Raw genomic sequence first — 57671 nt, 5'->3', positions numbered from 1 at the left:
GCCCTGATCCGCCGAACGCCAGGATCACCCCCGACGACCGCTTGACCATGTGCCGCGCGGCCGCCCTGGTCGTCAGGAACTGCGTGCGCACCGCGTGCTCGATCGGCCGGCTGAAGTCCTCGGCCGAGATGGTGGCCAGCGGTTCCTGGACGTCTCCGTAGGAGATGAGATTGAACGAGATGTCGACGCCCCCGGCCTGTTCGGCCACCTCGTCGACGAACGCGTCGACGGCCTGCTCGTCCAGCGCGTCGACCCGGGCCGTCTCGGCCACGCCCCCCAAGGAACGGATGTCCTCGGCGACCCTGTCGAGCCTGGCGTGGGTGCGGCCGGCCAGGAAGACGACGGCGCCTTCGGCGGCGAAAGCGCGGGCCACGGTACCGCCGATGCGGCCCCCCGCCCCGTAGACCACGGCGACCTTGTTCTCGAGCAACATGTCCCTTGCCTACAGCTCACCGCCCCCTGGGGGCGGTGACGACACGCGTGGCGCTGCGGCGAGGCCCGCCGCCGCGCCGGCGTTCACTCGCACGGGCGCGGTACGGCCGCGCGCGCCCGGGAAGGAAGGAGTTCATGTTCAAGAACACCAAGGCGTTCAGCGGCTTCTCCGTGGACGACATCGACAAGGCCAGGCGCTTCTACGGAGAGACGTTGGGGCTGGAGGTGTCCGAGAAGTACGGGATGCTGACCCTGCGCCTGGGAAGCGGCGCCGAGGTGCTCGTCTACCCCAAGGCCGACCACACCCCGGCGTCGTTCACGATCCTCAACTTCCCCGTGGACGACATCGAGGCCGCCGTCGACGAACTGGGCCGCCGCGGTGTGACCTTCGAGCGGTACCCCGCCATGGAAGCCGACGAAAAGGGCATCTTCCGCGGCGGCGGCCCGTACATCGCCTGGTTCACCGACCCCGCGGGGAACGTCATCTCCGTGCTCCAGGAGCGGTAGCCCGGCCCGGCCGCCGCCCGCCGCGGATCAGGGGAAAAGACCAGGTCGGAGCCGATGTCAGACCCTGGTGCGAGACTCCTCCCCATGAGATGGGCAGTGGCTGACACGGGTGACGGGAGCGTACGGCTCTGCCCGGTGGACGGGCAGGGGCGCGCGGCCGGCCCCGTCGTGACCGAGCCGTCCCTGGCCGCCGCGGTGCGGGCGCGGCCCGAGGTCGGGCGATGGGTCTGGCGGTCCACGGCCCGGACGTACGGGCGGCTGCTCGACGCCGGTGTGCGCGTCGAGCGGTGCTACGACGTGGAGGCCGCCGAGGCCCTGCTCATCGGCCATGAACAGGGCCAGTCCGGCCAGCCCCGCTCGCTCGCCGCCGCCTGGGCACGGCTGCGCGGGCTGCCCGTACCGGCCGACCCGCCGGTGCGCGCGGCCGACGCCCAGCCCTCGCTGTTCGAGCCCGGACCGGTGCCCCTGCCGCCCGGCACCGACCCGCTGGAAGCCCTCCTCGAAGTCCACGCGGCCCAGCTGGCCCGCACGCGCGGCGCCGAGCACCCCGGGCGGATGAGCCTGCTGACCGCCGCCGAGTCGGCCGGGACGCTCGTCGCGGCCGAGATGGGGCGGTCCGGGGTCCCCTGGCGCGCCGACGTGCACCGGCGGCTGCTCGACGAGCTGCTGGGGGAGCGCTATGCGGGCGGGCAGGAGACACGGCGCCTGGCCGAGCTGGCCGAGGAGGTCTCGCGCGCGTTCGGCGACGGCGTGCGCGTACGGCCCGACCTCCCCGCCGACATCGTCCGGGCCTTCGCGCGCGAGGGCATCGCCCTGTCCTCCACGCGTGCCTGGGAGCTCCAGGAGATCGACCACCCCGCCGTCCCGGCCCTGCTGGAGTACAAGAAGCTCTACCGCCTGCACACCGCCCACGGCTGGGCCTGGCTGCAGTCCTGGGTGCGTGAGGGCCGCTTCAGGCCCGAGTATCTGCCCGGCGGTACGGTGACGGGCCGGTGGACCAGCAACGGCGGCGGGGCCCTGCAGATCCCCCGGGTGGTCCGGCGCGCGGTCGTCGCCGACCCGGGCTGGTGCCTGGTCGTCGCGGACGCCGACCAGATGGAACCGCGCGTCCTGGCCGCCGTCTCCCGCGACCCGGGGCTGATGGACGTCGCCGGCAGCGGCCGCGACCTGTACGGCGATCTGGCCGAGCGGGTCTTCTCCGGCGACCGCGACCGGGCCAAGCTCGCCATGCTCGGGGCCATCTACGGCCAGACCTCGGGCGACGGCCTCAAGCACCTGGCGGACCTGCGCCGCCGCTTCCCCAGGGCGATCGCCTACGTCGACGACGCGGCCCGCGCGGGGGAGGAGGGCCGGCTCGTGCGGACGTGGCTCGGCCGCACCTGCCCGCCCTCCTCGACCGCCGTCGACGACGAGGCGGGCCTGCCCCAGGAGGAGCCCGCCTCCTGGGGCAGCACGGCGAGCGCGCGGGCGCGCGGCCGGTTCACGCGCAACTTCGTCATCCAGGGCAGCGCCGCCGACTGGGCGCTGATCGTGCTCGCCTCGGTGCGGCAGTCGATCGCCGGCCTCCGGGCCGAGCTGGTGTTCTTCCAGCACGACGAGGTGATCGTCCACTGTCCCCGCGAGGAGGCGCCCGAGGTCGTGGCGGCCATCCGCACGGCGGGGGACCGCGCCGGGCGCATCGCCTTCGGCGACACGCCCGTGCGGTTCCCGTTCACCACGGCCGTGGTGGAGTGCTACGCGGAGGCGAAGGCGTAACGATTCGCCCCGCGTGCGGCCGAAAGCGGCGCGGCCGGGCTCAGGCGACCGCGACCGGCTCCGCGTCCCGGCGCAGCTGGTTCTTGTCCGGCTTCCCGGCCTCCGTCAGCGGCAGCGCGTCGGCGAAGGTGATGCGCGCGGGCTCGTACATCGCGCCCCGCTCCTTGCGCACCATCGCGCGCAGCGTCCGCTCGTCCACGCCGCTGCCGGGCCGGGCCACCACGACCGCGTGGACCTGCTCCATGCGGTCGGCGTCCCGGACGCCGAAGACGGCGCTCTGCGAGACGTCCGGGTGCGAGTTGAGCAGGTCCTCCAGCTCGGACGTGTAGACGTGGCCGCCCACCACAATGATCATGTCCTTGAGCCGGTCGACGACCGTCAGGAAGCCCTCGTCGTCCAGGTACCCGACGTCGCCGGTGTGCAGCCAGCCGTCGCGCAGCACCTGCGCGGTCAGCTCGGGCTGCTTCCAGTAGCCCTGCATGAGCAGCGCCGAGCGGACGCAGATCTCGCCGTGCTCGCCGGTGGGCACGTCCCGGCCCGACTCGTCCCGGACGGCCACCTCGACGCCCGGCAGCACCTGGCCCGCCGAGCGCAGGCGGTCCAGCCGCTCCGGGTCGTGCTGGTCGGCCGTCAGCACGCTGATGCCGCCCGCCTCGCTCTGCCCGTAGAACTGCACCAGCACGGGCCCCAGGCGGCGCACCGCGTCGGCGATGCGGGCCGGCGACGCCTGGCAGCCCCCGTACATCAGGCAGCGCAGGCTGGAGGTGTCGGTGCTCGCGGCGTCGGGGTGGTCCAGGAGCCGGTACAGCAGGGGAGGCAGGAGGAAGGTGTCGGTGATGCGCTCGCGCTCGACGGCGGCGAGCACGGCGGCGGGCTCGAAGTCCTCCAGCAGCACCACGGCGCCGCCCGCGCGGAGGGTGACGTCGGCGAACATGCCGGCGATGTGGGCGAGCGTGGTGCACACCAGCTGGCGGCGCTCGTACTCCTGCGCGTCCGGATCGGTCAGGCTGATGCCGTTCATCTGCTCGAAGGAGGTGCATATCCCCTTCGGATGGCCGGTGGTGCCGCCGGTGTGGCGGATGCTGCACACGTCCTGCGGCCGCGCCCGGCCCGGCATGGGCTCGGCGGACTCCCCGGCGGCCAGCTCCAGCAGGTCCTCGCCCGTCTTGGCGGGACCGAGGACGAGGAGGGCTTCCACCGGGGCCTGGGCGGTGACCTCGGCGGCGCGGTCGTACAGGCCCGGGTCGACGACGAGGGCGCGCGTCTCGACGTCGCGGACGATGGCGGCCTGCGCCTCGGCCGAGAGCTTGTTGTAGAGGTGGTTGACGCGGCAGCCGATGAGGTTGGCCGCGTAGCGGGCGGCGATGGTCTCCGGCAGATTGCCGCTCAGCAGGGTGACGGTCTGTCCGCGACCGAGGCCCCGGGATACGAGCGCCCGGGCCATCCGGTAGACGAGTGCGCGGAACTCGCCTGCGGTGACGCGCCGTTCATGATGGATCAACACCTCGCGCTCCGGGGTGGTTCCCAGGGCGTCGAGGATGTCCTCGACGTAGGTTCGGAAGGTGTGCGGGGCGGCGTGCATGGTGCATCCTCCTGGCGGGGCGTGACGACCCTTGGTTACCTCGGGCAATCATATGTAGGGGGCACCTATTTGATCAACGCGCCCCCGCCCCGACGGCCGTAAAGGCCGAGCCATGCCAGGAGGTCACTTCAAAAGCCGCGCCGCCACCTCGAGGTCCGAGACCAGTCCCGCGTACGCGGCGGCCCGTTCGGCGTCGTCGGCGCGCAGCACGGCGGAAGGATGAATGGTCGCCACCAGCATGCCGTGGCCGCCGCCGTTCCCGTCGAGCGACGGCATCGGCAGGGCGATCCCTCGCTGCTCGCCCACCCGGAACGACGACCCGAGCAGCGCCTTGCCCGCCGTGGCGCCGAGCGCCACCACCACCTCCGGGTCGACCACCTGCAACTCCGCCACCAGCCAGGGCTTGCACGCGCTGATCTCCCGCAGGCTGGGCGCCTTGTGGATGCGGCGCTTGCCCCGCGCGGCCTGCTGGAACTTGAAGTGCTTGACGGCATTGGTGACATACGTCCGGGCCGGGTCGATGCCGGCCTCGTCCAGCGCGCGCGTCAGCACGCCACCGGCCGGGCCGACGAACGGCCGTCCCTGCCGGTCCTCCTGATCGCCCGGCTGCTCACCCACGAGCACGACGCGCGCCGACGCCTTGCCGTCGCCGAAGACGGTCTGCGTGGCCTCCCGGTACAGCGGGCAGCCCCGGCAGCCCGCCGCACCGTCCCGCAGCGCCTTGAGTCCGCCGCCCTCGGGGACGTACGGGGTCGCGTCGTACTCGTCCGGGTGTGCGCCCGGGTCCCGCGGCGCGCCTACCACCGGTACCAGCGGCCTCCGCCGGAGCGCATGACGAAGCCGAGCAGCCACAGGATCGCCACGATGATCGCGATCCACCACAGCACCTTCATGGCGAAGCCGGCGCCGAAGAGGATGAGCACGAGGAGCAGGACGAGAAGGAGTGGGAGCACGGAGAACACCTCCCTGGTTCGACTGCCCGCACAGGGGCAGCGTGCCTTACCTCCAGTGTCGCTCCCCGGGGCGCCCACCGCCCGCCCAGGCCGGCGGTCACCGCCGGCGACCCCGGCGCACCAGCCGGTCGCCGTCTCCTCCCGCACCCGCGGACCGGGCCTCCGGGCGGCCGGGGCCCGTGTCAGGACGCCGGGGCCCGGCCCATGAGCGCGGTGAAGGTCGCCGGGTCGGCGTCGAATCCCCGCACGCCGTCGCGGAACTCCCAGACCCCGGAGCCGTCCCGGACGAACTCCGCGACGGTCGCGGCCGTCGAGGCGGCAACGGCGGAGAAGTCGTCCCGCGCCAGTTCGAGGTGGCCCTCGGCGATGCGGACGGCGGTGTTCGTGACGTCGCCGAACGTCCGCCGGCCGCCGCCCTGCTGGACGGCCACGCCGACGACGACGCGGACGTAAGCGGGCGCCAGCCGGTCGAGTTCGAGGGTCATGACCTCGTCGTAGCCCAGCCCCTGACCTGTACGGCTGTCGCGGTTGAGCGCGATCGTCCCGTCGGGGGAGCGGCTGTCGAAGTGCACGAGATAGGCGGGCGCGCCGTCCGGGTCGCCGGCGACATAGGTGGCGGCGATGATGTCGAGGTCGTGAGCGGGCGTCCCGGCAGGACTCGGATCCCACTTGAGCGCCACTTCGACCTTCCTGATCCCCTTGTTCGGATTGCTCATCGGGCTCCCCTTCCCTGTGCACACCGGCCACCCATGGTGCCACGGCCGCCGCATCGCGGGCCGTATCCGGAGGCACGGTTTCGACGCTGGCCGAAGCCTGATGACCACATGCCACCGGCACTCCACTATCCGAGGGAGTCCCTGGCCGCGGCCGAGCAGGACTCCTTCCGGGAGGAGAGAGCGTTGCAGATCCGCTTCGTACCGGCCCTCAGGGCCACGGCAGTCGTCGCCGCTCTGGCCGCCGTCACCCTGTGCGCGGCACCCCCGGCCGGGGCCGAGCCACCGCCCCGCGCGCCGGCCGCACGGATACCGGCCGGGGTGACCGCCGGCATCGCGGTGTACGACCGGCAGACCGGCGCCTACACCGAACAGTTCAACAGTCACCTGCGGTTCCGCTCCGCATCGGTGGTCAAACTGCTGCTGGCCCTCGACCACCTGTGGCCGCGCGAGGCCGCCTCGCCCCTCCCCGCCGACGACCGGGAACAGCTCGACGCCATGCTGCGCAGCAGCGACGACAGCGTGGCCGGCGACCTCTGGACGCGCAACGGAGAGAGCTCGATCATCGAACGGATGGCGGCCCGGCTGGGGCTGGCCGACACCGCCCCGCCGCCGTCGGCCTACCCGGGGTACTGGGGTTACACGAGCCTGTCGGCCGCCGACACGGTGCGGATCTACCGGTACATCCTCGAGTCGGCGCCGGCGCCCGTCAGGGACCTCATCATGGGCAACCTGCGCGCGGCGACCCGCCTCGGCACGGACGGCTTCGACCAGGGCTTCGGCATAGCGGCGGCCTTCGACCGCCCCTGGGCCGTCAAACAGGGCTGGTCCGGCTTCCCTCCGGCAGGCCGCGCCGGCGCGGACCGCCCACGGGTGGCGGCGGCCGGTGGCGTGGACCTCGCACGCGAGGCGCTGCACACCACCGGCACCGTCGGCACGGCCGACCGCGCCATCGTCGCCGTCCTCACCCTGCACCCGCGGGGCACCCCCTACGACAAGGCCTGCGCCGACCTGGGCAGCCTCACCCGCCGGCTCCACGTCCCCGGCGCCGTCCGCACCCCCCGGCGACCGGCTCCCTGACGTGCCGGCCCGCACCGCCGGTCCTGCGGGCGGTGCGGGCCGGATGCCGGGCGCGCGGCCGTCTTCAGGTCGACTGCGCCTGCTCGTACAGGTCCTTGGCCTCGTCACCGAAGTACGGGCCGAACATCCTGTTCGGCAGGAAGGTGTAGCCGAAGCTGTTCACCGAGACCTGCAACCCGGTGCCGGTGGCCTCGTCGAAGGACGTGAACCACGGGCCCCCGCTCGAGCCGGGCGTCATGTTGCAGCCCAGGCCGTGGTCCTTGGTGAGGAGGAAGTCCTTGGAGGAGTTTCCGCTGCAGTGGATGAGCCGGGTGCCGTCGTACGGGCTGGCGGCGGGGAACCCGAAGGCGTACATGGCCTTGTTGTAGCCGCCGTTGAACTGCAGGCCCTGCGCGCCCACGACGTCGGTGAGCCTCTTGCCGTCCACCGGGCCGACGACGGCGGCCCCGACGTCGAAGTTCATCTCCTCGCCGGACACCCACTGGGGCGTGGCCATCGTCTTGGTGGCGGCCCAGGTGCCGTGGGGCTTCTGGCCGTCGTGGTAGCCGGGGACGAACACCCAGTTGGTGTGCCAGGCGCCCTTGTACTTGACGCAGTGTCCGGCGGTCAGCACCGTACTGCCGTTCTTGCTGGTGACGGCGTTGCCGGAGCAGGACGCGGTCCGGTTGTCCATGGTGAAGAACACCCGGCCGGAGGTCCGGGTGACCGCTCCGCCGCCGGTCCACGGCCCGCCGGCCTGGGGGAAGGACCTGGCGCCCGCCGAGGGGGCGGTGGGGGCGACCGTGGTCTCCTCGGCGCCGGGGCGCGGGGCGGGCAGGGCGCCGGCACCGGCGGCCGGGGGGTCGAGCGGGGTGGCCGTGCGCATGCGTTCGGGTGTCCAGAACGCGTCGGCCTTCTGCTGCGCCTCGGCCGAGGCCGCCGCGGTGTGCACGGCCGGCGGCGCGGGGTCCGTGGCGGCGCCGGCTGCGGTGGCCTGAACGCCCGTCAGGGTCAGGGTGCCGACGGCCAGCAGGATGCCGGTGGTGGTACGGCGGGGACGTCTCACGCGTACTCCTTCTGCCGAGGCCACGCGCGGCACTGAGGGGAACCGCGCGCGGGCCGTGTGGGGGCCGGGCCGCTCGGTCGGCGGTCCGGGCAGACGAGTGGAGCGGATTCGACGGTTCGTCAGGCAGAGTGCCACGGGAAGCGGCGTATTGACAGGGGCGCGTCAGGAGTGCCCGGTGGCGGACAATCGGGTGATCTCCGCCGGTCGCCGATCGGGTTTCCCCCTCGAGCGGGTGTGATCACTCCATGAACCACCTGCCGGAGCCCCCCAGTGGCGGTTGCGAGAGATCACTTACCGTTGCCGACATGAAGATCTCAGTGCTGGTCGTGGACGGCACCTTCGACTCCGGGCTGGCCTCGGTGCTCGACGTCCTGCGGACCGCCGACGAGCTGCGCGAGGAGCTGCCGCAGCCCCCGCCGCCGTGGCAGGTGAGCTGCGTCAGCCCGCACGGACCGGTGCGCACGGCCGCCGGGCACGTCGTCGCGGCCGTCGCGCCCGAGGCCGCCCCGGCCCCGGACCTGCTGGTCGTACCGGGCGTCGGACACAGGCGGCCCGAACCCCTCGTGCGATGGGTCGGCTCGCCCGAACGCGAGCCCGTCCGGGACATGGTGTGCCAGGCCCGCGCCGACGGCGTGCCGCTGGCCGCCGCCTGCACCGGAACGTTCCTGCTCGCCGAGGCCGGCGTCCTGGACGGGCTGCCGGCCACCACGAGCTGGTGGCTGGCACCCCCCTTCCGGCTGCGCTACCCCCAGGTCGCCCTGGACGAGACGCACATGCTCACCCACGCCCCCGGCGTCACCACCGCCGGAGCCGCCACCGCCCACCTGGACCTCGCCCTGTCCCTGGTACGGCGGTCCAGCCCCGCCCTCGCCGACCTCACCGCCCGCTACCTGCTCATCGACACCCGCCCCCGCCAGGCCGGTTACGCCGTCCCCGGCCACCTCGCCCGCACCGACCCGGCCGTCAGCGCGTTCGAACGCTGGGTGCGTGACCACCTCGACCAGCCCCTGCGCATCGCCGACGCCGCCCGCGCCCAGGGCACGAGCGAACGCACCCTGCAGCGCGCCGTGGACCGCGTCCTGGGCGTCTCCCCCCTGCGCTTCGCCCAGCGCATCCGCCTGGAACAGGCGGCACACCTGCTGCGCACCACGGACCTGAAGACGGACGCCGTGGCCCGCCGCGTGGGCTACGAGAACGCCACCACGCTCACCACGCTGATGCGCGAGCGCCTGGACACCACGCCCGGCCGGCTGCGCCGCCAGGCCCTCGGCCGGACGTGAGGACGATGGGGACCACGAAGACGCCGACCCTGATCGTCGGGGCGGGCATGGCCGGGCTGTACGCCGCCCGTGAACTGCGCCGGGCCGGCCACGAGGTGACCGTACTGGAGGCCCGGGACCGCGTCGGCGGCCGGCTGTGGACCGAGGAGTGGGAGGGCCGGCGCATCGATCTGGGCGCGTCCTGGATCCACGGCGTCAAGGGCAATCCGGTCACCGAACTGGCCGGGGAGGCCGGGGCCACCACGCTCGTGTACAACGCCGGCACCCTCGACTACGGCAGCCGGGCCGGGACCGTCGCCTACGCCGCCGACGGCCGCCGCCTGACCCGCTACGAAACGGAGGAGCGCGAAGCCGACCAGGAAGCGGCGGGCGAGCGGCTGTTCGAGCGCGCCGGGCGGGCGGGCGCGGACGAATCCGCGGCGACGGCGCTGCGGAGCGTGCTGAACTCCGGCGGCCTGACGCCCGAGCGGGCCCGGCGGGCCTTCGCAGCGCACAGCCGCATGGTGGAGGACGACTGGGGCGCCGGCATCGAGGAGATCTCCCTGGCGGGAATGGTCATCGGCGAGGGCTTCGAGGGCGACGAGGTCGTCTTCCCCGACGGCTACGGCCGGCTGACCGACCACCTCGCCCAGGGCCTGGACGTGCGGCTCGGCCACCGGCTCACCCACGTCGACCACAGCGGCGACCAGGTCGCCGTCCACACCGACGGCCAGGGCGTCTTCACCGCCGGCCGCGTCCTGCTCACCCTCCCCCTCGGGGTGCTCAAGGCCGGCGACGTCCTCTTCACTCCCGCCCTTCCCGAGGCCAAGCGGGGCGCGGTCGAACGCCTGGGCATGGGCGTGTACGACAAGCTCTACCTGCGGTTCCCGGAGGTCTTCTGGGACGACAAGGAGGTGATCCGGCAGGAGGGCACCCCGCACGGCGCCTTCGCCAACTGGTACAACCTCCACCACATCGTCGGGGCCCCGGTGCTGGCAGCCCTCAACGGCGGGCCCGTCGCCCGCCGCCTGGAGGGACTGGACGACGCCACCACCGTCCGCGAGGCCATGGCCGTCCTGCGCGGGATCTACGGTGACCGCGTGCCCGACCCCCTCGCGCACCGCCTCACCCGCTGGGCCGCCGACCCCTGGGCCCGGGGCTCCTACTCCTTCCCCGCGACCGGCTCCCGCCCCGGCGACCACGACGTGCTGGCCGCACCCGTGGGCGGCCGCCTGTACTTCGCGGGGGAAGCCACCACCGGCGACTACAGCAGCACCGTCCACGGCGCCCTGCTGTCGGGCCGGCGCGAGGCCCGCCGCATCCTGGGAACGTAGGCCGCCACCGGCCGCGCCGGGTGCGTCAGTCCGTTCTGACGATCCCCTCGAGCCGGTCGAGCCAGGCCAGTTGGATCGACTCCAGGATGCGCAGGTTGCAGCGGGCGGGGTCGTCGCTGAAGGCGCTCAGCGCGGCGGCCCGGTCACGGATCTCCGTGAAGTCGACGGTCAGCGGCTTGGCGGCAGGGTCCTGGGCGGCCAGACCGGCCGCGATCTGCTCGATGTCGGTCCATCGCATGGGCCGAGTGTGGCCGAACCGGCCCACCGGGTCCAGAGTCGCCGTTCATCCCGGTGACCCCGTCGCCGATACGGCCGGTTCCGCGGCGCCGTGGGGCCGGATCGAGCCGCTGATGCCGGGCGATCCGGCGCGGGCGGTCGCCACGCGGTCTCGCCGACCGCCCGCGCACACGACTTCCACTGGCTTGTTCGCCGGACGGGTCCAAGCCATTGTGCGCCCCCTCCTCCCCGGGCGCCCTGGGGCGACCGTGCCGTACGGGGCATCACGCGAGGTGTCCGGGGCGGCTGTCGTCGGCTGATACGAGGCCACCGGCCCCTGGATATGGCAGGGAATCGCACTGCTCCTCCTGGCGCCTCTTTCGTGGCGGCCAGGGGCCGCGCGAGCCTGGTCCGGCGCAGCAAACGCCGCATCACCGGCGTTTCTTCGTCAGTATGTGCGAGTCAGGTATGTCCGTACGACTCGGACGACGACGCTGCAAGCAGCCGGAAACCTCGTACGTGGCCCCATACGAGCGCGAAGGAGTCGGCGATGAGCGAACCCGACAGCAACCCCGGCGCACCGGCCCCCACACCCGAGCCCACCATCGTCACGGTCGCCGGCTACGGCGACGCGGTCTGGTCCGGTGACGGCCACAGCGCCGTGTCGGCCGGGCTCGACTGCCCCACTGGCGTGGCGATCGACGATCTGGGCAACCTCTACATCGCCGACGTCGCCACCGACCGGGTGCGCAAGGTGGACGCGAAGACCGGGACGATCCACGCGTTCGCCGGCAACGGCCTGCCGACCTTCGGGGGTGACGACAAGCCGGCCGTCAGCGCACACCTGTGGAGCCCCTCCGATGTCGCGGTGGACGCGCAGGGCAACGTCTACATCGCGGACGCGGACAACCACCGGGTGCGCAAGGTCGACGCCGCGACCGCGACCATCACCACCGTCGCCGGCACCGGTAAGCCCGGCCACTCCGGCGACGACAAGCCGGCCGTGACCTCCCAGCTGTCCAACCCGCGCGGTGTCGCGCTGGACGCCGGCGGCAACCTCTACATCGCCGACACCGACAACCAGCGGCTGCGCAGGGTCGACGCGAAGACCGGGACCATCACCACCGTCGCCGGCAACGGCAGCCAGGACGGGAGCGGTGACGACGGACCGGCCGCCAAGGCAGCGCTCAACGCTCCTCGCGGCGTCGCCGTGGACGCGCAGGGCAACGTCTACATCGCCGACACGGGCAACCACCGCGTGCGCAGGGTCGACGCCGCGACCGCGACCATCACCACCGTCGCCGGCACCGGCAAGCCCGGCCACTCCGGCGACGGCGAGCCGGCCGTCAAGGCCCAGCTCAGCAGCCCCAGCGGTGTGGCGGTGGACTCCGACGGCAATCTCTTCGTCGCCGAGTACGGCACCAACCGGGTACGGCGCGTGGACGCGGTCACCCGGACGATCGACCCGGTCGCGGGGACCGGTCACCCCACCTTCTCCGGCGACACGGGGGCGGCCGTCCGGGCCGAGCTCGCCAGCCCCCGAGGCGTCGCGGTCGACAGGCAGGGCAACCTCTACATCGCCGACACGGGCAACCACCGCGTGCGCAAGGTCACCGGTCTGCCGTCCGCTCCCCGGTTCGTGGTGTCGCCGGGCGGACCGCCGGAGGTGTCCCTGACCCGTTCGGGAGAGACCGGTTACCCCGGTGTGCGGCTGCACGCCACCCATCAGGGCCCGGTACCGCCCCTGACCGTCCGCGTGGACCTGCCGGCGGGCAAGGGCCTGCAGTTCGTCGCCGAGGGCCACGGCGCGTTCCAGCTGACCGTCCTGGACGCCGACGGGCACACGCGGTCCTACCCGGGAACGTTGTCCTCCGACAGGCAGACCCTCACCTTCGAGGAAGTCGACCCGGGACTTAAGGACAAGGGCGCGACGTCCGCGGCATGGGTCGCGGTGAAGGCCACCGGCGCGTCCCCGCTCGGGGACACGGCCCTCACCTTCAGGATGGGCGCCCGTACCTCCTCCTCCACGCCCGTCCACGTCGTCGTCCAGGTCTCGGTGTCCCCCGGCGGACCGCCGGACGTGACCCTCACACACGCGGGCGGGACCGGCTACCCGGGCGTGCGGCTGTACGCCGACGAAGGTGCCGTGGGCCCGCAGACCGTTCACGTGGAACTCCCGCCGGACCGCGGCCTGCGGTTCGTCGCCGAACACGGGAGCCGCTACCAGCTGACCGTCCTCGACGCCCACAACGTCTCCACGGCCTACGACGGGACTCTCTCCCCCGACGGACAGTCCCTCACCTTCGACAACGTCGACCTCGCCCTGCCCGCCAAGGGCTCCGCCTCCACCGCATGGGTGGCGGTGAAGGCCGCGCCCGACGCACCGTTCGGCACCACGAACGTGACCTTCCGGCTGGCCGGCCGGACGTCACCGTCCACGTCCGTGCACGTCGTCGTCCGGTTCTCGGTGTCGCCGGGCGGACCGCCGCCCGTGGACCTGACACGCGGCGGGGGCATCGGCTACCCGGGCGTCCGGCTGCACGCCGACGAAGGCGCGGTCCCGTCCCAGACCGTCCGCGTGGCCCTTCCTCCGGGCAAGAAACTGCGGTTCGTCGCCGAACACGGCAGCGACTACCAGCTGACCGTCCTGGACGCCCACAACGTCTCCACGGCCTACGACGGGACTCTCTCGCCCGACGGACAGTCCCTCACCTTCGACAACGTCGACCTGGCCCTGCCCGCCAAGGGCTCCGCCTCCACCGCATGGGTGGCGGTGCAGGCGGACTCCGGCGCTCCGACCGGAGACACCGGGCTGACATTCCTGGTCGGGCCCCTGAACTCGCCCTCCACGCCCGTCCGGATCCGCTGAGCCTCCCCGCCGAAAGCGAAGGAGAATCTCCGTGACGTCGACTCTTCCGGAACCAAGGAAGCTCTCTGCCAACGGCGACATCAACCAGAACCCGAACCTCGTGAAGGACGGCGGCTTCAAGTACGGCCCCAAATTCGCCAACGACGAGTGCGGCTACCGCCAGGCGAGCGCCTACGGCGCGAACATGTTCCTCACCTACTGGGAATTCGGCGGCAACGGCAACGCCAACGGGCAGCCCGGCGCCGGGAAGCCGGGTGAGTACATCGATGTCCGCACTCACGCCTACGCCTTCGCCATGAGCGACGCGCAGGACAAGGTCGACGGCAGCAACTCGGTCGACCTGGTGGGCCGGGGAAACAACCGCCACGGGTTCGTCGGACAGCACATCCCGGGCCTCACACCCGGCGCACAGTACGAGGTCACGTTCTGGACCAGCTCGCACTGGTACAACGAGACCCCGCACACGACGAGCATGTACTACAGCGTCACCGACGGGTCCTCGCGCTACGGCGGCAGCGTCCTGGACAAGAACCACATCACCGTCCCCCCGCCCACCGGCGTGAAGATCCCCGGCAACAGCTGGGCGCGGCAGTGGAAGGAGCACCGGAGCTCCTTCACCGCCCTGTCGTCGGAGGCGTACATCTCGTTCGCCGACGAGACCGCCAACGGCTACTGGACCGGCACCCAGCTGGCCTGCGTGGCGGTACGGCTCGCGACGCCCGCGCACGACTACCGCATCTCCCGGACCGACCCGGCCGGCTCCCAGGACGCCCCCCTGTCGGCCGCGAAGGACACTCCCTTCCGCGCCTTCCGCCTGCAGATCCTGGACGAGAACAACCAGCCGCTGGCCTCCCGGCAGGTGACACTGGAGCTGGAGCCCCGCGCCACCGGCTCACACTTCGTGTACGGCGGCAAGGCCCCGCTGACCTACACCGTGAAAACGGACGCCGACGGCTGGGTCCACGTGCCCGCGGGAGCACTGCAGGCGGGACCGCAGAGCGGGCCCATGCAGCTCCAGGCGCTGCTGAACGGCACCCGGCTGGGCGGCCAGGTGGACCTCAAGGTCGGCCCGGGCACGGCGGCCCGGTTCTCCCTGACGCCGGGCGGCCCGCCGGGCGTGACGCTGACGCATGCCGGCAACACCGGTTACCCGGGCGTTCAGATCCATGCCGACCAGGACGCCGTCCCCCGGCAGAACATCCGCGTCGACCTGCCGGCCGGCCGGGGGCTGCAGTTCGTCCCCGAAGGCGCCGGCCGCTGCCAGCTGACCGTGATGGACAGCACCTGGGCGACACGCTCGTACGACGGCACGCTCTCGCCCGACGGCCAGAGCCTCACCTTCGACGACGTCGACCCGGCCCTGCCCCACCAGGGCGCGAAGTCCGCGATCTGGGTGGCGGTACGGGCGTCCGGCGGCGCCGCGTCCGGGGACACGAGCCTGAGCTTCCGGGTGGGGGAGCGCACCTCACCCTCCACGCCCGTCCACGTCCAGGCCGGGTGACCGTCGAGGCCCGCCGGCCTGCCGGAGGGCCTCCGCCCTGTCGTCGCGCCATCCCCGACCGGAGGGAGTACCCACACGTGGACTCGGTGACGCCCCGACCGCACAGGCCCCCGCTGACCCCGCTCGGCCCGGTGCGGAGCCTGTCGATCGTGGCCCGGGTGTACGGCTATCCGCCGGCCCACAACGCCGGGTCCGAGTGGATGCTGCACTCGATGCTCCGCCCACTGAGCGAGCGCGGTCACCGGGTGACGGTCTGGCTCTCGCACCCCGGGAGCATGGAGAAGAGCTACGACATCGACGGCGTGCGGGTCGTCCCGTACCAGGAGGGCGCCGACTTCGCCGCCGAGGCGCAGAAGGCGGACGTGCTCCTGTCGCACTTCGAGAACGTCCCGCTCGTGTCGGGGCTCGCCCGGGCCCGCCGCATACCGGTGGTGGTGATCTGCCACGACAACTTCGCCACCAGTTTCCACAACGCGGCGGGCGCCGATCTCGTCGTCTACAACAGCCAGTGGATCCGGCGGGACGGCGAGATCTACTACGCGCAGTACCCCCGGGAGTTCCTGCCCCGGCGTACCCTCGTCGTCCGCCCTCCGGTGATCGCGCAGGAGTACCGCACCACCCCGGGCGACCACGCGACGCTGGTGAATCTCAACTCCGACAAGGGCGGCGACCTGTTCTGGCAGATCGCCGCCTGGACGCCGGAATGGACGTTCCTGGGCGTCCGGGGTGCCTACGGGCAGCAGGTCATGCCCCCCACGCGCCTGCCGAACTGCGAGGTCGTCGACGGCGTTCCCGGCAGCAGCATGCGCGAGCACGTCTACGCCCGCTCGCGCGTGATGCTCATGCCGAGCCTGTACGAGTCCTGGGGCCGGGTGGCGGTCGAGGCGTTCGCCTCCGGCATCCCGGTGATCGCCCATCCCACGCCGGGACTGGTCGAGTCCCTCGGCGAGGCGGGGATCTTCGCCTACCGCGACGACCTCAACGCGTGGACGCACGCCCTGAAGGCACTGCGGGACCCCGCGAACTGGGAACGGGCCTCGCGCAGGGCCAAGGCCCGCTCGGCCGAGCTGAGCGCGGCCCCCGACCTCCAGGAATGGTGCGAGGCCGTCGAGTCGCTGCGCGACGCGCGGCGGCGGACGTCCTTCCGGGTCCGCGGCCTCGGGCCCGGGGCGCTCGTCGACGAGCCGTCCCTCCCGGAAGTCGAAAGCTCCGGGCCCCATCGGAAGGAGGCCTGATCGGAGGCCCGTCACATGGCCGCTAGTCCCCGGAGCCGATCAGGCGCACGGCGTTCAGGACGGCCGCCAGGGCACGGTCGTCGCCGTCCTCCGCGGCCGCGGCCACGTCCAGGGCGGTGTCCGCGAACTTGATCACGTGCGCGTCGCCGTGGTCCGCGGCCAGTTCGAACACCTCCTCGTCGGTGACCGACGAGGCGTCCGGCGGCGGCAGCGGCGTGTCCGCCGCGTAGATGGAGGTGATGGCGGCGGTCGCCGTCCACGCCACCGCGAGCGAGGGCCCCCACAACTCCTGGGGCAGGGCGGGCAGGGTGCGCAGCACCGCGTTGGGGGCCGTGGCGGCGTGCACCAGCATGATGCCGTCGCCGTGCCCGTAGGCGCCGTAGTGGAGGGTGGCGGCCCGCACGAGCTCGCTCAGGCGTTGGCGGACGGCCTCGGGATCCTCCGGTACGCGCAGGGAGGCGGCGGTGTCCAGCCAGCCGGGCGTGCCGGCGAGCTGCGCGTAGCCCCGCAGGGGCATGACGTTGCGTTCGGCGACGCGGGGGAGAGCGGCCAGGGCGTCGGCGGGCGCGGCCCGGCCGGACGGGTCGAGGGAGAAGGGCAGAAGGGTGTGGCGGGCGGCCCAGTAGCCCAGGGCGTGGGCCAGTTCCGACAGGCGCGGGGCGTCCTCGCCCCCGGTGGTGAGGGCGCGTACGGCGTGGCCCACGCGGATGGCGGGGTGGGTGGCGGCGCCGGCGATGCCCGGCAGCAGCCGCGGCCACCACTGGGCGAGGACCTCGCGCCAGGGCCGGCCGGCGATCAGGTGGGAGAAATAGGCGGTCCAGTCGGTGACCCGGGCGGGGTCGCCGAGCGCCTCCCGCCAGTTGGCGTCGGTGATCCGCGCCCGCGGCCGGGGGACGTCCTCGAGCCGGGTCTCGTACGCGTCCAGCCAGCGGTGGACGGTGCCCGCCCGGCCCCGGTGGACCAGCGCCTCGACGGCCATCGGGCCGTGGTTGCTCAGGTATTCCCTGAACTCCGGGCCCCGGCCGTGCAGCCGGTGCAGAGCTTCGTCGAGTGTGTCGCTCGTCGTGTCCATGCGCCGAGGCTAGATCGCCGTCCGGCCCGGGCGTAACGGTCCTCCGCCCTACTCCGGAGGTCGTACGGCGGGGGTGCGGTGCGCTCAGGGTAGTCACACATGTGGGTGTATTACCGATACCGGCGAATGCGCCCTTGTTGAACGGGAATAGCCAGTATGCGGGGCTGGTCCGTTGTGCCGTTCCGGCCGGTTCCGGCATGAGACAGGGAGCCATGGCATGACCACATCTTCCGCGCACCCCTCGCCGGCCGGAGAATCCAGCCACGCCCGGCCGGACGACGACCGGGTCCACGAGTGGGCGGTGGACCACCTGCCCGCCCTGAACTTCGACCCCCTCCTGCACCGCCTGCTGCGCGAGGAGCCGGTCGCCCGGATCCGCCTGCGCTACGGCGAGGGGGAGGCCTGGCTGGTGACGCGGTACGAGGACGTCAAGACCGTCGCCTCCGAGCCCACCCTCAGCCGCGCCCTGACCGTCGACCGCCCGGTCACCAGCATGACCCCGCACGTGGTGGCGCCGGCCGGCGGCATCGGCCGTACCGATCCGCCCGACCACACGCGGCTGCGGCGGCTGGTCGCCCAGACGTTCGGACGCAAGCGGGTGGCGGCGCTGCGCGCCCGGGCCCAGGAGCTCGCGGACGAGATGACCGGGCGGATGGCGCGGCAGGGCCCGCCGGCCGACCTGACCGAGTGCCTGACCGGGCCGCTGCCCGCCCAGTTGATCGGTGACCTGCTGGGCGTGCCCGCCGACGACATCGGCGTGCTGCAGGGCTGGCGCGCCGTCATCCTCTCCAGCAACCACTCGCAGGAGGAGTCCGACGCGGTCAAGCGCGAGATCGCCGGCTACTTCCGCGAGCTGGCCCGGCACCGGGCCGAGCACCCCGGCGAGGACCTGTTCAGCGCCCTGGTCGCGGCCCACGGCGAGGGGGAGCTCAGTCTCCCCGAGCTGATCTCGCTGGCCGTCATGCTCGTCCTCAACGGCATGGACGCGGTGCGCAATCAGGTCTCGAACATGGTCTACGCGCTGCTGACCCACCCCGACCAGCTGGCCCGCCTGCGCGCCGAGCCCGCGCTGCTGCCGCGGGCCGTGGAGGAACTGCTGCGCTACATCCCGCACCGCAACGGCGTCGGCCTGCCCCGCATCGCCACCCAGGACCTCGATGTCGCCGGGAAGACGATCCGCAGCGGCGAGGTGGTCTACGTCTCCTATCTCGCCGCCAACCGCGACTCCTCGGTCTTCAAGGACCCCGACCGGCTCGACATCGCCCGGGACGAGGCGCCCAACCTGTCCTTCGGGCACGGCGCGCACTACTGCGTGGGCGCGCTGCTGACCAGGATGGAGGCGGAGGTGATGCTCTCCACCCTGCTGGAGCGCTTCCCGGGCCTGCGCCTGGCCGTCGCGGAGAAGGACATGCGCTGGCGGCGCGGCTCCATCAACCGCGGGCCGGAGTCGCTTCCGGTGACATGGTGACCGCGGCCCGGTGACGCGCCGTTTCCTACCCGTCCGCGCCGTCGGCGGCGGGCGCGGAGACGGGCGAGGTGCGCTGCCACTCCGCCAGGGCCACCAGTTCCTCGGCGGTGACCCCCTCGGGGACCGGCACCGGCGGCGGGGTGCGCAGCGGCGGCTGCCAGCCCGCTTCCCGGTCCCAGGTCCGTACGATCCTGGCGGGCGCGCCGGCGACCACGGCGTGGTCGGGGACCTCGCCCCGGACGACCGCTCCCGCCGCGACCACCACGTTGCGCCCCAGCCGGGCGCCGGGCAGGATCACCGCTCCGGTGCCGATCCAGCTCCCGGGGCCGATCTCCACCGGCTCGCTGCGGGGCCACTGCTTGCCTATGGGCACGTCGGGATCGTCGTAGCTGTGGTTCGTGGTCGTCACATAGACGCCCGGGCCGAAGAAGCAGTCGTCGCCGATCGTCAGCGGCGCGTCCGCGATCACATGGCTGCCCCGGCCGAGGACGACGCCGTTGCCCAGCCGCAGGAGCGGATCCGGCCCGAGGTCGAGGTCGGGCATCATCCCGGCGGTGAGCGTCACGTCGCGGGCGATGATGCAGTGCTCACCCAGCTCGATCCACGGCTCGCCGAAGACGGTGCCCTGGGGGAAGGCGAGACGGGTGCCGGCGCCGATGCGGCGGAAACGGTACGGGCCCGGGCGCGCGGCCGTCACCGCGCCGGCCTCCCGCACCCAGTGCGCCCCGCGGTGCACGGCCCGTGAGACGGCACGCCGCCGCCAGGCCGTGAGGGATGAGAACAGGTTCTGCTGCGTCGGCACCCCCTCACGGTACTCAGCGCGCCCCTGGCCGCCCCCCACCAGGGCTGTGATCTTCGACCCACCCCACTGGATGGCTTATGACATTCATTTTCATGTAGCGTGTGGCCCCGACACCGCCCCACCCACCCCGGAGGTCCCCCGATGGCCGTGCCCAAGCGCCGTATGTCCCGCAGCAACACCCGCCACCGCCGCGCGCAGTGGCGCGCCACCACGCCCGCCCTCGTGCCGATCGTCGTCGACGGCCAGACCTACCAGGTCCCCCAGCGGCTCGTGCGCGCCTACGAACGCGGGCTCCTGCCGCTTCCCGGCAAATGACGGCATGGCCGGGCCGGCGGGTGGCGAGAATCCCGCACACCCTCCCCGGCGCCTTCCCGCCTCCCGCAGCGCTCCTGACTGCGGGGACGGCGCGACGGAACGCCGGGGCCGGCCCGCGTCCGTCAACCTGAGGAGACACCGTCATGCCTCGCACCTCACCCTCGCGGGTAAGTCCCGCCCTCGCCGGCGGGGCCGTGGCCACCGCGCTCGCCGCGGTGGCGCTGCTCGCGCCCGCCGGCCAGGCAGCGCCCGCCGCGGCCTCGAGCTATCTGCAGTTCACCAAGGGCACCCCCACCCACTCCCGGCTGACACTCTTCCGTGACCACCGGCCGGTCGCCGAGTACCGCGCCGGCTCGGGGACCAGCGAGCAGGAGTGCGAGCGCGGCCGCGGCTGGCTCCCCGACGGGACGTACACACTGGGCCGCCACCACACCGCCTACGACGGCAACCTCGTCAAGGGCTACGCCATCGAACTGGGCGGCAAGCGCTGCCAGGACGGCACCTGGCGCACCGAGCTGTTCATCCACAGCGAGATGACCCGCGACGGCGGCCGGGGCGGCCCCGAGAACCAGCGCTGGGACGGGGAGAGCGACTACACCTCCCACGGCTGCGTCAAGCTGCGCCCGCAGGACATCAAGCGGCTCTACCGCGCCCTCGACCGGGACGGCTGGCCCACCACCTTGAAGGTCGTGCACGGCTGAGAGGCGGTCCCGTCCGGTCCGGTGAAACAGGTGAAAGACCGGACGGGACCGCGTCGGCCGCCCGACGCGGGCGGCCGACGTGTATACGGTGGCCCCTGCTGCCCACGACGGAGCGCGTGCTGGAGGCCCCACCATGACCGTGGACTTCGACCTCGGCCCGGCGGCCGGCCGGATGGCGGGCCTGCTGGAAGCGGTCACCGACGAACAGCTCACCGCGCCCACGCCGTGCGAGCAGTACCGCCTCGGCGACCTCATCGAGCACGTCGGCGGCCTCGCCCTGGCCTTCACCGCCGCCGCCGGCAAGACCGACCTGCCGCAGGGCGGCCACGAGGGCCCCTCCGGCGACGCCGCCCGCCTCGCCGAGGACTGGCGCACCCTCATTCCCGCCCGGCTCGCCGCCCTCGCCGAGGCCTGGCGCGAGGCGGCCGCGTGGGAGGGCATGACGCGGGCCGGCGGCGTGGAGCTGCCCGGGAACGTGGCCGCCCGGGTGGCCCTGAACGAGCTGGTCGTCCACGGCTGGGACGTCGCCCGGAGCAGCGGACAGCCCTACGTCTGCGGCGAGCGGGAACTGCGGACGTGCCTGGAGTTCGTGGCGGGGTTCGCCCCCGATCCGGAGGAACGGCCCGCGGGCCTCTTCGCCCCGGCCGTCGCCGTCCCCGCCGACGCCCCACTCCTCGACCGGGTCGTCGGCCTCACCGGCCGCGACCCCGCATGGCGCGGAACCTACCCGTCACGACCGTGAATCCTGGCCGTCGGCCACGCCCCCCTCCTACGATTGCCGCAACCGGGGGAGAGGTTGGGGCCATGGCACGCGGAACTGCCGAGCTGGGACGGGGAATCGAGAACGCCGTCGGGTGGACCATCAGAAACCTCGACGGCGTCGTCGCCCTGGGCGCGGCCCTGATCATCGGCCTCTTGGACGTCTTCGACCAGCAAATCGACGACAACGTCACCTCGGGAGCCACGCTCCTGGTCCTGGCCGCCCTCGTCTTCGGCACGCTGACCGAACGCCGGCGCCGGGTCGTCGACATCCGCACGGCGATGACCGGGACGCGGCACGCCCTGGAGGACCTGACCATGGTCCGCTCCCTGTCCGGCGCCGAGCTCGAACAAGCCCTGGACAGAGCGCGGCAGAACACCGACCGCTGGGTGTTCAAGGGCGGCACCGGCACCTACCTGCGGGCGGTGACCCTGCCCTTCTGCGTCCAGGAGGCGCAGCGCCAGCGCCGCTCGCTCACCATGAAGATAGACATCGTCAACCCGGCCGACGAGCAGGCGTGCGCGGCCTACGCGCGCTTCCGCCAGACCTTCGCCCACCGGCTGCACGTCACGCCGCCGCAGGCCTGGACCGCCGAGCGGACCCGCAAGGAGTCCTTCGCCACGGTGCTGGCCGCCTGCTGGTACCGGCAGCAACTGGACACCCTGGAGATCGACGTCTATCTGTCGTCGGTGGTGCCCACGCTCCGCTTCGACCTGTCCAACTCGTGCCTGATCATCACCCAGGACGATCCCCAGCGGGTCAACCTGCTGGTGGAACGGGACCGGCCGCTGTACGACTACTACGTCACCGAGCTCCACCAGAGCCGGGAACAGGCCCATCCCCTCAATCTGAGCCGCACCGAACCACTGAGCCAGGAGCCGACGGTCGACGAGGTCCTGCGGCTCTTCGAAGGGCTCGCCCTGCCCTTGCCGGCGTCCTTCACCGACCGGGACGTCGGCGAGATCATCGACAAGGCCCTGCACGCGGAGAATCCCTACCGGAGGTGAACCCCCGAGTGCGCAGCCCCGTGGACTACGGACTGATCGAACAAGCCATGGCCGAAGCCGAGGCCGGGGGCGGCGCGGTCACCGCGCTGTTCGACGCGGCCGCCTCGGCCCTCGAGGAGATCGCCGCCGGCCGCCGGCGGCTGCGCGCCGTCCGCCACCCGCTGGGCTTCCTGTGCCTTCCCGTGCAGCGCGAGGACGACCGGGGCGTGTGCGTGCACGTCTTCGACGCCGAGGCGCCGGGCAGGGCGACGGGGCTGACCACCTCGCCCGTGCACGCACACAGCTGGGATCTGACCAGCTGTGTGCTGTACGGACAGGTGGGCAATCTGCGGATCCGGGTGCGCGACCGGCCGCGGGAGGCCACCCATCGCGTGTACGAAGTGCGCAGCGACGGCTCGGCGGTGGACGAGCTCCGGCCGACGCAGCGCCTGGTGAGGTGCGAGCCGGGTCCCGAGGAGATCAGTGCCGGTGGCGAGATCTACACCCTGCCCGCGGGGCACTTCCACGCCACCGTCGTGCCGCCCGGCACCGCCGCCGCCACCCTGCTGCTGGGCCGTACCCTGCCCGGCCGCCGCGACCTGAGCCTGGGACCGGTGCATGGCGCCCCGCACCGGGTGGTACGACAGACTTGCGATGCGGCGCAGACCGCGCGGACGGCTCGTACTGTCCTCAGGAGGATCGATGGACGCCTTTCCCCGTGACGGCGCACCTCAGGGCCCCCTCCCCGCAGGGCGGTACGCGGCCGAGAGCGCGGTGGCGGTCGGCGCCGCCCGGGCCGCGGGCGCGCTGGTGCGTTCGCGCTTCCAGGACGACTACGGCGTGCGGGCCAAGGGCGGGCGCGGAGACGTCGTCACCGATCTCGACCTGCTGGCCGAGCGCCTGATCGTCGAGCGGGTCCGGGAGCACTTCCCGCACGACCGGATCCTCGCCGAGGAGACGGGCACCATCCCTGGCCAACGGTCCGGGGCGCCGCACCGCACCTGGCTGGTGGATCCGCTCGACGGCAGCAACAACGTCGTCATCGGCCTGCCGGCCTACGTCGTCGGCATCGCCCTGTGCGTCGACGACAGGCCCGTGGTCGGCGTCGTGCACGACCCGGTGACCGACCGGACCTGGACCGCGACGGCGGGCGGCGGCGCGTACGGGCCGGGCGGCCGGCTGAGCGGTCCCGCCCGCGCGCCGTCCGCCGCCGGCCCGCTGCTCGCCTGGACCCAGGGGCACACGGTCGCCCGCCGGGACGCCGTGCTGCGCGAGTTGAAGGCGACGCTAGACGTACGGTGCCGGCGCCTCCTCCAGCTCTGGGCGCCCCTGCTGGCGTGGGCCATGCTGGCCCGCGGTGACATCGACGGCTTCGTCGGCTACCGCGCCGAGGGCATCGACCTGCCCGCGGGCGTCCTGCTGGCGGCCGAGGCGGGCCTGGAGATCCGGTCCCTGGACGGCGGCCCCTTCCGCGGCAGCGTCGACGGGCCCGACGTCGACCGCAGTTTCGTCGCCGGCCGCCCCCAGGACATCCCCTACCTCCTCGACCTGGTCGCGCACCGGGCCGGGCGCGGGCCGAGGGCCGCGCTCAACGGACACCCCTGACCGCGCGCTTGTCTCACCCGGTGGCGGCGAGCGCCGCGACGGACGCCAGCAGGGCCGAGCTCGCCAGCACCGCGCCCGTCCCCATGAACCGCTTCAGCGACACCCGCACCCCTTGCGCGTGACAGCGCTCGAACCACAGGAGCGTGGCGAGGGACGCCCACGGCGTCACCAAGGGGCCCACGTTGGTGCCTATGAGCAGGGCCAGCAGCTGCTGGTGATTGCCCTCGGGCACCGCCGACTCCCCGGCCAGGTACACCGGCAGGTTGTTGAGCGCGTTCGACAGGCCCCCGCCGACCGCCGCGGCGCGGAACATCCCCAGCAGGCCGCCGTCCGGCCCCACCGCCGAGGACAGCACCTCGTGCAGACCGTTGACGTTGACCGTCTCCACCACCAGGAACAGCCCCGGCACCAGCACCAGCAGCCGCCAGGGCACCAGGGACAGCCGCAGCGCCGACCTGCGGCGCACCGCGAAGGCCGCGACGGCGAGCGCCATGGCCCCCGCCGACGCCGTCCACAGGGGAACGGCATCGACCAGGATGGCCAGCAGGAAACCCGCGCAGGCGACGGCGCACACGCGGAACAGCACCCGGTCCGCGGGGCGGTGGACCGACGGCGGAACGTAGTCCTCCGCGCCCCGCTCGCGGCGGCGCCAGTAGAACAGCCACAGGCAACCCATCGTCACGGCCACGGCGGCCAGTTGGGCCGCCCACATCCTCGCCGCCAGGCCCAGGGGGGAGAGCGCCACGCGGTCCGCCGCCAGCAGGTTCGTCAGATTCGACACCGGCAGCAGCAGACTCGCCGTATTGGCCAGCCACACCGTCGTCATCGCCAGCGGCACCGCCGCGATCCCCACCCGCGACGCCAGCGCCAGCATCACCGGCGTCAGCAGCACCGCCGTGGTGTCGAGATTGAGCGTGATCGTCGTGGCCGAGGCGAACACCACGCACAACACGAACAGCCGCGCGTAACTCCCGCCACCGGCACGCGCCACCCCCGACGCCACCACGTCGAACACCTCGGCCCGGCTGGTGAGTTCCGCCAGCACGATCACCGTGCCCAGGAACGCCAGCAGCGGGGCGATCCGCGCCATCGCGTCCCCGGCCGGCCCGGAGGGCAGCAGCCCCGTGGCGAGGAACAGCAGACCGCACGCCAGCACCCCACCGGCCAGCCAGTCCAGAACATGCAGACGTCGTAAGGCGCGCACGGGCAAGAGCATCGCACACCATTCGCACGAATACAGTGACCGCACGTGACCTTGTTCCTAGGATGGGGACCATGGTCGCACGCCAGGAACTCGACGCACAGCACCGGCCGTTGGACTTCTTCATCAGCTACTCACCGGCCGACGAGCGATGGGCGTCGTGGATCGCCTGGACGCTGGAGGAAGCTGGCTACCGCACCGTCATCCAGGCATGGGACTTCGTCCCCGGAACCAACTTCGTCGACTTCATGGACCGCGGGGTCAGCGAGTCCGCCGCCGTCATCGCCGTCCTCTCCCGCAACTACGAACGCTCACGCTACGGACGGATGGAGTGGCAGGCCGCCCTGCGCGCCGACCCCGACGCGCCCGAACGCCGGCTGATCACCGTACGCGTCGAGGACATCCCCGTCGAAGGGCTGCTCGCCACCATCACCTACGTCGACCTCGTCGGCATCCAGGACAGCGCCGCCGCCCGCGACCTGCTCCTGACCCGCGTCGGCCACGCGCTCGACGGAAGAGCCCGCCCCACCCGGGGCCCGGGATTCCCCGGCTTCCCCCCGGGCACCGGCCACCCCGGCGACCCCGCTCACCCCGCCCCGCACCCGCCCCGCCTGCGGCCCGGCAGCCCCGGCTGGGCCGGGCGCCGCCGCCCCGCGGCACCGCCCGGCTACCCCCAGGCCGCCGAGGGCCAGCACACCCGCGAAGCCGTCAGCGTGCTCCACCTGGCCGGGCCCGGTTTCGGCAGGGGCGCCGACCCCGCCGAACTCCAGGCCGCCATCTGGGGCGACCTCGTCGAACTCACCGACGCCGGCGCACCCGCGCCCGACCTCCTCGTCGTCACCGGAGACCTCACCGCCTCCGGCAGCCCGCGCGAGTGCGACCAGGCGCTGACCTTCCTGACCGGCCTGCGCTCCCGGCTGGGCCTCGCCGCCGACCGGCTCGCGGTCGTACCCGGCGGCCAGGACGTCAGCCAGGCCGCCTGCCGCGCCTACTTCAACAACTGCGAAGCCGACGAGATGCAGCCCCGGCCGCCCTACTGGCCCAAGTGGCGCCACTACGCCCGGCTGTTCCAGGAGCTCTACCAGGGACTGGACGCCGTCTTCGACAGCGACCAGCCCTGGAGCCTGTTCCCCGTCCCCGCCCTGCGCACGGTCGTCGCCGGCCTCAACTCCTCGATGGCCTACAGCCACCGCCCCGACGACCAGTACGCCATGGTCGGACCCGAACAGGCCGCCTGGTTCGCCCAGGCCCTGCGCTCCTACGAACGGGAGGGCTGGCTGCGCCTGGGCGCCCTGCGCCACCCCCTGGACACCCGACGCCCGCTCGACGACGAGCCGGCCCCCGCCACCGGCGAGCGGACCGCACGCCCCGCCGGACCCGGCCGCGGCCTCGGCTACGACCCGCCCCGCGGCGCGGGCGGCGCCCCCGGCGCCGGACGCCGCGCCGGCACCGCCCCCTTACGCGACACCGACGTCCTGGCCCGGCTCACCGCACCCCGGCTCAACCTGCTGCTGCACGGCCCCACCGCCGAACCACGGGCCGCCGCCACGCCCACCGCCTTCGCACTGCCCCTGGCCACCCGGCAACTGCCCGTCCTCGGCGCCGCGGCCCCCGGCCTGCACCAGCTGCTCCACCTCACCCGCGACGGGCTCACCCGCTGGCCGCAGAGCCCCGAGGGGACACCCCGCCGGTACACCCTCGCCTGGCCCGGCACCCACCGCGCCTTCGGGCCGCCCCCACCGCCCCCGCCCGCCCCGGGCACCGAGGACCCCGCCACCGCGCCCGGCTCACCCGACCCCCTGACCCCCCGGGACGGGGACGGCCTGGCCGACCCCGCAGCCGACCCCGCCGCCGGCCCCGCCGCGGAGGCCCGCGCCGTCCAGGGCCCCCTCGACGCCCTCATCGCCCGCGTCGCCGAGGTCTGCCGCATCCGCCACGACGGCGTCCACCTGCGCCGCATCCCGGGCGACCCGCCCGGCCTGCTCGTCACCTGGACCGAGGCCGGCTTCGTACGCCAGCAACGCGTCGGCGTGTGCTCCGGCACCCCCGGCGCCGAGGACATCGACCGCTTCATCGACCGCGTCCACGCCTCCGACACCGAACCCGACGCCGAACTCGTCCACGACGGCCCGCCGCCCGCCCGCGCGCTGCGCGAGCACGCCCGCCGCCGGGGCGTCCTCGTACGCAGCTTCACCGAATTCCAGGGACTGCTCGACCTGCGCGGCTACGTCGCCGCCCAGACCGAACGCCTGAGCACCGACCCCCAGTACCAGCCCGGCCTCTACCTCCCCCAGCGCTACCGCGAGCTGGAGCGCCCCGGGGGCGTGGAGCGCGACGGCCTCGTCGACGACGTCCTGCGCCTCCTCGACGCCGACCACGGCCGCTTCCTGCTGCTGCTGGGCGACTTCGGGCACGGCAAGACCTTCGCCCTGCGCGAGCTGGCCCGCCGCCTGCCGGCGGAACTGCCCCACCTCGTCCCCCTGCTGATCCAGCTCAGCTCCCTCGACAAGGCCCACACCCTCGACGGACTCGTCGCCGCGCACCTGGCCGGCCACGGCGTCGACACCATCGACCTGCGCGCCTTCCGCTACATGCTCCGCCAGGGCCGGATCGTCCTGCTCTTCGACGGCTTCGACGAACTGGTCAACCAGGTCAGCTACGACCGGGCCGCCGACCACCTCCAGGTGCTGCTCGACGCCGCCGTCGACAACGCCAAGATCGTCGTCAGCAGCCGCACCCAGCACTTCCGCTCCCAGGCCCAGGTGCTGACCGCGCTCGGCGAGCGCGTCGGGCTGCTCCCGCAGCGCCGGGTCCTCGCCGTCCAGGAGTTCACGCCCCAGCAGATCCGCTCGTACCTGGTGAACCGCTACGGCGACGAACACGCCGCCGACCGCCGGGTCCGCCTCCTGGAGGGCATCCCCGACCTGCTCGCCCTGTGCCGCAACCCCCGCCTGCTCAGCTTCGTCGCCGACCTCGACCACGACCGGCTGCGCGCCGTCGCCGGCGCCGGCCGGGCCCTGAGCCCCGCCGGCCTGTACGAGGAGGTCTTCTCCTCCTGGCTGCGCTTCGAGGAACGGCGCGGCCAGGGCGGACCCGGCAGCACCCCCGGCCTGACCCTGAGCCAGCTGTGGCGGGCCGTGACCATCCTCGCCCTGCGCCTGTGGGAGAGCGGCGAGAGCGCCCTGCGGATCGACGAACTCAACGACGTGGCCGACGCGCTGACCGAGCTGGTCGACACCCGGCTCTCCGCACCGCAGGCCGCGCACGCCGTCGGCTCCGGCAGCCTGCTCGTGCGCACCGACGACGGCCTCTTCCGGTTCATCCACGGATCGGTGGCCGAATGGCTGGTGGCGCGCGAAGCAGGGGCCCGCCTCGGCCGCGACGAGCAGGGCGAGACGGACCTGCTGGCCCGCCGCCCGCTCAGCCAGCTGGCCGTCGAGTTCCTGTGCGACCTCGCCGACCACCGCGCCTGTCAGCAATGGGCGGAGCGGGCCCTGGCGGGCGAGAGCGCCGAGACGGGCGGCGCACGCGACGGCGGCGAGACCGCCCGCGCCAACGCGGTGAAGATCCTCAGCCGGCTCAGGGTGCCCGCCCACACGGACCTGCGCGGCGCCGTCCTGGCCGGCGAGGACCTCTCCTACCGCGACTTCTCCGGCGTCGACCTCACCCGCGCCGACCTCACCGACGCCGGCCTCGTCGGAGCCGACTTCTCCGGCGCGGTCCTGCGCGGCGCCCGCCTGGCCGGCGCCCGCCTGGACAACGCCGACCTCAGCGGCGCCGACCTGCGGGGCGCGGACCTGCGCAGAGCCCGGCTGCTCCGTACCGACCTGCGCGGCGCCCAGGTCGCGGGCAGCAGCTGGCAGCGCTCGGCCCTCATCAGCGCCGTGGCCGATCCGGCCACCCTGGACGCCCCGGAGCTGCGCGCCGCGGCCGTCGCCCCCGGCCTGTCCGCCGAAGCCGGCTTCCGCCCCTCCGCGGTGGGCGTCCCCTACGGCTTCGACATGCGCACCAGCCGGCTGCCGGAACCGGTCTCCTACAGCCCCGCCGGCGAACTCCTCGCCCTCGGCAGCGAGGACGGCGGCGTCCTGGTGTGCGACGCCGCCACCGGCACGGCCCTGCGCACCCTGCACGGCCACATGGGCCGCGTCTACGCCGTGAAGTTCCGCGGCGGAGTCCTCGCCACCGGCGGGGCGGACGGCACCGTACGGCTGTGGGACCCCGTCTCCGGCGTCTGCCGCCACCGGCTGGAGGTCCACCCCGACGGCGTGTGGCCCGTCTCCCTCGACGCCTCCGGCACCCGCCTGGCCACCGGCGACGCCGACGGCACCGTCACCCTGTGGGACGTCCCCACCGGCACGGCCCTGCACCGCCTGCCCGGCCACCGCGCGCCCGTCTACACCGCGGTGTTCAGCCCGGACGGATCGCTCCTGGCCACCGGCGACGCCATCGCGGCCGTACGGCTGTGGGACACCCGCACGGGCCGGTTCCTCGGCGAGCTCGAGGGCCACCGCGGAGCGGTCTACCGCGCCCGCTTCAGCCCGGACGGGACCCTGCTCGCCACCGGCGACATGGGCGAGGACGACCGGGGCGCCGTCCGGATCTGGGACGTCGCCGGGCGACGGCTGCGCCACACGTGCACCGGCCACCCCGGCCGCGTCTACACCCTGGACTTCCACCCCGGCGGTGCCCTGCTCGCCAGCGGCGACACCGAAGGCCGGGTCCTGCTGTGGGACCCGCTGACCGGAGAGCCGGCCGCCGCGCCGCTGTCCGGCGGCGGGGCCGTGTACCAAGTGGTGTTCGACCCCGAGGGCGGCATGCTGGCGGCGGGCGGCAGCGACGGGTCGGTCCGGCTCTGGCGGATCTCCCGGAGCACACCACCGGCCGCACCCGCCTCCGAAGCCCCCGCTTCCTCGCTCACGAGGTGGTCGGCCGTGGCCCTGCGCCAGCAGCCCGCGGACCACCAAGGCTCCGTCTGGGCCTGCCGGTTCCGGCCCCGCGGCGGCACCGGCGCCCCGGATTCCGGCCCGCTGCTGGTGTCGGCGGGCAACGACGGGTCGGTGCGGCTGTGGGACACCACCACCGGCCGCGGCAGGCGCATCCTGCGCGGGCACGGGCGCAAGGTCGTCAGCCTCGCCTTCAGCGCCGACGGCGCGCGGCTGGCGGCGTGCGGCAACGACGGCGCCGTCCGGCTGTGGGAGCCCGCCACCGGCCGCCATGTACGCGACCTCACCGGCCACAACGACCGCCTGGTCTCGGCCGTTTTCACCCCCGGCGGACCCCTGCTCGCCACATCGAGCAGCGACGGCGACGTCTATGTGTGGAACGCCGCCAGCGGCGAGTACCAGCGGGAGATCGACGCCGAGACCGACCACGTGTGGGCCGAGGCGTTCAGCGCCGACGGGGAGATCCTCGCCACCGCCAACGACGACGACACCGTACGGCTGTGGTACCGCAGTACGGGTGCGCACGTGACCACCCTCGCCGGGCATCGCGGCCGGGTGCGGGCCCTGTCGTTCACGGCGGACGGCACCGGCCTGGCCACCGGCTGCGACGACAAGTACGTCCGCCTGTGGGACCTCACCGACAGCCGCCTGGTCGCCGAACTCGAAGGCCACGCCGACCGGGTGTACGCGGTCGTCCACGGCTCCGGCGACGCCTGGCTGGCCAGCGCCTCCTGGGACGGCCAGGCCATCGTCTGGCAGGACGGCGGGCCCCGGCACCGCCTGCGCGGCCACACGGGCCGGCTGTGGGCCGCCGCGGCCCATCCCGCCCGTCCGCTGCTGGCCACCGCCGGCGACGACCGGACGATCGGCCTGTGGGACCCCCTCGGCGGCGGCCTGACGGGCCGCCTGACCGGCCACACCGGCCGGATCCTCGCCCTTGCCTTCAGCCCGGACGGCTCCCTGCTGGCCAGCGGCGGCGAGGACGGCACCGTCCGCCTGTGGACGGTGCCACCCGAGGGCATGCCGTCCGAGCGCGCCACCCTGATCGGCGTACCCGGCGGCTGGGCGACCCTGACGCCGTCGGGCGGCTACAAGTTCGACGGCGACGTCACGGGCGAGTTCTGGCATGTGGTGGGCATGTGCCGGTTCGAGCCGGGCGAACTCGACGACCACGTGCCGGGAGTGCGGCGGCTGGCGCTGGACGACGCCATCTGAGCGGTGGCCGCATCCGCGCTCCGCGGCGAGCGCTCATCCGTGCGGGTGATAAATGGCTGCGCGGCCACAGTGAACGGCGACGGCCGCGCTCCCGGGGCGCGACGATGCCGGGGGGCCGGGGCCGTACGCGAGGTCCCGGTACTGCCCGTCCCATCCGTGGAGGTGTCCGTGTACGCAACCGAGCTGGCAGCCAAAGCGCTCGAACCTACCGCCGAAGAGGAGCGTCTGGCCGAGGACTACGTCACCGTCCTCGGCTCTCTCTCCGCCATGGAGCAGGCTTTGCGCGAAGGCGCCTGGCACCGCCTGCGCGACGAAGTCGACCAGCTCATGAGCGCCGCCGAGGACATGTGGGCCGGCCTGCCGGCCCCGGACGACGACGGGGAGAGCACCGGACAGGAGGCGGACAGCGACAAGATCCGGCAACTGGTCGCCGTCTACGCCCAGCCCTACGCGGTCGGCCGCGCCCTCTACCCGACCACGGTCATCGAGGACGCGCAGGTCCGGGCCGCGGTGGAGGAGGAGAACGCGGCGGCCGGCTGACCCGCCCCGCACCCGGCCGGCGGGGCCCGGCCGGGCGCCCGGCCCCGTCACCGCTCACGCCTCGGCGAGTCTGCCCACGGGGGTGGCGTGATCGGAGGCGTAGCGGGGTGCTTCGCGCATCCAGTCGAAATGTCCCCCCACCCAGGTGTGCAGGCACTGCGCCAGGGAAAGCGTGGCCTCACGAGGGCACAGCGGCGTGCCCGGCACCGGCAGGCGGATGGCCCGCCGCTGCTGGGGGCCGGGTCCGCCCAGCGCGCGGTCGTGGGTGGCGAAGTCGAGGGCGTCGCACAGGCCGGGCAGGCGCGCCCGCAGATGGTGGAACTCCGCCGCCCGCCGCACCACTTCGGCGCTGACCTGGCCGATGGCCTGCCGTTCGGAGAGCCCGTGGTGATCGCGCAGGATGATGACGGCGTTGTAGGTGTCGCCGACCGCATCCTCCTTGTCGTGGGAGACCAGGTCGTTGCCGAGCACGGTCAGATCGCAGGCCAGCGTCTGCAGCCGCCGGATGTCGGACTGCCGGTACACACCCGCGGGGACCTCGAAGCCGCCGGAGACCTCGTACATGTCCAACACGGGCGTCAGACCGATGGACGCCCGGCGGATCCGCAGATAGGCGCCGATGGAGGAGGGCGTGGTGCCCCGGTGCCGGTCGACGGCCTCGGCGAGATTGGCCCACAGGTAGTCCATCCAGTGGCCCGCCGCCCGGTGGCGCCACTGCCACGACATGCGGGCGCTGCTGTCGGCCCACAGGTCGGCCAGCATCGCCACCGCCGGAACGGACCGGTCGTGCAGGGCCGGTGGGATGTCCGGGTCCAGGATGTCCACCATCTGCTGGATGAACGGGGCCGCCTGGGCGGGGGCGTCGAAGAAGAGTTCTTCGACAAGGTTGTCGAAGTAGAAGAAGAAGCACATCTGGTCGACGGCGAGGTCGTACCCGCCGCCCCGTGCGTCCGGAGCGGTGTAGCCGACCAGCTTGCCGGGTTCGGCAGCGCGTATCCGCTGCCAGCGGACCGGGTCGTCGGTCACCCGGTACCGGTCTCCCCACCGGCGTTCCCGGGCGTACGCCCGGCCGGGATCTGGGTTGACCGAGTGCGGGAAATCGACCGGAATGATCACATCTTGGGGCATGGCCACCTCCTGGGCCCGCGGCCCTCCTGGTGGGAGACACGGCAACGCTGCGACGCATGGCATTCCCCTCCCGGTGATCGTGACGGTGCGCTGTCACAATGTGCCGTGCACCGGCGGGGCGGCAACGGGTGCATGCGGCAATGATCGAGGCGCCCGGCAGGCGGATGCGCGCCGGGCAGGGGAGACGGGCCGGCGCGGAGCGGGAGCGGGCACGGACGTGGCCGGACCGCTCGGCTCCCGTGGCGGCGGGTCCGGGGACCAGCCGCCGGTCCGGGCCCCGAACGGTCTCGATCCGGCGCCGTACTGGATCACAGTTCTCCGCTCCCCCTGCCCGCTGAGCCCGCACGTCGTCCCGGGGCGCGAGGGGACTTTTTCGGTCCTGCTCCCGCCCCGGTCCTGGCAAGGTGTGTGCCCGTTCCATAAAGGAACTAAAGCGAACTCGGTCCGGGCTCAGGTGTATTGGAGTGAGGGGCGCACTCGTTCGCGGCTGCATAGTCATCCGCCCTAGTCCACGCGCCCCTGAGCGCGCAGGTCAGGGCGTGGCTCCGGAACCCCTGTCCGTGGGGTGAACAGCCCCGGCGGCGCGGCGGGTCCGGCGCCCGGTACGGTGATCGACGTCCGGGGAACGGCGCCGCGCAAACGTCCCGCCGGCCCCCGTGGGTGCGACGGGCCGCAGCGGCCGGGGAGATGAAGGTGGACATGTCGAACACACAAGCGCAGGGTCAGGTGCCGGTGGACGGCCGGCGCCCGGACGGCCGTTCACCACGGCACGTGGCCGTCATCGGGGGCAGCCTCGCGGGCCTGCTCGCCGCGCACGTGCTCAGCGCCCACGCCGACAGCGTGACCGTCATCGAACGCGACCGCTACCCCGAGGGCCCCGAGCACCGCGCGGGCCTGCCCCAGGACCGGCACACCCACGTGATGCTGGAGAGCGGGCAGTGGGCGCTCGAGGCGCTGCTGCCGGGCATCGGGGCGGAGATGCTCGCGCACGGCTCGCCGCGGGTGGGCATGCCCAGCGACATCGTCCAGTGGCAGGCGGGCAGCTGGTTCCGCCGCACCCCGGCCACCGCGCACATCCTCACCGGCTCACGGCCGTTGACCGACCACCTGGTACGCCGCCGCGTCCTGGCCCACCCCCGCATCAGGACGCTGCAGGGCACCGAGGTCACCGGGCTGACCGGGGACCCCGGCCGGGTGCGGGGGGTCCGGCTGCGCGAGCGCGGGGCCGCGGCGGCGCGCCAGGAGGAGCGCACGCTGGAGGCCGACCTCGTCCTGGACGCCACCGGGCGATCGTCGCGCGCCGGCGCCTGGCTGTCGGCGATCGGGGCCGAACCGCCGCGCGAGGAGACGCTGGAGACCGGCCTCGCCTACGCGACGCGGTTCTACCGCACCCCCGATGACGCCGAGGACGCGCCGCTGCGGGGCATCTACATCGTGCCGAACCCCAACCAGCCGCGCGGCGGCATCGTGCTGCCCATGGAGGGCGGCCGCTGGTCCGTCATCCTCTCCGGCCTGCGGGGCACGGAACCGCCCACCGACGAGGCCGGGTTCCTGGAATTCGCCACCCGCCTTCCCCACCCCGTGCTCTACGACTGGCTGCGGAAAGCCGAACCGGTCTCCGCCATCCACGGCTTCCGCAAGACCGCCAACCTGCGGCGCCGCTACGACCTGCCGGGCCGCCGCCCGGCCGGCTTCCTCGCCACCGGTGAGGCCCTGTGCGCCTTCAACCCCGTCTACGGCCAGGGCATGTCCGTCGCCGCGCTCAGCGCCGTCGCCCTGCGCGACGCCCTCCAGGACCCCCGCCGCACGCCCACGACGCGCCGCGTGCAGCACGCCCTGTTCGCGGCGGCCCGTCAGGCCTGGGACATCTCGGCGGGAGCGGACAAGCACATGCCCGGCGCCATGGGCAACGCCCTGCGGCCCCGGGCCGTCGACCGGCCCGCCGACTGGTACCTCCAGCGCGTCCAGGAGCGTGCCACCGGAGACCCCGTCGTCGGCAAGGCGTTCCGGGCCGTGCTGTCCCTGACCGCCCCGGCCACGTCCCTGTTCAAGCCGTCCGTCGCCAAGGCCGTCCTCTTCGGCCCGGACCCCCAGGCGCCCGCCGAGCCGCCCATGGAGCGGGAGGCGCCCGCACGGTGACGGACCGTCACGGCGGTCAGCGCACCGTCGCGAGGTAGGCGTCGGCCGCGGCCGGGTCGAGCAGCCACTCGCCCTGGGAGGGGTTGGCGTAGACCGCGGCGAAGCGGCGGGCGACCTGTTCGTTGTCCGCCGCGGCGGCCATCACGCGCTGGAGATGGGGCCGCGGCCCGAGCATCGCGGCGGTGAAGGCGGCGGTGTGCCGGGCGTGCTGCCAGAACGTCTCGAACGTCTGGCGCATCCACGGCGCGTCGAAGGGCGCCTCGCCGCGTTCGTCGATCGCGCGCAGGTAGACGTCCGCGCAGCGGGCGGCGTTGTTGGCGCCCTGCCCGGTGATCGGGTCGTTGAGGACGACCGCGTCCGCCATCCCCAAGACCTCGCCACCGCCCTCGAGGGGGGCGACGGGGTGACGGACCACGGGCGTCACGGCACCGTAGAGCGTGCAGGTCTTGTCGGTCGGTTCCGCTTCCGCGCACAGCGCGTGTTCCCAGGGCGCGTACTCCCGCAGCAGGCGCAGCGACCGTTCCAGGTGCTCGTGGGGCGCGGGGCGGTCCTGCCAGCAGTCGAAGGGGCCGCCCGGTACCGCTTCCCACAGCAGGATGGTGCAAGTACCGCTCGTGGTGAGGGCCGGCTGCAGGAACGCCTCTCCCACGCCGGGCACGATCAGGATGCGGGTGTGCAGTTCCGCCGGCGCGGGCGGCGCCTGCACACCGTGCAGGTAGACACACGACAGGGTGCGTTGGGGCCGGTCGAAGCACGAGCGCGCCTCGTCGCGCGGGAAGACGCCGGACAGCTCCCCGCGCCCGGCGGCGACGATCGTCAGCTCATGACGGTCCGCCAGCCGGCGTAGCCCGGCCCGGTCCACGGCGCGGTACTCGACGTGGCCGCCCCGCTCCTGGAACAACTCCAGCCAGCCGGCCAGCTTCACCCGCTGGTCGACCGACTGCTGGGCCTGGTCGAGCCAGCCGGTGAAGGCCAGTGCCGCCTCACCGGGCGGATCGATCACACTGGCCCGGACCGCCCGTACCGACGGCGTCTGCCGCTCCCACAGATGGAGCCCCGCCTCCCGCTCGATCTGCAGCGCGGGCCCGAACATGGCCTGCGTCGACAGCACATGACCGCCGCGGATCTCCTCGGCCGTACGGTCCGACACGACCGTGACCTCGTGCCCGTGGTCCCGCAGCCCCAACGCGAGCTGTAACCCCGCCTGTCCCGCTCCCACGATGGCGATCCGCCGCATGCGGTCCCCTCACTCCTCGGCCCCGACCAGGGCGCCCGGCCGGCGCCGCGCCGTTCCATCGTGCTACAGGGCGCCGCTACCGGACAGAGGGAGTCGGCGGCCGCGCGGCCCGTCCGGCGCCACCGGAAATTCCGTGGCGGCCCGCCGCGGGCGGGTGTTACGTTTCCGGCAGATCCACTGGTCCTCCTTCGGGCGCCCACGCCCTGAAAGCGGTGATTATGCCCTGGCCCGCGCCGAGCGCGCCTCGACGTTTCGCGGACCTTCGTTCCCGCTGTCCTTGAGGAACGCTCGGCCGTCTCCTGCTGTCATCACGACCTTTCCAGCAAGGAGCACCCCGGGTGTCCAGCCATCACACCGCTCGCCGAAGCGGTCCCAGTCCCTTCCTGAAGACCGACACCTTCACCTGCGTCAGGTGCGGTCTGACCGTCTCCACGCTCGCCGCCGACGGCAGCCGCCGCAACCACTGCCCGTCGTGCCTGCACTCCCAGCACGTCCACGACCACGTCGAGGGCGGGCCGTCCGAGTGCCGCTCCCGCATGACACCGATCGCCATCGCCGTGCTGCGCACCGGCGACTGGATGATCATTCACCGGTGTGTGCGCTGCGACGAGCTCACGTCGAACCCGGTCTGCGCCGACGACAACCAGCTCATCCTCATGCGCATGGCCGTCCGGCCGCTGGCCCAACCGCCGTTCCCGCTCGAAGCGTTCGGCGAACTCTGAACCGGGCCGACGGAAAGAGACACGACATGCCCCGACGCAAGAACACCCCACGGCGGGCGGCGCGGCGGCGCCCGCAGCGGCACAAGGACGTCCTGCACGCACACGGCGCTCACCAGGCCGACGGCTTCCGGTGCGCCGGCTGCCGGCTGGACGTGCCCCTGACCGCCCCCGGCACCGCTCACCGCAACCACTGCCCGACCTGCCTGACCAGCCTCCATGTCGACCGCCGCGTCCCCGGGGACCGCGCGGCCTCCTGCCGCGGGCGCATGGAAGCACTGAGCCTGTCGGTACGCCCGGACGGCGAATGGCTGATCATTCACCAGTGCCTGTCCTGCGGTGAACTCAGTGCCAACCGCATCGCCGGGGACGACAACGCCCTCGCCCTGATGCGCCTGGCGCTCAGACCGCTGAAGGACACCACCGTCCCCAGCCGGGCGCTGCTCACCCTGTAGCAGAGCCGCGTCCTCCGGCCGCGCGCGGCCGGAGGACGCGGACCCGTCAGCCGGAGGCTCAGCGCATCCAGATGGTGGTCCTGGCCACCACACGCGCCGTCCTGGGCTGGTCCGGGTCGCCGTACCGGACCTCGACCCGGGGGTGCGACCTGATGAACTCACGGTCGGCGATGACCACCTGCCGCGGGTCCCGGACCGTACGGGTGGCGATGTCGGTGTCGAGGAACCAGCCGAACTCCTTGGTGGCCGGCGCGTAGAGGAAGAACGCCCCGCCCGAGTACCTCCGCGAGACCCTCTCCTCGTCGAGCACCAGCGCCCAGTACGCCACGCGGTGTCCCGCCGGGTACATGAACCGCTTCTCGGCCTTCAGCCCTTCCAGGTCTATCCCCTCGAAGGGGTTCTCCTCGGGTGCGGCGGCCGCGGCGGTCGGGGTGGCCGGGGCGACCGGGGCGGCTATGGGTGACGGGGCCGCGGCCTGGGCGCCTTGGGCGACCGTCAGGCCCAGCGTCACGGCGGCAAGGGCCAGGCCGGCGGCGCGGAACGCAAGTCGAGCAGACATCTGTTGTCGTCTCCAGTTCACGGGGTGCGCGAAAGCGCCACACATCTCCTGTGTGATCGCGTTGCTACGGCAAGTGATCTTCGCCCGGGTCCGTGCCGCCCGCAACGCGACGAGAAGGAATCCGGCCATCCGCCACCGCCGCGCGCCACCCGCCCGGCCGGGCTCAGGGGACGATGGCGACGCGCAGGAAACGCGGCCGGTAGATGCTCGCGCGACGGATGACGTCGTCGGGCACGAGGCTGTTGACGTTGTACGAGACGACGAGCTCGCCGCGACGTTCCAGCTCGGGGTGCTCGTGCGGGTTGTACGCGAAGACGTTCGCGTTGCGGTACGTGCCGTGCGGCCCGGCCTCCGGCGCCGTGTACACCGTCCGCGGCCGGGTGAACGGCCCGTACGGGGTACGGGACCAGGCGAGCTGCGTCTCCGCGCTGAACGGCTGGTCCGCGCGCTGGGTGAACAGGGCGTACCACCCGCCGTGCCGCACCACGCTGAGCTCGTCCGAGGTCCGCAGCGCCAGGCCGCCGGGCCCCGCCAGGCGCGCCGAGCGCGCCTCGCGGGGCGACCAGGAGCCCCGCGCCGTCCGGTACCGCCAGGGCCGCCGCAGGTCGCTGCCCGCGACGCGGGCGAGACGGAGGAAACTGCCGCCCGACGGGCCCTGTTCGGTGCCGTAGATGTACGTGAAGCCGCCCTGCCGCTCCAGCCACGCGCCCCACGCCGTACGGGCCGAGGACGGCAGCGGGGTCAGCGACCGCGGTCGGCCCGGCTGCCCGGGTCCGAACCTGGCCAGGACGTTCCCGCGCCAGGCCACGTCCAGGGGCCCGGCCCCGGTGCGTGCGTAGCGCGCGTACACGACCGCCACACCGCCACGACCGTCCGGGACGCCGGCCCGCGCCCAGTACCAGTCCCCGCGGCCGGCACCACCGCCGCCGGAGACCACGGACGTGGGCCGGCCCGACCGGTCCCGCCCCGTGACGGTGCGCGGGCCCCGCGCGGTCCACAGCACGAAACTGTTGTGGACGAACGGCGTCGTGCCGCCCTCGCCGATGGCGGGGGAGCGGGAGCCGTCGGGCCGTACCGTGCCGAGGAAGGTGTCCGAGAAGACCCACAACTGGCCGGCGGGCGTCGGCACGGAGTACGTGCTGTCCCCACCGGTCCAGTGCCGCGGCGAGCCGGCCCGCTCGGCGTAGGCGCCGAAGGCATTGTTCAGCGCCGTCGCGGGCCGCACCCCCACCACGCGGGGCGGCCCGGTGTCCACCGACGCCGATGCCCCGGGCGACAGCAACAAGCAGGCCACGGCCGCCACCGCCGCCGGCCGCCACCCTCGTCGGTTCCTCTTCACGTCCCCGTCACGACAAGGGACAACGAGCCACCCCGGGCAACGGTTGCTCACCTTTGGTACGAACCGGTCACCGACCGCCCGTGCCGCCCCGGCCAACCGCGAGGCGGAACTAAGCGGTTGCCCGGGCCGTTGACCGGGCCGGGTACCCCATCCCCAACCGGGCCCGGCACGGGCAGATGGCAGGAGGACATGTGACCAGCGCGGTCGAGCACAACTTCGTCGAGGTGAACGGGGTCAGGCTGCACATCGCCGAACAGGGGCGGGGGCCGCTGGTCCTGCTGCTGCACGGCTTCCCGGAGTGCTGGTACTCCTGGCGGCACCAGTTCGCGCCGCTGGCCGACGCCGGCTACCGCGTGGTCGCCCCCGACCAGCGGGGCTACGGCCGCAGCGGGCAGCCGGCCGACATCGACGCCTACAGCATGCTGCACCTCACCGGCGACGTGATCGGGCTCATCCACGCCCTCGGCGAGGACACCGCGGTCGTCGTCGGCCACGACTGGGGAGCACCGGTCGCCTGGACGACGGCCCAGCTGCGCCCCGACGTCGTACGCGGCGTCGTGGGCCTGAGCGTCCCACCGCTCCCGCGCGGCCCCGTCGCCCCCCTGGTGGGCCTGCGCCCCCTGCTCGGCGACGGCTTCTACCAGATCTACTTCCAGCAGCCCGGCGTCGCCGACGCCGAGCTGGCCCAGGACCCGGCGGCGACGTTCCGCAGCCTGCTGGCCGGCGCGTCGGGCGACAGCCCGCAGACCGACCCGCCGCGCCCCTGGGTCATCCCCGACGGCAGCACCCTCCTGGACACGATGCGGGAGCCCAAGGAACTGCCCGCCTGGCTCACCGAGGAGGACATCCAGATCTTCGTCCGCGAATACGCCGAGCACGGCGACCGCGCCTTCACCGGCGGCCTGAACTGGTACCGCAACCTCGACCGCAACTGGGAACTGCTCGCGGCCTTCCACGACCGCGGCATCGACGTCCCCGCCCTGTACATGGCGGGCGACCGCGACCTCGTCCGCTCCTTCCCCGGCATGGACCAGCTCCTGGGCTCTCTGCGGGAGACGGCCCCGAGGCTCCACGACAGCGTGACCCTGCCCGGCTGCGGCCACTGGACCCAGCAGGAGCGACCGGACGAGGTGAACGCGGCGCTGCTGGACTTCCTGGCGCAGTTGCCGGCCGGCAAGGGCTGAGGCCGGCCCACTCGTCCCTCCTCGTCACACCCGGCTTTCGCCCCCGGCCCTGGCGCTGTGGGCAGCCGGTGAATCTTCCCGCTCAGTGGTGCACGGCCGCATCCTGTTTCCGCCCCATTACGCCATGCTGAGCTGAGCGTTCTCGTGCGCGACACGCTGTGCGTCCACGCTGTGGCCACAGCCCGCGACAGGACTCCGAGAGGGCAGGGGAGAGAAGTGGTGAAGATCAGACGTAGGCGCTGGTCGGCGCTGACGGCCGGCCTGGTCATGCTGACGCTCGTTTCGCCCGCCACGGGCACGCAGGCGCGGGCGGTCGCTCAACCGCCCGTCCAGCGCCTGCCGTTGGGGGACGCGGGTCTGCCGGAGACGCGCTCGACCACTCAGGTCGCCCCCGGGGTGACGTGGACCAGGATCAAGCGGGGGCGTACCGACGCGCGCAACCGCTGGACCATCGAGGTCGCGCTGCTGCGGGAGGAGGCGTCGGCCCGGGCGCTGGCCGAGCGCCTGGCCGCGGCCGGCTTCCCGCCCACCGTGAGCCGCGTCGACGAGCGCCCGCAGGACCTTCCCTCGTCCTCGCCGTGGGGCTGGCGCGTACGGGTCGGCGCGCTCGCCGACCAGGCGGCTGCGGCCCAGCTGGTGCGGGACCTGAGGGCGGCCGGATTCCGGCCCGCGCGCACGTACTTCACCGGGGAGGACATCACGGCGCGCACCGGCCCCTGGGTGGTCGACGTCCTGCGCGTGTCCGCCGGGCAGCGGCAGCGGATCGAGGCACGCCAGTCGCTGGACCGGCTGCCCGGCGGTGAGACCCTCGCCGACATGGTCCGGCGCGCGGGCGGCATCGCGGGCGTCAACGGCAGCTACGGATCGGACGAGGAGGACGGCACCTTCGGGGACGTCGCCGGGCTCTCGGTCGTCGACGGCCAGTTGCTCAGCGAGGCGGTGCGGGGGCGCAGCGCGCTGATCCTGCCCTCCGAGGCGCGCGTACGGCCCTCGGTCCAGCAGCTCACCACCACCTTGCGGGTGCGCTCCGCCGACGGCGCCCAGCGCGAGGTCGACGGGCTGAACCGCGCCCCCGGCAAGATCCGCTCCTGCGGCGGCAGCGGCGGGGACCGGCCCACCGAGCGCCCCCGGCACGACTCCCTGTGCACCGACGACTCCGAGATCGTCCAGTACACCGGCTTCTTCACGGGGCAGATCCACGCCGGGGACGGCGTCGCGGCGGTCCTCGGCCGGGACGGCACGGTGCTGGAGGTACGGGACCGCAGGGGCGGCACCGTACCCGCCGACGCCACGGTGCTCGCCGGGACCGGCGACGGCGCCCAGTGGCTGCGCGACCACGCCAGGCAGGGCACGGTGCTGACGGTCTCCAGCGCCGCCCTGAACCAGCAGCGCCGGCCGCTGACGGCCGTGGCGGGGCGTGGCGTGGACGCCGTCTCGGGCGGTCCGCAACTGCTGCGCGACGGCCGCGTCGTCGTGCCCGCGGACGCCGAGGGCTTCAACCACCCGGAGGATCCGGGCTTCTACGACTACTTCGCCACCCACCGGCACCCGCGCACCCTCGCCGGCATCACCGCCGACGGTTCGCTGCTGTTCGTCACCATCGACGGGCGCCGCCCCGGCTACAGCTCGGGGGCGTCCTTCAAGGAGAGCGCGGCCGTCATGAGTGCCCTCGGCGCGGTGGACGCCCTCAACCTCGACGGGGGCGGCTCCACGACCATGGTCGTCGGTGACCGTGTCGTCAACCGGCCCTCGGACAGTACGGGGCCCCGGCTGATGGCCAACGCGCTGATCGTCCGCTGACGTCGCCCGGGCCGGCGCCCGCGGCGCGGCCGCGGGCGCCGGCCCTTTGCTCACCGGCTGCCCGCGGTCGGGTCAGACGCCGACGGCCTCTTCCATCTCTTCCTCGGCGTCGGCGCCGGCGCCGGCTGAGCCCGTGGTGACGGGCTTGGCCGGCCGCCGGTTTTCGGCCGCCCAGGCGAGGGCGGTCACGGTCAGGCCGGCGATGAGCCACAGGACCAGCGTCAGGACATGGCCGCCCAGGCCGATGCCGTCGAAGTAGGCGAGGCCGCGGGTGCCTTCGACGAAGGCCGCGCCGTTCCAGACGTCGTGCAGCGGCGCGAAGAAGCCGTTCTGCAGCTCGGGCCGGAAGATGCCTCCGGAGCTGGTGAAGTTGAGCATGACGAACAGCACCATCATCCCCAGCGTCGTCCATCGCTTGAGGAAGGTGTGCAGCCCCGTGCCGATCAGCAGCACGCCGGCGGAGTAGAGCCACGCCATCGCCCACAGTCCGCCCAGCCCGTGGTCGACGAGGTGGAAGACCGGGCCGGCCAGCACGACGCCGATCACGCTGACCACCAGGGAGGTCGCCCCGGCCAGCAGGGCCCGTACGCGCAGGGGCAGGACCGCCCCGGCTCCGCCGATCACCGCGACGGAGGCGTAGGAGCCGATGCTGAGGGCGACCAGGAGGAAGAAGATGCCCTGCCCGGTCGGGTCGTCCTTCGCGGGCGGCGCGATGTCGGTGACCTTCAGCGGGGCGCCCTGACGGGCGGCGACGGGCGTGAAGACCTTCTGCACGACGGCGGCGGTGGTGTCCGAGCCGGCCGAGGCGACCAGCAGCTCCGGCGTCCGTTCGCCGGGGACGTACGCGCCGAATATGTCCTGGTGGCGCAGCTGGTCCTCGGCTTGCGCCCGGTCGGCGACGGTGTGGACGGCGAGGCCGTCGCCCGCCTTGTCGGCGAGGGTCCGGGCCAGGGCCTGGGCGCTGGGGCCCGAGCCCACCACGGCGACCGGCAGGTCGTGCGGTGCGGGGTGGGCGAACGCGCCGAGGTAGGCCAGGCCCATGCCGACGCACATGAGCAGCGGGGTGAGCAGGTGGGTGAGGACATGGCGCAGGGCGCCGGCTGTCGCGGATTTCATGGTGTTTCCTCGGCCCCCGGGAGGGGATGGTTGGTATTTACAACTACTTCATTAAGTTGTACTCTACAACCAGATGAGGAAAAGAGGCCATCCCCATGTCCGACCGCGACGAGTCCCTGGAGACCATCCAGCGCGAGCTGACCGCCTTCGCCCGGCGTTCCCGGGCCGTGGCCGCCCGCATGCACCCCGAGCTGTCGCTGGTCTCCTTCGCCCTCCTCGCCCACCTGGAGGACCGGGGTGGATGCCGGGCCGCCGACCTCGCGGACCGGTTCATGCTCAACAAGTCCACCGTCAGCCGGCAGGTCGCCGACCTGGAACGCCTCGGCTTCGTCGAACGCCGCCCCGACCCCCACGACCAGCGGGCCCAGCTCCTGCACCTGACCGCCCGGGGCGCCACGGCCCTCGCGCAGGTCAGCGACCATCGCCGCACGGCCTTCCGGGAGCGTCTCGCCGACTGGGACGAGGACGACCTCGCCCGCTTCGCCGCCTACCTGCTGCGCTACAACACCGCCTACTAGCCGACGGCCTCCTCGTGCGCGAACCGGGCGAACGGGGCCTCACGCTGGAAGAACGTCTTGGCGCGGATCGTCGCCCGCTCGTCGTCCCGCACCTGGCCGGGCCGCGAACCGTTGCCGAACAGCACCCCGCCGAAGCGCATCCCCATGTACGCCGCCGAGTTGTTGAGGGTGGTCACCAGCCCGTCGGCGACGGCCTCGTCAGGGTCCGCCATGACCGTCACCCCCCACAGGGTCCGGCCCGCCATCCGCTCCTTGAAGTCCGAGCCGGGCGCCGTCAGCCAGCCCGACCAGTAGTCGAGGTAGCGCTTGGTGTGCGCGGAGAGGGTGTACCAGTACAGGGGCGAGGCGAGGACGATGTCGGTGGCCTCCAGAGTGGCCTGCCGCAGCGCCTCCTCGTTCTCCCCGGCCTGCCAGGACTCGCTCTCGTGCCGCCCGTCCTGGAAGTCGGGCAAGGTCAGCCGGGTCAGGTCCACCCAGCGCTGCGGTATGCCGGCGGGCAGTTGCTGGGCGGCGGCCCGCGCGAGGATCTCGGTGTTGCCGTCGGGGCGGGAGCTGCCGAGGACGAAGAAGAACGAGCGGTCGGCCGCCGCTTGATCATCACGTTGAACAACAGAAGAAGTCATGCTTCACTCCAGCAGTTACTGACGTCGGCACCGTAGGGGCGTGCGCGGAATGTTCGCGCATGGGGTGACGTTAAGGCTTCACATTGATGTGAAGGTCAAGTGCGGATGGGCGGGGGTCACATGCTGATCGGGGAGTTGTCCCGGCGTACCGGGGTCAGCCCGCGGTTGCTGCGGTACTACGAGGCGCAGGGATTGCTGGAGGCGAGCCGCGGTCCGAACGGTTACCGCGTCTACGAAGAGGGCTCGGTGACCACCGTGCGGCAGGTGCGTGCCCTGCTGGAGGCGGGCCTGTCCACCGAGGTGATCCGCGCGGTGCTGCCGTGTGCCCGTGGCGAGGAGCCGGAGTTCGCCATGTGCCAGGACCTGCGGGCCATCCTGGACCGTGAGTTGGCGGCCACGGAGGCACGCATCGACGGCCTCGAACGCCGCCGCAGCACGCTCGCCGGCTTCCTCGCGAAGACCTGAGCGGCCGCCCGATTGTCAGTGGTGGGTGCCAGCATGGCCACCATGACTCCTCTTCTCCTGACCGACATCGAAGAAGCCGTCCGCAGCAGCTGGGACGCCGATACGTGTACGCCCGAGTACCGGGACCGCTGGAGCCCGGACAATCCCGCCCGGGACCAGTGCGGGGTGACCGCCATGGTCGTCAACGACCTGCTGGGCGGCGAGCTGATCCGCGGAGAGGTCCGCGTGGACGGCGAGCAGACGGACTATCACTGGTGGAACCGGCTGGGTATGGGCGTCGAGATCGACCTCACCCGTGAGCAGTTCGGGCCGCACGAGACGGTCACGGGTGGCACGGTCATAGCCCGGCCGCCGCGGCTCGGGCGGCTGAGGGAGGAGTACGAGCTCCTGCGCGACCGGGTCGAGGAGAAGCTCCGCGCCCGGTTGGGGGAGAAGGTCTCCTCACCGGTGTGTTCCGGCCGGGGAGGAGTGGCCGAATAGACGCTCTCCCCATGATCCCCCGCCCCCTACTACCGTGCCTCGGCGCGGGGGGTTACTCGGGTGAGGGGCTCACTGGATGTTCTATTTCGCGTTCAAATCCGTGGTGTTGATACCGCTGCTGCGCTGGCTCTTCCGGCCGCGCGTGGAGGGGCTGCGGCATGTGCCGCAGACCGGCGCGGCGATCATCGCGGGCAACCATCTGTCGTTCTCCGACCACTTCATGATGCCGGTGATGGTCAAGCGCCGGATCACCTTCCTCGCGAAGATGGAGTACTTCACGGGGCCGGGCCTCAAGGGCCGGCTGACCGCCGCGTTCTTCCGCGGCATCGGGGCGATTCCGGTGGACCGGTCGGGCAAGGAGGCGGCGCAGGCGGCGGTCGACACCGCGCTGGGGGTGCTCGGCCGGGGTGAGTTGCTCGGCATCTACCCGGAGGGGACGCGCTCGCACGACGGGCGGCTGTACAAGGGGAAGGTCGGCGTGGCGGCCATGGCGCTCGAGTCGGGCGCGCCGGTGATCCCCTGCGCGATGATCGGGACGTTCGAGTCCCAGCCGACGGGGCGGCTGCTCCCGCGCATCGTGCCGATCACCATTCGGTTCGGGGAGCCGCTGGACTTCTCCCGGTACGCGGGAATGCACGACCAGCGTGCGGTACTGCGGGCCGTCACGGACGAAATCATGTACGCGATCCTGAAGCTGTCGGACCAGGAATACGTCGACACGTATGCGTCCGAGGCCAAGGCGGCCCTGCACGCCGTGCGCCCGCCCGCCGGACCGGCCGACCGCCCGTGGGGCGCGCGCCCGGTGCCCGAGGCGGGGCACCTCGAGGCGGACAGCAGCAGGTCCGCGGCGGCCTGACCCGGCCCGTGCCCCCGGTACGGCCCGCTCCGGCGGGGCCGTACCGGGCCCGCCGGGCAAGCTTCCGCACGAAAAGAAATACCCCGGACCGATTGACGGCCGGGGTATTTCTCTGCGTATATTGGGGGTTTCCATGTCCTGGTGAACTCAGGGCATGGGGAAGCTTTATGAGGTCATGATATCCGTGCGGGAGCTGAATTGTCAAACGAGGAATTGCGACAGGAGCAGGAATTCATCGACCTGCTGCACCGGCGCCTCGCCGAGCTGAGGGCAGGAGCCGAGGCCGCCGTGCGGGACGCGCTGTCGCTGGGCACGAGCGGCTTTCAGGCGCGACTGGAGCGCGATGTGCTGGTGGCCGAGCAGTCCGGGCTCCTGGCCGCCTTCAACGCGGGGGAGAACGGGCTCTGTTTCGGACGGCTCGCCTTCCGCGACGGCCGCGATCACCACATCGGCCGCATCGGCATCCGGCGCGACGACGAGGACCACACCCCGCTCGTCGTCGACTGGCGCGCCGAGGTCGCGCGCCCGTTCTATCTCGCCACCGGGCACACCCCGATGGGGCTGCGCCGCAGGCGGCACATCACCACCGACCGGGACCGGGTCACGGCGCTGCACGACGAGATCCTGGATCTCGCCGACACCGTACGCACCGGTCACGAGGGCGCCGACGCGGACGCCGTCCTCCTCGCGGCGCTGGACGCCGCGCGCACCGGCCGCATGCACGACATCGTGCAGACCATCCAGGCCGAGCAGGACCGCGTCATCCGCGCCCCGCACCGCGGCGTCCTCGTGGTCGAGGGCGGCCCGGGCACCGGGAAGACCGTCGTCGCGCTCCACCGCGCCGCCTACCTGCTGTACGCGCACCGGGAGCAGCTGGCCCGCCGTGCCGTGCTGATCGTCGGGCCCAACCCGGCGTTCCTCGGCTACATCGGAGAGGTGCTGCCCTCGCTCGGCGAGACCGGGGTCCTGCTCGCCACACCCGGCGAGCTCTTCCCCGGCGTGACCGCGACCGCGACCGACACCCCCCGGGCCGCCGAGGTCAAGGGCAGTGCCGCCATGGCCGGCGCCCTGGCGCGCTTCGTGGCGGACCGGCAGCGGCTGCCCGACCCGGTCATCGTCATCGACCACGAGGACGGCGAGCTGCGGCTGGACGCGGACATGGCGCGCGAGGCCCGGCGCCACGCCCGTGAGACCGCCCTGCCGCACAACCTCGCCCGGCCGTACTTCGCCTTCCGCGTCATCGACGCGCTCACCGCCCAGCTGGCCGACCGTATCGGCGCGGATCCGTACGGCGGTCCGAACTTCCTCGGCCCGGACGACATCGCCCAGCTCGGCAAGGGGGTCGCCGCCAGCGCCGAGGTGCACGCCGCCATCGAGGAGCTGTGGCCCGTCCTCACCCCGCGGCAGCTGGTCGCCGACTTCCTCGCCGACCCCGTCCACCTCCCGGACGCCGACGCGCGGGCCATCCGCCGGCCGGCGGACCACGACGGCGGCTGGACCCCCGCGGACGTCCCGCTGCTGGACGAGGCGGCCGAGTTCCTCGGCGAGGACGACTCGGCGGCCCGCGCCGCCGCCGAGGCCGAGCGCCAGGAGCGGATCGCCTACGCGCAGGGCGTCCTCGACCTGTCCTACGGCTCCCGCACCCAGGAGTTCGAGGACCGCGACGACGAGGACGCGGAGGTGCTGGCCGCCCACGACCTGGTCGACGCGGAACGGCTCGCGGACCGGCACGAGGAGGCCGACCACCGCAGCGCCGCCGAGCGCGCCGCCGCCGACCGCACGTGGGCCTTCGGCCACATCATCGTGGACGAGGCGCAGGAGCTGTCCGCGATGGCCTGGCGGTTGCTGATGCGCCGTTGCCCGACCCGTTCGCTGACCCTGGTCGGCGACCCGGCGCAGACCGCCGAACCGGGCGGCTGCGGCGCCTGGGAGACGATCCTCGCGCCGTACGTCGGCGACCGCTGGGAACACGTCCGGCTCGGCGTCAACTACCGCACACCCGCCGAGATCATGGAGGTCGCGGCAGGGGTGATCCGGGCCGCCGACCCCTCCTTCGAGCCGCCGTCGTCCATCCGCTCCACCGGCATACGGCCATGGGCCCGGCACACCGACGACCTGCCCCGCGCGGTCGCCGAGGCCGTGGAACGGGAGAGCCGGCAGGACGGCCGCCTCGCGGTGATCGCCCCCCGCCGTCTGCACGCCGCCCTGTCCGCCGCCGTCCCGGCCGCCTCCGCCGGCGCGTCCCCGGACCTGACGAGCCCGGTCGTGCTGCTCGACCCACGCCAGGCCAAGGGGCTGGAATTCGACACGGTGATCGTGGCGGAGCCGCGGGAGTTCGGCGTGAGCGATCTGTACGTCGCGCTCACCCGGGCCACCCAGCGGCTGGGCGTCGTCCACACGGGGCCGCTGCCGGCCGGACTGCACGGGCTCGCGGCACCGGAGCCCGTGGGCGCGCGGTAAGCGCTCAGGACAGGGGCTGTTCGGCCCAGATGACCTTTCCGCCGGGGGTGTAGCGGGTGCCCCAGCGCTCGGCGAGCTGGGCGACGAGGAACAGCCCGCGGCCGCCCTCGTCCTCGTCGGCCGCGTAGCGCAGGTGCGGTGAGGTGCTGCTGGTGTCGGAGACCTCGCAGATCAGGGCGCGGTCCCGGAGCAGGCGGACGCGGATCGGGCCGGAGGCGTGGCGGATGGCGTTGGTGATCAGCTCGCTGATGACCAGCTCGGTGGTGAACGCCGCCTCCTCCAGGCCCCACCGCGACAGCTGCGCGGTGATGTCGGCGCGCGCCCCGGCCACGACCGCCGGGTCCGAGGGCAGCTCCCACTCGGCCGTCTGGTCGTCCGCCAGCACGCGGGTACGGGCCACGAGCAGGGCGATGTCGTCGGTCTGACGGGCCGGCAGCAGCGCCTCCAGGACCGCCTCGCAGGTCTCCTGAGGGTCCCGGCCGGCCTGTGCGAGGGTCTCGTGCAGGATCCGCAGCCCGGCGTCGATGTCCCGCCGGCGGTCCTCGATGAGGCCGTCGGTGAACAGGACGAGGTTGCTGCCCTCGGGCAGCCGCAGCTCCGCGGCCTCGAAGGGCAGACCGCCCAGGCCGAGCGGCGGTCCCGCGGGCAGCTCGGGGAACTCCACGCTCCCGTCGGGGCGCACGAGGGCCGGCAGGGGATGACCGGCCCGGGCCAGGCTGCAGATCCCCGTGGACGGGTCGTAGATCGCGTACAGGCAGGTGGCGCCCGCGATCGTGGCCTCCTCGTTCGCCGCGTCCGCCTCCTGGTCGATGCGGCCGACCAGTTCGTCGAGGTGCCCGAGCAGCTCGTCGGGCGGCAGGTCGAGGGTGGAGAAGTTCTGCACGGCCGTGCGCAGCCGGCCCATCGTCGCGGCGGCGTGCAGTCCGTGACCGACCACGTCGCCGACGACCAGGGCGACGCGCGCCCCCGGCAGCGGGATGACGTCGAACCAGTCGCCCCCCACCCCCGCCTGGGCCGGCAGATAGCGGTAGGCGATGTCGAGGGCGTCCTGTTCGGGCAGGCCCCGCGGCAGCAGGCTGTGCTGCAGGGTCACGGCCATCGCGTGCTCGCGGGTGAAGCGGCGCGCGTTGTCGATGGACACCGCGGCCCGGGCCGCCAGCTCCTCGGCCAGGGACAGGTCGTCCTCCTCGAAGGTGCTGCTGCCCTCCGACCGCCAGAAGTTGACGATTCCCATCAGCACCCCGCGCGCCTTGAGCGGCACGGTGATCAGGGAGTGGAAGCCGAAGTCCATGATGGCCTGGGTGCGTACGGTGTCCTGGGTGCGCCAGCCCGAGGAGCCCTGCAGGTCGGGTACGAGCACGGCCCGCCCGCTGCTGAAGCCCTTGGCCTGCGGGGTGGGCGCGGCGAACCGGTGCACCTCGCCCGCCCGGTACAGGGGATGGTCGTCGCGGATGCCGCTGAGCGCCACGCGGCGCAGCTCGGGCGCCTCGCTGCCCACCCCGGCCCGGGGCTCCTCGCCACGCAGGACGGGCTCGGCGAGGTCGACGGAGACATAGTCGGCGAAGCGGGGGGAGGCCACTTCGGCGAGCTCCTCGGCCGTGCGCTGGACGTCGAGGGTCGTGCCGATGGCCACGCTCGCGTCGTACAGCAGCCGCAGGCGGCCGCGCGCGACCTCGGCCCGCCCGGCGAGGGCACGCAGCTCGGTGGAGTCACGCAGCGTGGCCACGCTGCCGGGCGGCCCGCCCCGGCGGTCGGTGGGCCGGTTGTTCACCGCGAGCAGCAGCTCCCCGACGGGGATCACCTCGTCGGTGGCCACGCGACGCGACACCAGCAGTTCGGCCATCCGGGGGTCGAGGCCGAGCTCGGCCACGGTGCGTCCCTCCACGTCCGGGGGCAGGTCCAGCAGCCGGCGTGCCTCGTCGTTGGCGAGCAGCAGCCGCCCGTCGCCGCTGACGATGACCACGCCCTCGCGCACCGCGTGCAGCACCGCGTCGTGGTGCTCGTACATCTGGGTCATCTCGGCCGGGCCCAGGCCGTGGGTCTGGCGCCGCAGCCGCCGCGTGACCAGCGCCGTACCGCCCGTCGCCAGGGCGAGGGCCGCGGCGCCGGCCCCGATGACCACGGGCAGCTGCTGGTCCACGGCGCTGCTCACGGAGCTGACCTTCAGGCCCGAGGACACCATGCCGACGACCCTGCCGTTGTCCGTCACCGGGACCACGACCTGCAGTTCCTCCCCGAGCGGGCCCTTGACGTCCTCGACGGTCACATGGCCGCTCAGCGACGGCTCGATGGTGCCGACGAACTTCCTGCCGATCTCCCGGGGGTCGGGGTGGGTGTAGCGGATGCCGTCGCGGTTCATCACGACGAGGAAGTCCACGCCGCCCTGTCTGCGCGTGGCCTCGGCCAGCGGCTGGAGCACCGCGGCCGGATCGGGCCCGCGCATCGTCTGCACCAGGCCGGGCGAGTGGGCGAACGCCTCGGCCGCGGCCAGGGAACGGTCGCGCGCCGCCTGGAACCTGTCGCTGCGCGCCTGCAGCACCAGGGCGGTCCCGGCGGCCACGACGAGCAGCAGCACGATCAGCACCTGCAGGATGAACATCTGCCCGGCGACGCTGCGCGTGCTCGCCCCCTGCCACAGGCGCCGCAACGACGGCAGGCGCGAGCCATCGCGCTGCCGCCGCTCACGCCGACTGCCCGGGCGCCGACCGGCGAACCAGCGGCCCGAGGGCCCCCGGGAGCGGCCCCGGTTTCGGGCCATACCCCATTGTCTACCCCGCGCGCTGCGGCGGCGCGAACGGTACGCGCCACGCCGGTCGCACGGAACGGGGCCGGACACGACCCCCGGATGCCTTGGCCAAGGGTTGACGGGGGCCGGTCCCCTCGGCGGCCGGGGGCCGTCCGACGGGCGTGACGGGCCGGTCACCGCCCGTTCTCGCCGAAGGCACCGGGCAGGCGCCGCTCGAACAGCCACGGATGGACGACGTCGCCCAGCTCCCGTCCCGCCGTGGCCTGCGCGTGCCGCAGGAACGCGGCGGTGTCCACGGCCGTGCCCCGGTGAGCGGTGTGCCAGGTGCGCAGGATCGCGAAGAACACCTCGTCCCCGACCGCGCGGCGCAGCGCGTGCAGCGCACAGGCGCCGCGGACGTAGACGCGGTCGTCGAAGAGGTGGCGCGGTCCGGGGTCCGCGACGCGCAGGTCCTGCCGGCCGTCCGCCAGTTCCCGCCACGCCTGCCCGGCCAGGGTGTCCGTGGTGTGGCCCCCGGTGTGCTGCGACCACAGCCACTCGGCGTACGTGGCGAAGCCCTCGTTGAGCCAGATGTGCCGCCAGTCGGCGATCCCCACGCTGTCGCCGTACCACTGGTGGGCGATCTCGTGGGCCATGAGCGTCTCCCACCCGCGCCGGCCGTCGAGGTGGTTGCGGCCGAACGCGGCGAGCGTCTGGTTCTCCACCGGCACGTCCAGATCGGCGTCGACGACGACGGCGCCGTAACTCTCGAACGGGTAGGCGCCGAAGAGGGTGGCGAAGAACCGCAGCATCTCCGGCTGACGCCCCAGGTCGTGCCGGGCGCGCTCGGCGAGGTCGGCGGGGTGGAAGTCCCGTACTGGCACCGGGCCGGAGTGCGGTGGGCCCTCGTCGGCGGGCACCGGTTCGGGGGTGAAGCGGCCGGTGTGGACGGCCGCGAGGTAGGAGGCCATGGGGCTGGGGTGGTGGTACGTCCAGCTCTCCCGGCCGTCCGGCAGTGGTTGACGGGCCGTCAGGGTACCGTTGGCCACGACGTGGTGGCCGGCCGGTGCCGTGACCGTGATGGTGTAGACGGCCTTGTCGTCCGGGCGGTCGTTGCACGGGAACCAGGACGGCGCGCCGAGGGGCTGCGAGGCCACGAGCGTGCCGTCGTGGACGTCCCCGGTCCGGTCCCAGCCGATGGGGCCGAACGGCGTACCGACCGGCTGGGGCCGCCCCTCGTACCGCAGGTCCAGGACGCACCGGGCGCCGGGTTCGAGGGGCCGCCGGAGGGGGAGGCGGACCTTGCCGCGCCGCTGGTGGACGGGCACGGGCCGCCCGTCCGCCAGCGCGGCCCGCACGGTCGGCCCGGCCAGGTCGAGCTCGACGTGGCCGGTGCGGTGGTCGGCGACGGCCTCGATACGGGCCCGCCCCTCCAGCCATCCCCGTGCGGGGTCGTAGGCCAGGCGCAGCTCGTAGGCGAGGGTGTGGTGCCCGTCGGAGCCGTGCCGGGGGAAGTAGCGGGAAGCGGCGGTCGCCCGCGGGCCCGTGCCCGTCGCGGCCGCGGCGGGGGAGTGGCGGCCGGACAGCAGCCGGCTGCGGAACGTCATGCCCCCTCCTCCTTGTCCCCGGTCCGGCCCGCGATGGGATTGCCGGCCCAGCGCGTACGGGCGGGAACGCTTTCGCCGCGCATGACCAGGGAGGCGGGGGCGATGGCGGTGTGCTCGCCGACGGCGGTGCCCGGCAGCAGGATGCCGTGCGGGCCGAGACAGGCACCGTCGGCGAGACGGACGGTGTCCATGCGCATGATGCGGTCGTGGAAGAGATGGGTCTGCAGCACGCAGCCCCGCCCGACGCCGGCCCCCTCGCCGAGGGTGACCAGATCGTTCTCCGGAAGCCAGTGGGTGTCGCACCACACGCCCCGGCCGACGCGCGTGCCCAGGCTGCGCAGCCACCAGTTGAGGACGGGGGTGCCGGTGCAGGGGCCGATGAGCCAGGGCACGGCCAGGGACTCCACGAACGTGTCGTACAGCTCGTTGCGCCACACGAACGCGCTCCACAGCAGGTGCTCGCCGGGCCTGAAGCGGCCCATCAGCAGCCACTTGGCCGCCGTGGCCGTCAGGGCGGCCACGACGCCGGCCGCCGCCAGCAGCGGCCCGGCCACGAGCGCGGCGAGCACCGGGCCGCCCCTGCCGAGCGCGGCCAACTCGCCCACCGTCACGGCCACCACGAGCGCGGCGAAGCACATCAGCGGCACCAGACGGCACGTCTCGACCGCGGTACGGGCGGCCACCAGTCGTGCCGGGGGCTCGAAGGTGCGCCCGGGGTCCGGGTGGGCGGGCGTCCGCGGCAGCGGCAGCGGCGGCCGGCCCAGCCAGGAGGTGCCGGGGGCGCCGTGCTCCGGGGCGTCGGACAGGACGCCGACGAGAGCGCGGTCGGCGACGGTGCGGCCGGCGGCCACGATGCCGGAGTTGCCGACGAAGGCCCGCCGGCCGATGCGCGCCGGCCCCAGCACCAGCCGGCTGCCCCGCAGTTCGTAGGGGGCGACGAGGGTGTCGTCGGCGAGGAAGGCACCGTCCTCGACCGTGAGCAGGGAAGGCAGCGGCAGGACCGTGGAGATCTCCCCCCGTCGGCCGATCCGCGCGCCCAGCAGGCGCAGCCAGGGCGGCGTGGCCAGGGAGCAGTAGAGCGGGAAGAGGCTGCCGCGGGCACCGCCGACGAGGCGGGTCACCAGCCAGGCCCGCCAGGCGACGCCCCCGCGGGCCGGGTGGCTGCCGGGCCGCAGACCACGCCCTGCGGCGCGGACCACCGCGGCGACCACCAGGACCTGGCAGACCACGGTCACCACGGTCAGGCCGGGCACGGCCATCAGGAGGGACAACCCCGCGGAGGAGAGCCGGGGCTCACCCTGGACCAGGAAGTACGCGGCGACGAGCGAAGGGGCGGCGACGAGCACACCGAGCATCGGCAACCCGATCAGGGACAGTCCGTACACGGCGGCCCACCACCGCCGGTGGTCCCGGCCTGCGCGTGCCGTCTCCTGTGGAGGCGGGCCGGGCCCCGCCGCCCGGTCGCCGCCGGCGCGTGGCGCGCCCCGCGCGCGTGAGCCCTCCGGCGTCGTGCCTGCCGGGGCCGGGGTGCCGGGGCCCTGTTGCGCGGGGGCGCTGCCCGTGCGCCGGTCACCGTCGGCGCGCGGCGCCTGCCGTGCCGGTGATCCCTCCCAGTGCGTGCCTGCCGGGGCCGCGGTGTCCAGGCAGGCGCCGGGCGCCAGTTGTGCGCCCGGGCCCAGGCTCGCCCCCGGCATGAGGACCGCGCGGTGCCCCACCCGGGCACCGGCACCGACCCGCACCGGGCCCACGCGCAGCGTCGCGCCGTCCAGCCAGTGGCCGGCGATGTCGGCCTCCAGTTCCACGGCACACCCGTCACCCAGTTCGGCCAGACCCGTCACCGGCGGGAGGGTGTGCAGCTCCACGTCCTCGCCCACCGCGCACCCCAGGGCCCGGGCGTACCACGGCGCCCAGGGTGTGCCGAGGACGGCGGGGACGCCGAAGGAGGCGACGGCGCGCTCGGCGGCCCACAGCCGCAGGTGGACCCGGCCGCCGCGCGGGTACGCGCCCGCGCCGATGCCCCGCGTCAGCAGGCGGGCGGCGGCGGCGCCGACGGCGAGCCGGGCGGGCGCGCTGAACAGGAGGATCCAGCCGGCCAGGAGCAGCCACCAGGAGGTGTGCGGCGCCCACGGCGTGGGGGAGAGCGCGGTGAGCACATTGCTCACGGTGGCCACCGCCACGACCGTCCGCAGCCCGGCGATGCCGTAGAGGACGCCCAGGACGAGCAGTTGGGCGACGCCGGTGCGCCGCGGCACGGGAGGGACCGCGGGGGTGGCGGCGGGGTGCCGGGAGGCGGGCGGGGCGAGGGAGTCGAGGTGGGCCGCCATGTCACGCAGGACGGGGTGGCGGTAGAGGCCGGCGACCGAGACGCCGGGGTGGTGCTCGCGCAGGGCGGAGGCCATGCGGGCGGCGGTCAGGCTGGTGCCGCCCAGGGCGGTGAAGTCGTCGTCCTCGGCGGGCCGTACGCCCAGCAGCTCCTCCCACACGCCTGCCAGGGCGGCGGCCGTGCCCCGCGGCCCGTCGGCCGGGGCGGGGGAGGGCCGCGGCGGCCAGGGCAGGGCGTCACGGTCGGCCTTGCCCGAGGCACGCGTGGGCAGGCCGTCGACCTCGACCAGGACGGGCACGAGCGCGGCGGGCAGCCGCTCGCCGAGCAGCGCCCGCGCGCGCCGGCGGGGATAGGAGCGGCCGGGCACGACGTACCCGACGAGCAGCGGGTCACCGGCCGCAGTGGTGCGCACGGCGGCGGCCGCGCCCCGCACGCCGGGCAGGGCGCTCAACGCGGCGTCGATCTCGCCGAGTTCCACCCGCAGGCCACCGATCTTGACCTGCTCGTCGGCCCGGCCGGCGAAGACGAGCCCCTCGGGGTCGGCCCGGACGAGGTCGCCGGTGTGATAGGCGCGCCGGGTGCCCAGGGCCGTGGAGGGCCGGAAGCGGTCGCTGTCCTTGACGGGGTCGAGGTAATGGGCGGCGCCGACCCCCGCGATGACCAGTTCGCCCTCCGCGCCGGCCGGTACGGGCTCGTCCGCCCGGTCGACGACGGCCAGGTCCCAGCCGTGCAGGGGCAGGCCGATGCGTACGGGCCGGCCGGGCAGCAGCCGGGCGGCGCACGCGACGACGGTGGTCTCGGTGGGCCCGTAGGTGTTCCACATCTCGCGGCCGGGCACCGCGAACCTCTCGACGAGACCGGCGGGGCACGCCTCGCCGCCGACGATCAGCAGCCGCACCCCCGCCAGGCACTCCGGCGGCCACAGCGCGGCGAGCGTGGGCACGGTCGAGACGACCGTGATGGCGTGCTCGGCGAGCCACGGCCCCAGTTCATGGCCGGAGCGCACCAGCGAGCGTGGCGCCGGGACCAGGCAGGCGCCGTGCCGCCAGGCCAGCCACATCTCCTCGCAGGAGGCGTCGAAGGCCACCGACAGCCCGGCCAGGACCCGGTCCCCGGGGCCAAGCGGCCTCTCCCGCAGGAACAGCTGCGCCTCGGCGTCGACGAACGCGGCGGCGCTGCGATGGGTGACGGCGACGCCCTTGGGCGCGCCGGTGGAGCCGGAGGTGAAGATGACCCACGCGTCGTCGTCCGGCAGCGGCGCGCGCGGCAGGTCTCCCATGGCCGACGCGGGGCCTTCGGTGAGGGAGCCGTCCGGGCCCACGACCAGGCACACGCCGGCCTCGCGAAAGACGGTGGCGGCCCGCTCGGCGGGATCGTCGGCGTCCACGGGCACATAGGCGGCGCCGCAGCGCAGCACGGCCAGCAGGGACAGATACATCTCGGTGGTGCCGGAGGGGATCCGGATGCCGATCCGGTCGCTGGGACCCGCCCCGGCCCGGCTCAGCCGCGCGGCCCGCCGGGCGACTTCGGCGCACAGGGCGCGGTAGGTCAGCACGTCGGTGCCGGTGTCCACGGCCGGCGCGCCGGGGTGCGCGGTGGCGGTGGCGTCGAGGACGTCCAGCAGGGTACGGGCCGGGGGCGGTGGGCCGCCGGCGTACCGCCCGGCGTCGTTCGGCGGGCTGTTCGAAGGCGTCGCGTCTCACCCCCAGTCGTTCACTGCTGCCGGTGCGCCGCCCCGTGGGACGGCCCCCGCACGGTCCCTCCTACGACCGTAGGCCGGGCGCGGCGGGGGCCGCGTCGGCACAGGAAATCGCCCTGTTGGCGGCCTGGAGGTTGTTGTAGCGGCCGT

At 73.7% G+C, this 57671-nt stretch carries 46 protein-coding genes (1 of these 46 running past the window's edge); 27 read left to right on the top strand and 19 right to left on the bottom strand.

The genetic code is table 11. The features are described 5' to 3' along the window. Positions 1–433 carry the 5' portion of an SDR family oxidoreductase gene (locus ABZ956_RS28160; RefSeq protein ID WP_361899482.1) on the bottom strand. It extends 317 nt beyond the left edge of the window, so 433 of the gene's 750 nt are visible here — the first part of the coding sequence; its start codon is at positions 431–433; its stop codon lies off the left edge, out of view. A gap of 134 nt (positions 434–567) precedes the next feature. On the opposite strand from ABZ956_RS28160, the gene ABZ956_RS28155 reads away from it, so the two are divergent. Both ABZ956_RS28155 and ABZ956_RS28150 read left to right on the top strand, forming a co-directional pair. Then, positions 568–939: a VOC family protein gene (locus ABZ956_RS28155; protein WP_361899479.1), complete on the top strand. Its 372-nt coding sequence runs from the start codon at positions 568–570 to the stop codon at positions 937–939. 84 nt (positions 940–1023) lie between these two features. Beyond that, positions 1024–2694 (top strand): bifunctional 3'-5' exonuclease/DNA polymerase, encoded by a 1671-nt coding sequence (locus tag ABZ956_RS28150; RefSeq protein WP_361899475.1) that lies wholly within the window; start codon positions 1024–1026, stop codon positions 2692–2694. Positions 2695–2734: 40 nt separating this feature from the next. On the opposite strand, the gene ABZ956_RS28145 is transcribed toward ABZ956_RS28150, so the two are convergent. From ABZ956_RS28145 to ABZ956_RS28130, 4 genes are all read right to left on the bottom strand, one after another. Beyond that, entirely contained in the window at positions 2735–4276 is a 1542-nt protein-coding gene (locus ABZ956_RS28145) for an AMP-binding protein (RefSeq protein WP_361899472.1), read from the bottom strand. Between the two features lie 123 nt (positions 4277–4399). Continuing rightward, on the bottom strand, positions 4400–5080 hold the full coding sequence (locus ABZ956_RS28140) for a UdgX family uracil-DNA binding protein (RefSeq protein WP_361899469.1): 681 nt from the start codon (positions 5078–5080) through the stop codon (positions 4400–4402). Then, positions 5074–5229, bottom strand: coding sequence for a hydrophobic protein (locus tag ABZ956_RS28135; RefSeq protein ID WP_361899466.1), 156 nt, complete (start codon positions 5227–5229; stop codon positions 5074–5076). The genes ABZ956_RS28140 and ABZ956_RS28135 overlap by 7 nt, the downstream gene beginning before the upstream one ends. A gap of 182 nt (positions 5230–5411) precedes the next feature. Further along, positions 5412–5945 carry a TerD family protein gene (locus tag ABZ956_RS28130; protein ID WP_361899464.1) on the bottom strand — a complete coding sequence of 178 codons (534 nt, stop codon included), beginning with the start codon at positions 5943–5945 and terminating at the stop codon, positions 5412–5414. A gap of 108 nt (positions 5946–6053) precedes the next feature. Here ABZ956_RS28130 and ABZ956_RS28125 point away from each other — a divergent pair, with 108 nt between their 5' ends. Continuing rightward, positions 6054–7022 (top strand): hypothetical protein, encoded by a 969-nt coding sequence (locus tag ABZ956_RS28125; RefSeq protein ID WP_361899461.1) that lies wholly within the window; start codon positions 6054–6056, stop codon positions 7020–7022. Between the two features lie 64 nt (positions 7023–7086). On the opposite strand, the gene ABZ956_RS28120 is transcribed toward ABZ956_RS28125, so the two are convergent. After that, positions 7087–8067, bottom strand: a complete 981-nt coding sequence (locus ABZ956_RS28120; RefSeq protein ID WP_361899458.1) for a peptidase — start codon at positions 8065–8067, stop codon at positions 7087–7089. A gap of 305 nt (positions 8068–8372) precedes the next feature. Here ABZ956_RS28120 and ABZ956_RS28115 point away from each other — a divergent pair, with 305 nt between their 5' ends. Further along, complete coding sequence (locus tag ABZ956_RS28115) at positions 8373–9347, top strand: helix-turn-helix domain-containing protein (RefSeq protein ID WP_361899455.1); 975 nt, start codon at positions 8373–8375, stop codon at positions 9345–9347. 5 nt (positions 9348–9352) lie between these two features. Further along, entirely contained in the window at positions 9353–10660 is a 1308-nt protein-coding gene (locus tag ABZ956_RS28110; RefSeq protein ID WP_361899452.1) for an NAD(P)/FAD-dependent oxidoreductase, read from the top strand. A gap of 25 nt (positions 10661–10685) precedes the next feature. Here the strand turns inward: ABZ956_RS28110 and iscX are convergent, their stop codons facing one another. Further along, positions 10686–10898, bottom strand: coding sequence for a Fe-S cluster assembly protein IscX (iscX, locus tag ABZ956_RS28105; protein ID WP_361899449.1), 213 nt, complete (start codon positions 10896–10898; stop codon positions 10686–10688). Between the two features lie 528 nt (positions 10899–11426). Between iscX and ABZ956_RS28100 the strand changes: the two genes are divergently transcribed. The 3 genes from ABZ956_RS28100 (at position 11427) to ABZ956_RS28090 (ending at position 16481) form a co-directional block, all read left to right on the top strand. After that, positions 11427–13745 carry an SMP-30/gluconolactonase/LRE family protein gene (locus tag ABZ956_RS28100; protein WP_361899446.1) on the top strand — a complete coding sequence of 773 codons (2319 nt, stop codon included), beginning with the start codon at positions 11427–11429 and terminating at the stop codon, positions 13743–13745. A 31-nt stretch (positions 13746–13776) separates the two neighbouring features. Further along, positions 13777–15246: a hypothetical protein gene (locus tag ABZ956_RS28095; protein ID WP_361899443.1), complete on the top strand. Its 1470-nt coding sequence runs from the start codon at positions 13777–13779 to the stop codon at positions 15244–15246. Between the two features lie 140 nt (positions 15247–15386). Continuing rightward, positions 15387–16481, top strand: coding sequence for a glycosyltransferase family 4 protein (locus ABZ956_RS28090; RefSeq protein ID WP_361899565.1), 1095 nt, complete (start codon positions 15387–15389; stop codon positions 16479–16481). 22 nt (positions 16482–16503) lie between these two features. Here the strand turns inward: ABZ956_RS28090 and ABZ956_RS28085 are convergent, their stop codons facing one another. Continuing rightward, positions 16504–17553 (bottom strand): questin oxidase family protein, encoded by a 1050-nt coding sequence (locus ABZ956_RS28085; RefSeq protein WP_361899440.1) that lies wholly within the window; start codon positions 17551–17553, stop codon positions 16504–16506. A gap of 217 nt (positions 17554–17770) precedes the next feature. Here ABZ956_RS28085 and ABZ956_RS28080 point away from each other — a divergent pair, with 217 nt between their 5' ends. After that, complete coding sequence (locus ABZ956_RS28080) at positions 17771–19021, top strand: cytochrome P450 (RefSeq protein ID WP_361899437.1); 1251 nt, start codon at positions 17771–17773, stop codon at positions 19019–19021. Between the two features lie 25 nt (positions 19022–19046). Here ABZ956_RS28080 and ABZ956_RS28075 read toward each other — a convergent pair whose 3' ends face one another. Then, positions 19047–19823: an acyltransferase gene (locus ABZ956_RS28075; RefSeq protein WP_361899435.1), complete on the bottom strand. Its 777-nt coding sequence runs from the start codon at positions 19821–19823 to the stop codon at positions 19047–19049. Positions 19824–19964: 141 nt separating this feature from the next. Between ABZ956_RS28075 and rpmF the strand changes: the two genes are divergently transcribed. From rpmF to ABZ956_RS28045, 6 genes are all read left to right on the top strand, one after another. Beyond that, on the top strand, positions 19965–20138 hold the full coding sequence (gene rpmF / locus ABZ956_RS28070; RefSeq protein ID WP_361899432.1) for a 50S ribosomal protein L32: 174 nt from the start codon (positions 19965–19967) through the stop codon (positions 20136–20138). Positions 20139–20281: 143 nt separating this feature from the next. After that, positions 20282–20839 (top strand): L,D-transpeptidase, encoded by a 558-nt coding sequence (locus ABZ956_RS28065; protein ID WP_361899430.1) that lies wholly within the window; start codon positions 20282–20284, stop codon positions 20837–20839. A gap of 133 nt (positions 20840–20972) precedes the next feature. Beyond that, on the top strand, positions 20973–21581 hold the full coding sequence (locus tag ABZ956_RS28060; protein ID WP_361899427.1) for a TIGR03086 family metal-binding protein: 609 nt from the start codon (positions 20973–20975) through the stop codon (positions 21579–21581). A gap of 62 nt (positions 21582–21643) precedes the next feature. After that, positions 21644–22606 carry a hypothetical protein gene (locus ABZ956_RS28055; protein ID WP_361899425.1) on the top strand — a complete coding sequence of 321 codons (963 nt, stop codon included), beginning with the start codon at positions 21644–21646 and terminating at the stop codon, positions 22604–22606. An 8-nt stretch (positions 22607–22614) separates the two neighbouring features. Then, positions 22615–23307, top strand: coding sequence for a hypothetical protein (locus tag ABZ956_RS28050; RefSeq protein ID WP_361899422.1), 693 nt, complete (start codon positions 22615–22617; stop codon positions 23305–23307). Further along, positions 23288–24190, top strand: coding sequence for an inositol monophosphatase family protein (locus tag ABZ956_RS28045; RefSeq protein WP_361899419.1), 903 nt, complete (start codon positions 23288–23290; stop codon positions 24188–24190). Before ABZ956_RS28050 ends, ABZ956_RS28045 begins: the two co-directional genes overlap by 20 nt. A gap of 13 nt (positions 24191–24203) precedes the next feature. Here ABZ956_RS28045 and ABZ956_RS28040 read toward each other — a convergent pair whose 3' ends face one another. Further along, positions 24204–25394 carry an SLC13 family permease gene (locus ABZ956_RS28040; protein WP_361899416.1) on the bottom strand — a complete coding sequence of 397 codons (1191 nt, stop codon included), beginning with the start codon at positions 25392–25394 and terminating at the stop codon, positions 24204–24206. Between the two features lie 71 nt (positions 25395–25465). Between ABZ956_RS28040 and ABZ956_RS28035 the strand changes: the two genes are divergently transcribed. After that, positions 25466–31549, top strand: a complete 6084-nt coding sequence (locus tag ABZ956_RS28035) for a TIR domain-containing protein (protein WP_361899413.1) — start codon at positions 25466–25468, stop codon at positions 31547–31549. Between the two features lie 168 nt (positions 31550–31717). After that, positions 31718–32089 carry a hypothetical protein gene (locus tag ABZ956_RS28030; RefSeq protein ID WP_361899410.1) on the top strand — a complete coding sequence of 124 codons (372 nt, stop codon included), beginning with the start codon at positions 31718–31720 and terminating at the stop codon, positions 32087–32089. 54 nt (positions 32090–32143) lie between these two features. Here the strand turns inward: ABZ956_RS28030 and ABZ956_RS28025 are convergent, their stop codons facing one another. Next, positions 32144–33217 carry a terpene synthase family protein gene (locus ABZ956_RS28025; protein WP_361899407.1) on the bottom strand — a complete coding sequence of 358 codons (1074 nt, stop codon included), beginning with the start codon at positions 33215–33217 and terminating at the stop codon, positions 32144–32146. A 699-nt stretch (positions 33218–33916) separates the two neighbouring features. Here ABZ956_RS28025 and ABZ956_RS28020 point away from each other — a divergent pair. Next, positions 33917–35356, top strand: a complete 1440-nt coding sequence (locus ABZ956_RS28020; RefSeq protein WP_361899404.1) for an FAD-dependent monooxygenase — start codon at positions 33917–33919, stop codon at positions 35354–35356. A 16-nt stretch (positions 35357–35372) separates the two neighbouring features. Here the strand turns inward: ABZ956_RS28020 and ABZ956_RS28015 are convergent, their stop codons facing one another. Continuing rightward, the gene (locus ABZ956_RS28015; protein WP_361899401.1) at positions 35373–36593 is read right to left on the bottom strand and encodes a styrene monooxygenase/indole monooxygenase family protein; all 1221 of its coding nucleotides are present in this window, start codon (positions 36591–36593) and stop codon (positions 35373–35375) included. Between the two features lie 338 nt (positions 36594–36931). Here ABZ956_RS28015 and ABZ956_RS28010 point away from each other — a divergent pair, with 338 nt between their 5' ends. Together ABZ956_RS28010 and ABZ956_RS28005 are read left to right on the top strand one after the other, a co-directional pair. Next, complete coding sequence (locus ABZ956_RS28010; protein WP_361899398.1) at positions 36932–37315, top strand: RNHCP domain-containing protein; 384 nt, start codon at positions 36932–36934, stop codon at positions 37313–37315. 26 nt (positions 37316–37341) lie between these two features. Beyond that, entirely contained in the window at positions 37342–37767 is a 426-nt protein-coding gene (locus ABZ956_RS28005) for an RNHCP domain-containing protein (RefSeq protein WP_361899396.1), read from the top strand. A gap of 58 nt (positions 37768–37825) precedes the next feature. Here the strand turns inward: ABZ956_RS28005 and ABZ956_RS28000 are convergent, their stop codons facing one another. Next, positions 37826–38326, bottom strand: a complete 501-nt coding sequence (locus ABZ956_RS28000; RefSeq protein WP_361899393.1) for a hypothetical protein — start codon at positions 38324–38326, stop codon at positions 37826–37828. Positions 38327–38489: 163 nt separating this feature from the next. Beyond that, entirely contained in the window at positions 38490–39620 is a 1131-nt protein-coding gene (locus ABZ956_RS27995; RefSeq protein WP_361899390.1) for a hypothetical protein, read from the bottom strand. A gap of 236 nt (positions 39621–39856) precedes the next feature. Here ABZ956_RS27995 and ABZ956_RS27990 point away from each other — a divergent pair, with 236 nt between their 5' ends. Both ABZ956_RS27990 and ABZ956_RS27985 read left to right on the top strand, forming a co-directional pair. After that, a complete protein-coding gene (locus ABZ956_RS27990) occupies positions 39857–40849 on the top strand; it encodes an alpha/beta hydrolase (RefSeq protein ID WP_361899387.1) in 993 nt (330 codons plus the stop codon). A 219-nt stretch (positions 40850–41068) separates the two neighbouring features. Next, complete coding sequence (locus ABZ956_RS27985) at positions 41069–42649, top strand: phosphodiester glycosidase family protein (protein ID WP_361899385.1); 1581 nt, start codon at positions 41069–41071, stop codon at positions 42647–42649. A gap of 72 nt (positions 42650–42721) precedes the next feature. On the opposite strand, the gene ABZ956_RS27980 is transcribed toward ABZ956_RS27985, so the two are convergent. Next, the gene (locus ABZ956_RS27980) at positions 42722–43765 is read right to left on the bottom strand and encodes a hypothetical protein (RefSeq protein ID WP_361899383.1); all 1044 of its coding nucleotides are present in this window, start codon (positions 43763–43765) and stop codon (positions 42722–42724) included. Between the two features lie 95 nt (positions 43766–43860). Here ABZ956_RS27980 and ABZ956_RS27975 point away from each other — a divergent pair, with 95 nt between their 5' ends. Then, complete coding sequence (locus tag ABZ956_RS27975) at positions 43861–44283, top strand: MarR family transcriptional regulator (protein ID WP_361899380.1); 423 nt, start codon at positions 43861–43863, stop codon at positions 44281–44283. Here the strand turns inward: ABZ956_RS27975 and ABZ956_RS27970 are convergent. Further along, complete coding sequence (locus ABZ956_RS27970) at positions 44280–44906, bottom strand: NAD(P)H-dependent oxidoreductase (protein WP_361899377.1); 627 nt, start codon at positions 44904–44906, stop codon at positions 44280–44282. The two genes, ABZ956_RS27975 and ABZ956_RS27970, sit on opposite strands and share 4 nt — an antisense overlap. Positions 44907–45026: 120 nt before the next feature. Here ABZ956_RS27970 and ABZ956_RS27965 point away from each other — a divergent pair, with 120 nt between their 5' ends. From ABZ956_RS27965 to ABZ956_RS27950, 4 genes are all read left to right on the top strand, one after another. Beyond that, a complete protein-coding gene (locus ABZ956_RS27965) occupies positions 45027–45371 on the top strand; it encodes a MerR family transcriptional regulator (RefSeq protein ID WP_361899562.1) in 345 nt (114 codons plus the stop codon). A 42-nt stretch (positions 45372–45413) separates the two neighbouring features. Next, positions 45414–45851 carry a hypothetical protein gene (locus ABZ956_RS27960; protein WP_361899375.1) on the top strand — a complete coding sequence of 146 codons (438 nt, stop codon included), beginning with the start codon at positions 45414–45416 and terminating at the stop codon, positions 45849–45851. A 76-nt stretch (positions 45852–45927) separates the two neighbouring features. Continuing rightward, on the top strand, positions 45928–46707 hold the full coding sequence (locus ABZ956_RS27955) for a lysophospholipid acyltransferase family protein (RefSeq protein WP_361899371.1): 780 nt from the start codon (positions 45928–45930) through the stop codon (positions 46705–46707). A gap of 198 nt (positions 46708–46905) precedes the next feature. Then, positions 46906–49167, top strand: coding sequence for a DNA/RNA helicase domain-containing protein (locus tag ABZ956_RS27950; RefSeq protein WP_361899368.1), 2262 nt, complete (start codon positions 46906–46908; stop codon positions 49165–49167). Between the two features lie 4 nt (positions 49168–49171). Here the strand turns inward: ABZ956_RS27950 and ABZ956_RS27945 are convergent, their stop codons facing one another. The 3 genes from ABZ956_RS27945 to ABZ956_RS27935 form a co-directional block, all read right to left on the bottom strand. Beyond that, on the bottom strand, positions 49172–51766 hold the full coding sequence (locus ABZ956_RS27945; protein WP_361899559.1) for a SpoIIE family protein phosphatase: 2595 nt from the start codon (positions 51764–51766) through the stop codon (positions 49172–49174). A 320-nt stretch (positions 51767–52086) separates the two neighbouring features. After that, positions 52087–53499 carry a M1 family metallopeptidase gene (locus ABZ956_RS27940; RefSeq protein ID WP_361899365.1) on the bottom strand — a complete coding sequence of 471 codons (1413 nt, stop codon included), beginning with the start codon at positions 53497–53499 and terminating at the stop codon, positions 52087–52089. Further along, positions 53496–57446, bottom strand: coding sequence for a Pls/PosA family non-ribosomal peptide synthetase (locus ABZ956_RS27935; RefSeq protein WP_361899556.1), 3951 nt, complete (start codon positions 57444–57446; stop codon positions 53496–53498). Before ABZ956_RS27935 ends, ABZ956_RS27940 begins: the two co-directional genes overlap by 4 nt. Positions 57447–57671 lie beyond the last annotated feature (225 nt).

Origin of the sequence: Streptomyces sp. NPDC046261 (assembly GCF_040646235.1) — a bacterium.
Taxonomy (GTDB): domain Bacteria; phylum Actinomycetota; class Actinomycetes; order Streptomycetales; family Streptomycetaceae; genus Streptomyces.
The sequence above is the reverse complement of the archived record's forward strand: the minus strand, read 5'-3'. Positions and strand labels throughout refer to the sequence as shown.

What these genes read in the sequence shown, in the direction of transcription:
- ABZ956_RS28155 (WP_361899479.1), top strand. Translation starts at nt 568, where the DNA reads ATGTTCAAGAACACCAAGGCGTTCAGCGGCTTCTCCGTGGACGACATC.
- ABZ956_RS28150 (WP_361899475.1), top strand. Translation starts at nt 1,024, where the DNA reads ATGAGATGGGCAGTGGCTGACACGGGTGACGGGAGCGTACGGCTCTGC.
- ABZ956_RS28145 (WP_361899472.1), bottom strand. Translation starts at nt 4,276, where the DNA reads ATGCACGCCGCCCCGCACACCTTCCGAACCTACGTCGAGGACATCCTC.
- ABZ956_RS28130 (WP_361899464.1), bottom strand. Translation starts at nt 5,945, where the DNA reads ATGAGCAATCCGAACAAGGGGATCAGGAAGGTCGAAGTGGCGCTCAAG.
- ABZ956_RS28125 (WP_361899461.1), top strand. Translation starts at nt 6,054, where the DNA reads ATGCCACCGGCACTCCACTATCCGAGGGAGTCCCTGGCCGCGGCCGAG.
- ABZ956_RS28115 (WP_361899455.1), top strand. Translation starts at nt 8,373, where the DNA reads ATGAAGATCTCAGTGCTGGTCGTGGACGGCACCTTCGACTCCGGGCTG.
- ABZ956_RS28110 (WP_361899452.1), top strand. Translation starts at nt 9,353, where the DNA reads ATGGGGACCACGAAGACGCCGACCCTGATCGTCGGGGCGGGCATGGCC.
- iscX (WP_361899449.1), bottom strand. Translation starts at nt 10,898, where the DNA reads ATGCGATGGACCGACATCGAGCAGATCGCGGCCGGTCTGGCCGCCCAG.
- ABZ956_RS28100 (WP_361899446.1), top strand. Translation starts at nt 11,427, where the DNA reads ATGAGCGAACCCGACAGCAACCCCGGCGCACCGGCCCCCACACCCGAG.
- ABZ956_RS28085 (WP_361899440.1), bottom strand. Translation starts at nt 17,553, where the DNA reads ATGGACACGACGAGCGACACACTCGACGAAGCTCTGCACCGGCTGCAC.
- ABZ956_RS28080 (WP_361899437.1), top strand. Translation starts at nt 17,771, where the DNA reads ATGACCACATCTTCCGCGCACCCCTCGCCGGCCGGAGAATCCAGCCAC.
- rpmF (WP_361899432.1), top strand. Translation starts at nt 19,965, where the DNA reads ATGGCCGTGCCCAAGCGCCGTATGTCCCGCAGCAACACCCGCCACCGC.
- ABZ956_RS28065 (WP_361899430.1), top strand. Translation starts at nt 20,282, where the DNA reads ATGCCTCGCACCTCACCCTCGCGGGTAAGTCCCGCCCTCGCCGGCGGG.
- ABZ956_RS28060 (WP_361899427.1), top strand. Translation starts at nt 20,973, where the DNA reads ATGACCGTGGACTTCGACCTCGGCCCGGCGGCCGGCCGGATGGCGGGC.
- ABZ956_RS28055 (WP_361899425.1), top strand. Translation starts at nt 21,644, where the DNA reads ATGGCACGCGGAACTGCCGAGCTGGGACGGGGAATCGAGAACGCCGTC.
- ABZ956_RS28045 (WP_361899419.1), top strand. Translation starts at nt 23,288, where the DNA reads ATGGACGCCTTTCCCCGTGACGGCGCACCTCAGGGCCCCCTCCCCGCA.
- ABZ956_RS28035 (WP_361899413.1), top strand. Translation starts at nt 25,466, where the DNA reads ATGGTCGCACGCCAGGAACTCGACGCACAGCACCGGCCGTTGGACTTC.
- ABZ956_RS28025 (WP_361899407.1), bottom strand. Translation starts at nt 33,217, where the DNA reads ATGCCCCAAGATGTGATCATTCCGGTCGATTTCCCGCACTCGGTCAAC.
- ABZ956_RS28020 (WP_361899404.1), top strand. Translation starts at nt 33,917, where the DNA reads ATGTCGAACACACAAGCGCAGGGTCAGGTGCCGGTGGACGGCCGGCGC.
- ABZ956_RS28015 (WP_361899401.1), bottom strand. Translation starts at nt 36,593, where the DNA reads ATGCGGCGGATCGCCATCGTGGGAGCGGGACAGGCGGGGTTACAGCTC.
- ABZ956_RS28005 (WP_361899396.1), top strand. Translation starts at nt 37,342, where the DNA reads ATGCCCCGACGCAAGAACACCCCACGGCGGGCGGCGCGGCGGCGCCCG.
- ABZ956_RS28000 (WP_361899393.1), bottom strand. Translation starts at nt 38,326, where the DNA reads ATGTCTGCTCGACTTGCGTTCCGCGCCGCCGGCCTGGCCCTTGCCGCC.
- ABZ956_RS27980 (WP_361899383.1), bottom strand. Translation starts at nt 43,765, where the DNA reads ATGAAATCCGCGACAGCCGGCGCCCTGCGCCATGTCCTCACCCACCTG.
- ABZ956_RS27975 (WP_361899380.1), top strand. Translation starts at nt 43,861, where the DNA reads ATGTCCGACCGCGACGAGTCCCTGGAGACCATCCAGCGCGAGCTGACC.
- ABZ956_RS27970 (WP_361899377.1), bottom strand. Translation starts at nt 44,906, where the DNA reads ATGACTTCTTCTGTTGTTCAACGTGATGATCAAGCGGCGGCCGACCGC.
- ABZ956_RS27965 (WP_361899562.1), top strand. Translation starts at nt 45,027, where the DNA reads ATGCTGATCGGGGAGTTGTCCCGGCGTACCGGGGTCAGCCCGCGGTTG.
- ABZ956_RS27960 (WP_361899375.1), top strand. Translation starts at nt 45,414, where the DNA reads ATGACTCCTCTTCTCCTGACCGACATCGAAGAAGCCGTCCGCAGCAGC.
- ABZ956_RS27955 (WP_361899371.1), top strand. Translation starts at nt 45,928, where the DNA reads ATGTTCTATTTCGCGTTCAAATCCGTGGTGTTGATACCGCTGCTGCGC.
- ABZ956_RS27945 (WP_361899559.1), bottom strand. Translation starts at nt 51,766, where the DNA reads ATGTTCATCCTGCAGGTGCTGATCGTGCTGCTGCTCGTCGTGGCCGCC.
- ABZ956_RS27940 (WP_361899365.1), bottom strand. Translation starts at nt 53,499, where the DNA reads ATGACGTTCCGCAGCCGGCTGCTGTCCGGCCGCCACTCCCCCGCCGCG.